We start from the raw sequence: 55321 nt of genomic DNA on the forward strand, positions 1-55321 counted from the left end.
ATCCCCCAAGGCGGGTTTGTCCGCGATTTCACCTCTTTGTCGCATCACAATGAACCGCACGACATTCGCCAAATTGGAACATAAGGCACATGGGGCGCCTTACTGCGATGTCTCAACCAGAAGAATAGTTATGCTAGTTGCGCGTCGCCTTTGCCTTCGATGTCGGTTTGATGCCTTCCTTGGCGAGGCTCTTTTTCAAAATCGATGCGAGGTTGACGACATTCTCCTTCGGCGGCGGCGCTGCCTTCGGCGGCTTCTTGCCCTTGCGCTTGGCATCGATCATCGCGATCAACGCGTCCTCATAAGTGTCCTCGAACTTCGACGGATCGAATTTCGTCACCTTCTTATCGATCAGCAGCCCGGCAATCTCTAGGAGGTCCTTGTCGTATTTGGGGTCATTCAGATCGTCGAAAACGTTGCTTTCCGAGATCATCTCATTGTGGGTGCGCAGCTCGGTCAACAGCATCCCCTTGCCGTAAGGCTGTATCACGACCTCGCGCCCGCGCTGGTAGAGCACGACGCAAGATCGGGCCGCAACCCGTTTGGCGGCCATGGCCTCTCTAAGCACGGTGAACGCCTCTAGCGCCGCCCCGTCGGCCGGAATGAGGTAATAAGGCTTTTCGAGATAGCGTGTGTCGATGTCATCGATCGCCACAAAGCCCTCGACTTCGAGGGTATGTTGCGACTGGAGCTTCAGCTTCTTGATCTCATCGGGCTCGATTTCCAGGAACTCGCCCTTGTCCGCTTCGTAACCTTTGATCTGATCCTCAGAAGGAACGACGTCGCCGGTTTCCTCGTCGACATAGGCGCTTTTGACTGGCAGGCCGTCTTCCCGGTTCAGGATCTTGAAATGAACCTTGCCGGCCTCGCTGGTCGCGCCAACGAGTTTAACCCCGCAGGAGACCGAACCAACTTTCAGAAAGCCCTTCCACACCGCCCGCGGGGCCGCCATATTATCTCTCCTGCGCCGGATCATTCTTGAGATGATCATCAACCCGCCGGCCCTTCGCAGGTTCCAGACTGTCAGTCAGTCAGTCGCAGTCGCGGAAATCTCGCAACGATGCGTGCCGCCGCAGATCCTCCTCGCCACGTAGGCGTACACTTTGATGCGGATCGTGACGCCGGACATGATGCCCAAGCAATTGATCACGGCGGCACGCAAGGAGCACCCGAACACTCGAAAAAGGATATCGCCCGCGCGGCGTTCTTCTCGATTATCGCGAACGCCGACCAGGACCACGGAAAGGTCAAGAACTTGCAGGCGTTCGCAATAGCCGAACGTATAGACGGTGGCTCTTGATCAAGAGAGGGCGCTTGCGTCTAATCAATGCCAACCGAATGGCAATCCTGCGAGGATGGCCTTCAATAAGCCCATTGAAGCGCGAGCCCGCCTACGGCTACGACCATTGCACTTGTTGCAACCCAGCCGAGCGCTCGCAACCAGCCTTGCACGGGGAACTCGCCCATGATGTCGGAGCGCCCGGTCATGAGCATCATAACGACCATAACCGGAACGGTGCAGATGCCGTTGATCACGGCGCTCCAGTAGAGCGCTCTGATGGGGTCAATCGGCGTGAACATGATTCCCATTCCTAGCAGCGCTGCGGCCGCCAGGGTGGCATAAAACGCTATTGCCTCCTTTGGCTTGCGTTCGAGTCCCACAGGCCAGCGGCGCGCCTCGCCAACGGCGAAAGCGGCCGATCCTGCAAGAACCGGCACGGCGAGAAGGCCGGTACCGATTATCCCCATCGCGAAGATCACGAACGCGAATTTCCCTGCGATGGGCTCCAGAGCCTTTGCTGCATCTGTGGAGGAACTGATTTCAATGGCTCCTGTCTTGTGGAGTGTGGCGGCTGTAGTGACAATTATGGCAATGGCGATGATGTTGGAAAATGCCATCCCTATGAGTGTGTCGGCCCGAATTCGTCTAAACGCTCCAGTTGACTGCCAAGGCGCCCATTTCAGTGGCTTGGCCTTGGGGTCGATCGCAGCTTCTTCGACTTCCTGAGACGCTTGCCAGAAAAACAGATAGGGAGAAATCGTCGTGCCGAGGATGGCCAGGAGTGTTTCGAAAAAACCTCGGTTCCATTCCACATGTGGGATTACAATTCCTCTGATCGCGTCACTCCAGGAGATGTTGGTCATAAAAGCCGCAGCGACGTAGGCGAACAGGCTCAATGTGGTCCATTTGAGGATAGTGACGTATCGACTGTAGTCCAGGAACACGATCGCCAAAACGCAGGCTACGCCAAACGCGACCACGTAAAGCGAACTGGGACCACCCACCAGCAGTCGCAGCGCATCCGCCATCGCGCTCAGGTCCGCCCCGATGTTGATCACATTGGCGATGAATAAAAGCGAAACCACAAAATATATCAGCGAGGACGGGTAGTGCCGGCAGAGGTTGCCGGAGATGCCTCGACCGGTTGTCCGCCCAATCCGCGCCGCGATTTCTTGTATGGCAGCCATCAGCGGAAACGTAAATAGCATGGTCCAGCCCACGTTGAAGCCGAATTGTGCCCCCGCCTGGCTGTACGTCCCGATCCCGGAGGGATCATCGTCCGAGGCCCCGGTGATAAACCCAGGCCCGATTGTTCGCAGAAATTTCTGGAACGGCCCCTTCGAAAGCATATTGCGTTGCTTCTCAGCAGCTTCGGCGCCGATGTCGGACATCAAATTCTCCAAAACGCGGTAACTCAGAAGGGAGGCCGCCTTTAATCAAACCCGTTCCTGATGCGTCGGTTCCTTAGCGGTTCCTTAAATGGTAATAAAATCCAAACTTTAAGCCGATTGATTGATCTATTGCCGTGACCTGGAGGAGCCCGCTAGCCGCCGCCGGAACCAAGAATCCGCTGATGCGCCGGCGGCTTCTTGAAGCGTCTCGGCCCGAAGGCTGCTTTGCCTGCTGCAAATCCTGCGACAGGTCTGAGTTGCCCTCGTCCCAATGGCGCTCGAACCATCAATCGGCCGGAAAGTTCCGTCGCCAAAAGAATTGGGCCAAAGGCGGCCACCTTCTTCCTTCGAAGGGCACCCTGAGAGGCACCGAGTATCTGAAACCCAAGCACTTCAAGCAAGGCACCCTTGCGGTCTCCTCCGAGCGCTCGCCCGAGATGATGCCGAGTTTAATCGGCATTGCTCGAGCGACCTAAACGACGAGTGAGATGAAGTCTGTTGCGATGCGGCTGTCCGGAAACGTGTGAACCGCTTCCGCGAGAATTTCTTCGTCAGAATAGCGGCCGGAAATATGCGTGAGCACAAGTTCCTTTACATCGTTGGTCGCCGCAAGCGATGCCGCCTCTGCAGCCGTCAGATGTCCGTAGTCGCGCGCCATGGCTGCGTCACGATGAAGGAATGTGGCTTCGATCACCAGGAGATCGGCGCCCCGCACATGATCGGCCAGTCCCTCGGTGGTTTCGGTGTCGCCGACAATGACCAGCTTCTTGCCTGGTTCAGGTAGCCCGAGGACGCCTTCCGAAGCGATCCTCCTGCCGTCGGGGAGAGTAATAGAGCGACCTTCCGCCAGATCTCTCCGGATCGGACCACCCGGCACGCCCAAGGCGGTCAAGCGGTCCGACCGGAGGTGGCGATGCGCCGGCGTCTCGAAAGTGAAACCGTAACTGTCGGTATCCCGATGTTGCACTTGAAAACAGTCGATCGTGAACTGGTCCGTATCGAAAAAGCGGCCTGGCGCCAGCGGCGCAAGCTCGACCTGGATCGGCGCTCGACCTTCACCCCACAGCCCGGCGAGCATGTGTCCGACCACCTTGAGGGTCTCAGGGCCTCCATGAACGGTCAAAAGGTCTTCGCTTTGCCGCAGCCTGAGCGTCGAGAACAATCCGGGTATCCCAAGCACGTGATCGAAATGAGCATGAGTTAGCAGCAAGCGATCGATCCGTCTGAAGCCGGCACCGCTGCGCAGCAGCTGGCGCTGCGTGCCTTCTCCGCAGTCGACCAAAATCCGGTGCCCGTCGGCCTCCACGAGCAGGCTGGGATGGTTCCGGTCTGCTGAGGGCACACTAGCCGAAGTGCCAAGAAAGGTCAGTCTCAAGTTCATGCCACCAGCCGGCAATCGCTATTGGGTAAGGACTTGCTTCCTGCGCCCGAGCGGCCACTTTAGAAAATAAGAGTGGCCGAAATTGCCAGTTCGGGAACTCTCTCTAGCAGTTAAACGCGCGTCCGGCCAGTTCTGCTCATTAGGCTGAGCGGTCGCCCCTTTTTCGATAAGGATGTCCTTCTTGCGGGCAAGGCTACGAAGGGCGCCTCACGGTCTTTGCAAGCGCGGATAGCCTCCTTTGGTCGGCACTATTATACGTGTGCCCATCAGGTTGGCTAAATACGCCGATCTGGGCCGCCGGGACGGTTGCCCTGGAACTCAGACCGGCTCAGCGAAGGGCGGGCGACACGCCCGCGTATGGCCCGCACGCTTCGGCGCCATCCCAAGCCGAGAATGGCGGCTATCAAATATGCGCCCGAGCAACCCAGTAGAAAGCCGAGCGCGGCCCACAACAGGCCGTCGTAGGTGGTGGGCACGGCCGGGCTGAAATCTTGCCAAGCTCCTCTGAATGTGGCGCGGTCGCTATAGGCGAGAACAAACGGCTGGATCAGCGTCGAACTCGTTTGGAATGCTTCTCTTTGGCTCAGGAGTGTCTCGTATCGGAATATGGTTTCTCGCATGCTGCGGCCGCGCGCCTGGAACAATGGCAGACTGGATTGCTGATGCAGGTCCAACGCTTGGGTGCGCGAGAGACCGGAGCTTGTTGCATCCCGGTCAAAGTCGCTGACGACGTGGCCGAGCTCCTCGATCGCCCCGCCCAGCCGCTGCCTATATTGTTGGGCGAATTCCGGTAGCTGAGACGCGGCGACGGCAGATATCAACGCAGCGGCATAGACAAATCTGTGCTTGGTCAAAGCCATCCTTCTGCCCGTCTGTGCTGCCGGCGCCTAAAATTCGTGAGGACCCGCTAGGAACGGCAACTCAAGTGCATGGTTCCGAAGCGACGCATGCATGGTCAATATCTCGCACTCCGTCCAGTATCCGGTCGAAAACGCGATCATCTATCGGCAGCTTCGCCGTGAGCGGCACGGTCCTCGGAGATTTCTGACTGAGTTTTGGCCCCTTCGCGAGCCGCCGGCCCAGGAAGGGACTGATCATGTGAGACGACCAGACTCGCGAAGCTTCGCCAGCAGGATCAGTGCGGTCCCATGATATTGAGACTGCACATGTTCGCTCAACGGAGACGATTCCCAAGCAGCCAAATCCGCCACCAAGGCGGATGCATCACCGTTCACCGAGGCACATCGTAGCTGGCCGCTCTTATCGAGCACGACTATCGCAGCGTCCGACTCTCCGTACCCTATTGCGGCCATTCGCTGAATGTTGGCGTCGCCGTCGACACGTACATCGAACAGCACAGATCCCGCGGTTTTATCCGCGGCGTCTATCACTCGGTCGGAAAAAGGTCGCTGGATGCCATCCGTGTTGGCGATCGATTGCTCGAACAGAACCATTTCAACATGCCCGGCCACCATGCGGACGACAGTGCGCAGTCCACCACGAATAGCAATAGCTAAGGCCGAACATTCACAAGTGCCTGCAGGCTTTTCGCAAAAGCGTAGTTGCCTGACATCCGCTAATCCCGCCCCTCGCGGGCAGAGATTTCTGCGCGACGTTTGGTCCGGCGTGGTCAACGACAAACCGGAAATCTGACATGAAGAGACTGCGAGAGTTCAAAGGCACCACAACCCGCATCGAGTATGACGCGGAGTTCGGTACGTTCGGCAGCGTCGAAGAAAGTCCATCCGTTCCTCGATGCCGAAGTGGCCAGCAACCGGATCCCTTCTGTAATCCCCATCACGAAGGCGGCCCGACGAGAGGGCGATTGTCGCTTGCAGAAAACTACTTTCCCGGGGCAGCCCAAGGTCCATGGGGTGAAGCGGAGCTAACACTCGATTTCGGCAAATCATCAGCATCCAGCAGGTGCAAGACGCTTTCCGGCGGCGAGCGCCAGATACCGGCCATCGGTTGGCCGAACCCGGGCACTGCCGGACGAGCACTATGCCTGCCGCTTCCAGCCATTGGCCGTCGCGCGCCTCCATCGCCTCGGCAGGATGCGGCGGCGGCGTAGGCCGCGCCGAAGGACGTGAAGGGGCCGGCTACGCAATGGGTTAAGCCGGGCCTGATTGGTCGCGTGAACCACCTACGGGGCGAGGAGTATCTGCGCTACGCATCGTTGCAGGACTTTCGCGAGGAATAGCGAGGAGACAGCCCATGCCGATCCGCCAGAGAGCAAAGGATGCAGGAATTTTCGAGCCGGCGGACCTTGATCTCCTGCGAGCGTGTTGACCGGTTGAAGTTCGACGGCCAAACCGCCGAGCAACGCGACGTTCTGGCCTCGCGCATCATCGCCAACTTCATGGCCGGCATCACCGATGACGAGGAACTCATTTCCCTATCGAGGCGACCTTTAAGTCGATAGCCGCCGCAGGTATTTTGTATTGCCCGAGCAAGACCGCAAGCAGTTCCTCCGTGACCTCATCTCCTGTGAGGCTTCGGACAAGGTCCGATGCGGCCGCTCCCACTCATGTTCGGTTGCGGATTAAGTCGAATTCAAAAGCGGAAATGAGATTCGCAGAGCCATTGCTTATTGCTTCCTGGGCGAAAGCACCTGAGTTGACTTCCAAGCGTCCTGTGCCGGGAGAGGCGGACGACTTTTATAGCATATACCTCCGTTGACTGCGGACCCTCCACATTTGTTAGATGCATAGTTTTCTTCAACTTCGGTTACACTCGCCTTTGGTTTGAAACCTTCCTCGAACCTGCCGGTTCGGTGCCGTATGAAGGAGGTTCGCATGGCTCGAGATGGCAGCGGCGAGAGCAAGGAAACCGAAATGTTGGTTCGCAGGCTCGTCAAAGAAACCCATATTACCGAAAAGGAAGCCAGAGATCTGGTCGAGTTGATCGGCACCGATTGGGCCTCTCTGGTTCGTGAAGCACGCTTCCTGAAAGATCGGCATTGACGCGACTTGCGACCTTTGGATGACCGCATCAGAATTCGTCATTCGGCGAGATCTTTTGGTGGGCTTCTCGGCAATCCTGAATTCGTGGGCACTTCCTTCGGATTCGTCGACAACGCGAAACCAGTGCTCTTGCGAGGCCCGGGCCAGATCGCCTTTCCCGTCACATTCTCTGCGGCTCTGAGCGCATCAGGTGTGCCTCTGCGGACGTCGTGGCAAGATGCGTTCACCATAGAACTCATCGATTTCAAAATGCGCAATCGGAAGGCCTATTGATTGCTTCTCACACGCCGTCCTTCACGCAAGTGGGCGCACTGCCTTAGGGCTAATATGAAGGCTTGTGCGGCAAGATCGCATTTGGCCTTTGACGGTCCGTTTGAGTGAATAACTATCTCGGCCTGCCTTCTTGTCATGCCATGCTTCTTGGCGAACTCGGAAGGATCGTAGGCATCTGCCGAGGCCAGCCCTGTTCTTCATATTATACACCGGCATGTGTTCTCCCGAAGATTCGAATTGCCAATGGCAACGCGGCCCGGAGGGGAAGGTTTCATGAGGCGGTCCAAGGCGCCAAATAAGATGAGCGGAACCTAATATGCGGCTCTAGCTTATGGAAAATGAGCACTCGCGGTATCAATTTCCTGGATAGATGGATGACCGAGCATCTGCCAAACGCAATGACGGACGACCCTGCCGCCATTTGCGACCTGGTCGGCCAGGTGATGAAGGCCGCAAGACGCGAAGGCATCGAACCGGACGAGATTACCGAAGAAGTCGGCAGTGTCTTTGGTGTGATCTTCGACGCGATGCAGCACCGCGAGGGCAGTCGGGGTGAAGGCGATGAAAGCGACAAGGCGGCGGACTTCGCTGTTGATTTGCTGGCAGGTCGTTTGGTGAGAGAGGCGGGCATTACCCACCAGGAAGCCGAAGAACTGATAAAGCAGATCGGAACCGACTGGGACTGCCTGCGTCGCGAGGCTCATTTCTTGAAGGGACGGCACTAGTGGTCGCGCCATGAGTAAACGTGGGGCAGAGTTCTATGGCAAGTGGATCACCGACAACGTGATGCGCGGCAGCGTCGGCGCAGATATCATTTCGGTCGCCGAGTTGACGGCCAAGCTGTTCGCCGATGCAAAGGTTGTTGGCATTTCCGAGGAGGAGATCGAGGAAGAGATCGGGAGCGCTTACGAAGCGATCCTTGCAGCAATAGTTGGCTCCGAGGAGAACAAAGCCGAGTGACTCCGGGCAAGTACCGGGAGCAAATGACCGCGCTTGGTTTGGTGAAACGAAAGCGCATTGCAGCAGGCCGCCTGACCGCCTGGGGTGAGACACGCAACTTCGAGGCCCCGCCGCCACTCCACTGCGCTTCCCGTGAACCAGCTAGGCCCGGCTCTTTTGCAACCAAACACTCATGGACACGTTGTCTCACGGTCCGCAATCAGGAGGAGGATGCCATGAACGGAATAATCTATCTTGTTGGCCTCGTCGTGATCGTTTTGTTCATTCTGTCATTTTTTGGACTTCGGTAAGATCATGGTCGAAATACCCCCAACAGAAAGCGCTGCAGTGACCCCCAACGTGGCCGCTTCGTCCTATCTTGAATGGGGAGGCATATTTGGCGGGGGTGTTATCGCTTGCGCCATTTCAGTGGTTCTTTTGCAATTTGGGGCAAGCGCGGGTTTGGCGTTGGGTTCTCCAACTCTTCCCAATGGTGCCGCCTCTTGGAATGTGCTCGTGGCCGGACTGTGGGTAGTTATCATCGCCATAGCAAGTTCCGCGGCTGGCGGTTATGTAGTCGGACGAATGCGCACCCGCTGGGAAGATAGCAACCAGAATGAAAGCGAATTCCGCGATGGCATACATGGCATTGCAGTCTGGGCTCTAGCGACACTCGGAGCAGCGTTTTTCTTGGCGATGATTGGTGGCCACGGCGCGGCCGCCGTGATCAATCCCGCTGACGCGCAAGTCAACGAAAGCACCGCGCGCCTTTCCGCCCACATAACTGCCATATTTAGCTTCGCGACAGCTGCAGGCTCCGCGCTTGGCGCGGCGGCAGCATGGTTTGCAGCGATTACCGGAGGTGAACACCGCGATGAAGGGATCGCTTTTCACCACGTCGTACCGGTTCTATTGCGCAAGCGTTAATGGTGCGCAAACGATGCGCTCGCTCGGCCGACAAAGCCAGGCGTAGCTGTTCCAACAATCGTTGAGAACCGTTGGAGAGTGTGTCAGGTATCGCCAAGCTCGTCCACAACCGGACGGGCTGGAAACGGTCCCTTCCAGCCATACAGCGGCCGCCGATCGCCGAACTCAGCCAAAGATGCTGACGTCGCAAACACACAAGCGCTGATCCACATTCGCTTTTGTGCTTCGAAAGTCGCACAAAGGGCAGTCTGGTATGTTTCCGGTCTCGACGCGCCCCCGAGTAGCGGACGACAATTTTATCCTGCCGGAAGCGGCCCCTCTAGATCGCTGCGTCGGCGCTGCCAATCTGAAACATCCCACGCTTGGCGTCATCACCTCGAAGACGACGATATCGTCGCTGTCCGCGGGCGCCCGGAGAAGGCTGTCACGCCACTGAAGTGAGCGGCTAGTCCTGCGTCGAAATCACTTCCGGGGAAGGGTTGACCCTGGTTGTCTGAGCGCGGCAACAGGATTGGACGAGATACATAGTCATCACCGCTGCGGATCTCAGGGATTACTTCCGAAAAGAGTGATCTCCGAATAGCCCGATAAGAAAAAGGTAAACGGGCGACGCTCGCCCGTTATTGTCACAGTTAGCGATGTCGAGGTCCAACATATACCGTCTTTCATGTCCGTGGACCTTTTCGCTGCCTATTTCAGTTTTCGTCCCTTACTCCCCGGCATGAGCGAAAATGCGGAGTACCGGCCAATGGGCAATCGCTTCACGCAATTTGCTGAAAAGCTTGCCTTCGATGCCGATGGCAGACCGAACTCGAACGGCAGCCCATTCGGCTTTCATCGTCCCGCCGACATGGCAATGGCAGACAATAGCGTGCAACTGCCAATCCGTAAGCTCGAAGAAGCGCTTCGCTTCGCCATACGTATCGTTCTTCAGCCCTTCAGCGCACAAAGTTGGATCGGCGAAAGCGATGCTGAGCGCGGAGCCCAGGGAATAGGCTTTGTCGCGCACGTCCAAGGTCATGTACTCCGTCCCGGGAAAGGCGGCGAGGCACCGCTCGGGATTTCGCTCGAGCAGCATTGCCCAATGTTCCAAACGCTGGCGCCGCGTCATAGCCGGAAACAATGCATCGACTTCCGCGACCTGGTGAAGTTCTTCAAGTGTCTGATGTTTCATGGCCGTCTCCCGTTGGCGAGGCGTTCCGCCTGCAACCCGCAGGACGAAATAGCCTCAGTCGTCCCTATGCGGGCGAACCAGCAGTCCGTCGGGAAGTTCCATTGGCGAGAAAATTTGACGATGCGCCTGCTTCTATTTCCCGCTCTCTCGCTGCCTTGGCCCATCCCACGCAACAAGCTACTGCGATGCCTGGACCAGCCGTTGGAGCAATGGGTAATCCTTCAGATCCTTGTAAGGCGTGAGATCTAGGTCCCCCGGCACAGAGCGAAGCTGTTCGTCATCGATCTCTTTCTCATGGCTCTTGATGACGCTTTGGTAGTGCCGCCAGGTCAGGCCAGCTCCTCTGACCGCGTCTCTTTCGATGCGCGAGGCGATTTGATGGGCGTGCAGATAATGAAGTCGCAACTCGTCCAATAGCGCTTTTTCAACAATTTCGTGGCACACCAGAAACGGTTCGAGCCGAACGTCCTTGCCTCTCCATCTGAAGGTGCGGGGCAGATGTCGGTCAATGTAAATCGTCGTGGCATCCCGGCTGTACCCAGCGATGTAGGGAATATCGAACTCGTGGCTGACCTTGACTCGTCGATGAAGCGCGGAAACGACATCAGACAGAACAAGGTCGCTGATATCTTCAGAGCTATGACGGACCTCGTCGGCTAATTTCAATTCCGCTCCTGCTATCTTTCAGCGGAAGCGCCCGCCCATAGGCGAGCGCGCTACCGCTGATTTTTTACTTGTTGATGATGATGCGCTGCTTGTCCCGGTTTTGGGCGTAAGTTGCCTTGTCGTAGGCAGTCTGCGCCTCCAACTGGTCCTTGGTGAAGTTCGTATAGAGGTAACGGTTACCGTTCTTGTCGGCCATGAACTTGAGGTTCTCCATACCGACGGCGACCTTCTTTTCGCCGATGCCCAGAAAGCCACCTACATCAACGATGATCGAGTCGACCTTCTTGTCACCGGTCACGATAACGTCGCCGATCTCGCCGACCTTCGCATCATCTGCGCCATAGACGTTGGTGCCGATCAGATTTGCCGCACTGATTTTGTCTGACGGCATTTCGGTCAAGGTCGTCTTATCGATCGAGGCCGTCGCGGTCGTATCGGTTTTGGTATTAGCCGCCTTGGTGTCTGCCGTGCTGTTAGTCGGCTGGGCCGTCGAGGCTGCCGCAGTATCGTAAGCCTTGGTATCGAAATTGGGCTGAGCTTTAAGCTCTTCCATGGTCGTCTTTGCGACTAGCCAGCGATCGCCGTTCTTGTTGACCCATTCAAGCTTGTTGAAGTCGTAGGCGACATTCTTTTCGCCCACGCCAAGGAAACCGCCGACGCCAATGACGACGAGTTTGGCGTTCCCGACCTTGTCCAGGACGATGTCATTAACATCACCGATCTTCGTCGCGTCATCGGCGCTGCTGTCATAGACCGCGGCTCCCATGATCTTGGAGACGAGCTTGCCATCAGTAACCGGAGCAACAACCTCCGTCTGGGCAGCGGGCTTGCTGGTATTTGCGGCGTGTGCACCGGCGGTGCAGAGCGCCGTCGTAATGAGAGCAGCCGTCGCCACCGTAGCGAGTATCTTGCGGACCATTGTGAAATTCCTCCTGTTGCCTGGTTGACTGAGCGTCGGTATCGGCCAACGCCATTTCGACCAACGAAAACAAAGGCCTTACGTTCCGGAGTCCATGGGTCCTGCCGGCATAGACTGGAGGGGCACGCCGAACCTGTGCTACGTTGGCGATAGGAGTCGCGCGGCTTGGGGAAGGGAGCCATCCCGGACCGGCCGACGGCATAGAATTCTAGACGGTCTTTCGCGCGGCGTCCGGCCCCCACGCTGGCTCTCATATTTGAATCCGAACGCGACTCCGGGCTGCCTCTGATGGATAGTTCGCTAGCACTGTCTCCAGCCAGACGCGTCTTCTTAGCGTTCAGCTCATATCCGGAACGCGAGGACTTCCAGTTTGGCTTGAAGCCGGTGCATAGCTCCGCCTGTAGCGATGAAACACTGAGCCGAACCGCATCGATCTGATTGATAAGCACGGCCTTGACGAGCTTCGACTTTGCATGGCTTTAAGGCCTTCATACCAACCAAGACGATTCCAAACTTTGCGTCACCCGGCAAAGTTCCTCGGCATCCAAAACCCAAAACGCCGGTCTAAACGCTGAGAAGCAGAGCGATTCTGCATGCTCTCGCTTAACCTGCGAAGGGCATGTTGACCGCCAAAGGAAAGGGTGCGTCATATTTCGCGGACGCTCTGAGGACCTTGTCGACGTCGAGCTCGTAGCCGGGACGACGCAACAACTGGCGACCGGTCATGTGCCGATGATTGTCGTGAGGGGATTCGCGGCGATCTGTCCGCCGACGAGGTGCGCATCGCATTCAAGGCTGGGGCCACGGAAGTGGGCATGCTGCTGATGATTGAGGCTTGCTTTGAGCGCATGACTACCGTCGCAGCCAGCGCATCGGTTTGAAATTAAGGCTTGCGTTTTCGGGCGAGAATGTTGGCCTCTCTCAGGAGCGAAGTCCATTCGTAGCCAAGCGATAAGTATTCGAGCCTGCTCCTCGGTTATACCTGTCTCGTCCACCAAGCGTCGAACGAAATAGTCGTTACTCTTACCGGTCGGCCCTCGCTCTTTGTTGGCCAATGGAGCCGTCCTGTTTTAACCCCAACGAACCTGGCTGGCCTTCTGTTCCCTGTTGCGGAACTGAGAAAAGCCCGCCGCAACTAATGAGCGTAAGCGACGGGCTTTTGTTGCGAAAGCGGCTGAATCACGGAGAGATCGACCACTGAGCTATTAATCTCAAAGCCGTGAATTCGTTCCACAATGGGACACGGTATTTCCTTCGCCTGCAAACCCGTTTTATGAGATAGTTTGTATAAGCCGCGCCGAGGTAATTTGATATCTTGCAAGATATGTTTGCAGCCGCCGTCTTGTGTCACCTTCGGCCCGCTGCGAGCTTCGTCGAGGGCCAGTCACTCATGCTGGTGGCTGGTCCTTGTCCTCTGGGCACGATGTAACGCAAAGCTGTAATCTGTAACGCTTTCGGCCTAACGTTCCAGCGTGGTAGGGCTGTGTTGCGCGGGCCCGGCGGAGCCCGCCCTCATGCTCAGAAACGTCATAGGGCTCGTGCTCGAACCCCGCGTTGGAAGCGCTGTCGGCCTAGCGGAAGAAATGGGAGTGTCGTGGACGGAACTGGGAAAGACTATCGTGGAGACAGGCTCATGACCAATGCCTACCTGACCGTATGCTCTCGATGGAGGAAGGCGCTTGGAGGCAACGCCTGATCACCGCATGCCACCGGTAGAGAGGCGGACCAGGGGGTCCGCCTTTCTCTTGGATAGCCGTCAGAACGAGTTAGCCACCCGTCTTCTTGGCCATAGCGCAGAAATCGGCGTGCGCCTTATTGAGCGTGGCATCGCCGCAGTCTTTCAGCACCGCGGTTCGTTCGTCAGGTTTCATCGCCATCCAGGCCGTTTTGAAATCGGCTTCCGACCTGAGCGTCTTCATCCCGGCATCGGTGAAGAACGGGGACATTTTGGCCGGATCATCGAGCGCAGACGTGGACCCAGCCATTGCTGCGCCACTCATCATTGCGAGCGCAAGGGCGCCCATTGTGAACATCTTGATATTCATCGGACTACCTCCTTGAGATAATAATCCTAGAAGGAAAACGTGCGCGTACCGAGAGAGGTTCCCAAACGACGAGAGGTTCAAACGACGGTTTCAAGGTTCGCAGGAATCTTCTCGATTTTTGGTCTCTTAAGGTCTGTCGCTCCAAGCAACGCTGGTGTTGGTGTCTTTCAGGTGGAACAACATAGCAGACGACAAGGTCGGGCTCACGGTGCAAAAGGTCCGCGAGTTGATCAGGAAGCACGGCAACGATCGCCAGACGTTGGAGCGCGAGGCAAACGCGCTCTGCAAAAGATGACCGGTCTGCCTGCCCCCACAAGGGCACTAAGCTCATTTGTAAATTTCCGGCTCTGGGAAAGCTCGTATGCTGGGTGGTCGTCCGCAATTTTAACGGCAGCGGGTGCTTGGGAGCGGTCATCATGCTTTCGCCGAAAGTGGAGGAAGCAATGAGCATAGGCAACGGTCATCGATCGAGGCTTGCTCGCACTGAACCAGGCGAGTATCTGGACCATCTCTTGGAGTGCCCGCATTGCGGTATCATCCGCCTGCAGATCCCGGCCAATGCGGAACCATCCACGCCGATCAGTTGCGCCGAGTGCGGCAGGTATCTCGGCACATGGGACGAGATCCAGACCGATTTCGAACAGCAAGGCGGAGGCGATGGGGTCTTTCGTCTGGACAAGGGCCGTATCAAACGGTTGGAATGAACCGGCCTTCTAACCGTCATCCTCCGTTCGCATGCCATTCTAAACGGGGCGACCGCTCCCAAGCGTCCGCTTGTGTCGGTTGGGTGCGGAGGACCCAGAAATGATACACCAAGAAAGCTCAGGACCGAGTCAATTCCATGCGACTGAAGTCGCATCGCACGGTGCATAGGTCCCGAGGATGAAACCTATAGCCCGCCCCCTCATTGTGTTCCGGACTGGCGCTGTTGAGTCCCTTTTTCGCCAGTCTAGTTGCCAAGTGAATAAATACCCGCTGCGTCATGGGATGCAGCGGGTATTTTTGGCTGCACTTCGCCGACATTTCGCAAAGCGCAAGGTGAATTAATGGCTCGGGCCCGTCACGTGACGTAGCGTTACATCACGTTATGGCCACCGTTCCTCTTTCACATGTTGCTGCAGGGGCGGATCGGCGCCTTCGGCTTGAACGGAGATGTCTGGCGCCTCAGAGGAACGTCAGCGAGCGAGGTTCGGATAGGCTTGACAGTAGCGATGGATTGAGCGGCGGCAACACGCCTGGTGAGCAGCGCCGCCGACATTTTGGCGAGCTTCGACTTTATGTCCAAGGACTCCTCCCGAGAGACTTACTCAAGTTGGCTCCTATCACAACCGCAGCCGCGCCTGCATTAAACTTTGAAGTGTGGGGAGGAATATATCGATTAACCCGAGGAAGGGGATCTTTCACCTCTGACCGGCATAGCGAAAGCTGCCGAGGAACTGCTGCACATCGCGTCCCGAAAAGCCTCGACCGGCAGAGTCGTGGGTGGCTTCCACCAGAACATAGCCGCCTGCTCGACCTCGTCGGCCGCGTCGTCGAGCTTGCGCATCCGCTTCAACATTCGACCGCGCAGCAAAGCGAGTCGCGCGGCTCGATGACGATCGGCTCGAGTATGGCCGTGCGCGAAGTCCAATGGTGCGAACAGCATCATCGGTCCCGCTCCTCAGTAGCGTGCAGTGGGTTGAGCTTCACGAAGCGCGCACGGGCATCTATGACGCGCTGCTGGTCCACCCGGATCCGGTTGCAAAGCGCGATATTGACCGCGACGCCGCCGCATTCATCCGCCAACTCGTTAGCGCGGTTGTGCGAGTGATTTGCTCGGTTGATCCGCTGGCGCGCCCTGGCAACCTCGAGATTCAAAATTTCGACCATCGACCCGACTCCTTCGGGTTCCGGTCCCCTTCACAAAATCAACAGGCACCGGGAACTTTTGTTCCTGCGACGCGGGCGCAGGGCTTGGGGGCGCGCCTATGACCGTGTCGGTCTTTCTCGCAGTCCTGGCCTTCGTCACATCCTGGTCGTTGTATTCGGGCTTGCCTGATGCTCGCGGGCGCAAACCAGTCGGCACGCCGGAAGAACGCCTTGAGCGAAGAAGAAGCAAAAGGCCGAATGGCTCAGGCCCGGGCTCGTCGGCCGGTGTGGGAAGGCAATCAACGGTCGTTAGATTCTCTTAATTGGGCAAACGCTAATATGCGCGTAGATTGATCAGCCGGGAGACCATGCCACCGAACCCGCATCGGCCGGTGCAGTCCCCAAAACCCTAGCATACCCCTCTCTGCACCGGCCACCCAGCGGGCTAACCGAACTCAATTTTGATCTGCAGAAGCCGGAGGCCGTTGACGTCGCGGAAGTACCCACCAGTCCGGGGGAGGTGGCTTTGCCAGAAGTCTGCGAATTATTTCGAGTGCCCGATCCTTGGTCGATTCGGCATCGTGGAGCATCACCCCGCGCGCGTCGTGATAGACGTCCTCATTGTCGGAGAGATCGAAGAAAAACCGTGGCACAGCGGCTTACAATCTCGCACATGCGAGAAACGGTCCAGCCACTTTTCAATACGGTTCGGTAAGGCCGGCTCTATGCTGATCTATGCGCTCAAGCTCCGCTGATAGCTGGTCTGTCTCGCTTATGCCGCGCCGGAAAAGGCACATGACCTTAAGCGCTATCTTTTCACGCTCTTCCTCGCACTTGATCCGGTGCCTTGCGCAGTAGTCATTCAGAGCTCTAGCAAGGACCGTGAGTTCGTCGGAATCGGCTACCCCGTACACGCCAGCACTCCCCAATCGCCGCTCGTTTCGTCTTGCCTTGAGGGCGATGTGGACAAGATACACCCAAAAAAAGTCAGCTTCGAGTCAATTGGCGTCGGACTGAGGTCCTAAGAAAACCGTCGGTATCTGAAATGGTTAATGGAACCGGAATGCGACCCGCACGTTATCGAGCGCTTGGGGGACTCCCACAAAAAATGACAAATGACGCTGTCCCTGGTCGTTGAAGACGAGACGATGGTTTTACTCGATCTCGAAAGCCGGGTTTGAAGTCGTTGGCACCAGCACGGCACAGGACGCTATAGCGTCCTTCGATGAAGCGCCCGATAAATTCAAGGCCCTGCTTTCTGATATCCGTTTGGGGCCGGGATTGTCGGGCTGGGAGGTAGCTCGGCATATACGGCAGACGAACGCCACGATGCCGGTGGTCTATATAAGTGGCGATAGTTTTGGTCAGTGGGGCGCCGAGGGCGTTCCGAACAGCATCATGGTCACCAAGCCGTTCTTTCTCCCACAGATCATCACGGCCATATCAACGCTGCTTAATCAGCAAAATACAGTCATCGATCCAGCATAGGTTTTGTCTGAATGATCTGGATTGGGGCCTGGGAAACAATCACGCCTTGCTCAGCCTCACGCCCAGCGCCGCCGCCGTTCTCGCCGATGAACTCGACGCCGGCTTTTACTTCATTTCTGCTTTGGCGTCATTGTAGACGCGCAAATAGACTTGCCTAACGTCAAGTTCAGGATAGAATTCATACCATGAATGACGTAAGCCTCTAATGTAGTCTTTCCTACCGGTGTCGTAGGCATTCGCGAGCATTTGCTCGGAGGCTTTTAGCGCATTGCCGGTCATGGCGCGCCTTTATGTTATTGCCACTCTACCTCTTCACGGGAGCGGCCCGGCAGGCTGGCGGGGGTAGGTGGACAGCAAACGGCGGACCTAACCGGTCGCTGGGTGTCGGGGGCGAACGCGGCGCCGGCTGGCGAAACAATACGCTCTGGCCGAAATAGTTAGGCACGTATCCATAAGGACGAACGTGGAGTGGCCCAACCCAACGTTCCTGTAGACGCCGTCTTCAGTGTGCCTCATCTCGGGACCGAATTGCTGGCATCAATTTTGCGTCAGACGGATTGTCGGACTTTCACAGTGCGACTGTCTGCTCAGCCTGCACGAAGGCCAGGATCACCGAAGTGCATATACTCAGCGCCGCTGCAGATTGAGGATGTTCAGATCGACGAGAATGGCGATGTGACCGTTTCGATTATTGCTGAGGACATCTACTCGAAGAATTCCACACAGCGCTATCAGATCACGCTTACCGGAGCCGAAATCAGCATTCTCGCCCGCAGCGCCAACGGCGCTGGCGAGCATGACGGCGCCCGATCTCAGCAATCTCCGGGATCGCCCGGCTAGCCCCTTCGGCTGCGGCATGACGGTCCGTCAGTTCGCCGGGGTGCCGGCTGATGCACATGAAGGAAACCCTGCCGCACGGGCATTACCGTGGATTGAGAAGCAGCCTGGTCTGAACCCTAAGATGGGGCTGCAGTGCATGGCGAGCCCGCCAGAGGGGGATTGGACTCCGGGCGGCGTAGAGAATGCGGCCCAGCGACGACCGCGCTCTGGCCGGTCGCTATGTGGGGCCGATCGCACCTTCCAACAGGAAGGCACCCAGCGCGCTCATGAGCATCTCACCAGGGATGCCCAGCTTGCACTGTTCACCGATCGCGATACAGGCTCCGGCGCAAAATGCCGGAGCCCGTGATAGTCCGCCACACTTAGCCCCCGTTAGGTGCCGGGGCAGGCTTGGCCGGAGCAGCGGGTTTGACGGTAATGGACGGCGCGGACGGCGCCTCAACCTTCGGGGTGTTGACGCTTACATTCACGTCCTTCCCTCCGCTACCATTTATGTTGATCACTCCCGTGAAGAACAACAACACAACAATTGCGATGATTCCAAGGATTACCGCAACGACTGTTCCGCCACCTCCGGAGTTTACAATGGTAGGTCCGTCAGCCATGACTTTCTCTCCTTCTTGAGGTTGTACTCCGAAGAAAAGAAACTTTGGATGTATTTGTTCCCCGAACTAGGCTACGGTCCCATAAGCCATCCGACTGAAGTCCCCGAGGAAATTAGCTTATCAGGGCTTGGTTTGGCCTCCGTGCCTCTCTTGAGCGATTGCCTGCACGGTGGCGGGAGCGCTGCCGCGTTGGACAGCCCCACGATGCTGTCCTGAACTCGATCAAGCCGTGTCAACGTGGCATTCTGGAACTTCTCGCTCGATAGAGCATCTTGCGCCTGCTTGGTTTCCACTTGATGAGCCTGTCGTTGACCTTTGTGGCTTGGTCCTCGCCGAAGCGGTGATCACAGCGGTGCGCTCGCTATCACAGATCCCTCCGACAGGAAGATGTCGTATTTGCGCTCAAGTTCGAGCGTATCCCAGTGTCTCAGTTTGAAATTTGACGTCGCGAACGCCGTTATCGCGAGCTGGCGCAAACTCCTCTATGCTTACCGCAAAGCATGGGAGCCTCGATGGCCTACACTGTTATCTGGTATGGGCGTAAAGGTATCATCGAACGCGGCCAGTAATCAGCCGCCAGACCAGCATCCGCAGGTCGACAAGGATCCAACCGCAACATCGAGCACCGGAGGCGACCAGCAGGGTGTCCAGCCCTCGCAGCCTGCCGCGCCACCGAAATAGTCAAGGGAAGAGGGCGATGGCGAATGGCGGACGATGGACAGCGCCGGCCGACGCCAAGCCCGTCGACGGAAAAAACCTCAGGCGCCGGCCCGGGCGTTTCGGAACGCTCGAAAGACGCCAAGGCGCCAAAGGCGGGTCGCCAGCCCGGGGATTGTGTGAAGGAATAAGCGCGCGTTTAGACCGAACCTTCCGGACAGTCGAGCTGAGGTGGCCGGGCCGCGGTGTTGGAGGTCGGATCGGCGCTGCGTTCGCCTTCGGACTACACCTCGTCGAAGCGGCTGCCTTCCTTGGAGGGATCGCGCGACAGGCCACGTTCTTCCGCATCGTCGGGCAGAGCCTCGTCGCTCTCTTGATATGGATTGTCGTCGTCCTCTTCGGGCACCGTCCCTTTGGTTTCCTGCGGATCCGGGGCGCCATTCTCAGCGATGACGCTATCTGGGAGGACCTTGTTGCCCTCGAAGGTATCCCAATCCTGTTGCTCGATTGCCGGAGCTTCTGCCTTGTCCTGTTTTTCGGATTGCCGTTTGTTGCGGGGGTCCACGTTGTTCTCCCATGCTTAGGAACTCCGAGGAGCAATCGTTCGCCAGGGCTATGGTTCCATGGGATAACTTCGAAGGAATGCGCTGTCACGGAACGGCGTTGCCGGTTTCGACTTATTGTGGGAACCGGAAAGACTCATGCTCCGCAAGCTCGATCTCAGAAGCGGCATCCCTGTCTGGTCTGCCTATCGCTCACCCTCGGTGCCGGTAAGCCGGCTCACGCGGGATATGAAGACCGACATGTTGATTGTCGGCATGGGCGTCAGCGGCGCGATGGTGGCCGAAGCGCTGACCCGTGACGGCCACTCCGTCATCTGCCTCGACAGGCGCGGGCCGTTGAAAGGTTCGACTGCAGCGACGACGGCGCTTGTCCAATTCGAAATCGACCAGCCGCTGACCAGGCTGGCGATGATGATTGGCGGCGACGCCGCTCGGCAGGCTTGGCGACGCTCGCGACTGGCGCTGTTGAATTTGCAAGGACGCATCGCCGAACTCGATTTACGCTGCCGATCGGCAACTACGCCGTCGCTCTATCTCGCAGGCGACAGGCTCGGCGCGTTGGACCTGCGCCGGGAAGCGGAAGCACGGCAGCGAACGGGGATTGCCGCATCTTTCTTGACCCGTGAAGAGCTGCGAAGCGAGTTCGGCATCGACCGCCCAGCAGCGATCCTCAGCCACGACAACCTGGCACTCGACCCACGCAAGCTGACCTCCGGCCTGTTGCTTGCGGCGCTGGAACGCACGGCGCGTTTCTACGCGCCGGTGGAGGCAACGTCGATCGAGGACAATCGGCTGGGTGTGACGGTCGCGACGCGGCAAGGGCCGGTGATCACGGCGCGGCATCTGATCCTGACGACCGGATACGAGCTGCTCGATATCGTGCCGGTGGCAAACCACCGCGTCATCTCGACATGGGCTATCGCGACCAGCCCCCAACCGCGGAAAATCTGGCCGCACGCGGCCATGATCTGGGAAGCTTCCGATCCCTATCTTTACGTTCGCGCCACGGCCGACGGACGCGTGATCTGCGGCGGCGAGGACGAAGACTTTACTGACGAGGAACGCCGTGATGGGCTGACGCCGGCAAAGACGCAGCTTCTGTCGAGAAAGCTCGTGGAGATTTTCCCGCAGCTCGACACGACGGCCCATTTCGCCTGGAGCGGCTCGTTCGGCGCCACGGGCACCGGGCTTCCAATCATCGGCAGCGTGCCCGGTCACCCGCGTGTTCATGCAGTGATGGGCTATGGCGGCAACGGGATCACTTTTTCGCAAATTGCCTCCGAGATCATCTCAGCGTCGGTCGCCGGAGCCGACGACATGGACGCGGACCTGTTCGCGTTCAAAACGTGATCTTGGAGGCTTGGCATCCGCCGGGCGATTGGTTGCGATTATACGATCTGCTCGAAAGTGCACTGGCGCGGCGCTTTGTCCGGACGCCACCGGAGCAGCTTTGTGCCATGCCGGAAGCGGTCACCGGTGACGTGGTCGAAGCGGACCTCGACCACCAGCTCTGGCCGGAGTGGTTCCCATTCTCCGCTCCGCTCGGTGCTCCAGCGGCTTGGCCCGCCTGGCGCCTTGCCGGTGAAGCCGGGCTCGCCGCGGAACTTTTCAAGCTTGCTCGTCAGCTCCGCCCGCTCGTCATTGGCTATGGTCGAGGTGAAGCCGACATGGTCAAGCAGACCGTTGCCGTCGTAGAGGCCGAGCAGCAGCGATCCGACCTGCTGCTTGCCGTTCAGATAACGGAAGCCGCCGACGACGCAGTCGGCCGTGCGCAGCCGTTTGACTTTGACCATCGCGCGCTCGCCCGGCCGATAGGGATCGGCAAGCGCTTTGGCGACAACGCCGTCCGTCGAGCCATGGCCCGCGCCTAGCAGCCATCGCTCGGCGATCGCGAGACTGCTGGTAGCAGGCGAGAGGCGCAATGAGGCGTTGTCGGATTTGGCGACGAAATCCTCGACCGCCGTGCGCCGATCGGGAAGCGGCAGCTCAGCCACGTTTTTTCCGCCCGGCGCGATCAGAGCGTCGAATAGGATCAGTTGCGCCGGCGTCTCCAGGCTCAGCTTGCGGATACGGGTTCCCGCTGGATGAAGGCGCATCTGCAGCGCATCGAAGGAGGCGCGACCGCCTTTCTCGATTACGATCTCGCCGTCGACGACGAAATTCTTGGAGCCGAGGCCCTGCAGCAAGGCGACTAGTTCCGGGAAATAGCGGCCGAGCGGCTTGCCGGATTTCGCGCGCAGATCGACATCCTGATCGGCTTTGAAGGCAAGGCAGCGGAAGCCGTCCCATTTCGGTTCGTACTGCCAGGCACCATCACCGCGCGGTAGCTCCTCCGCCGTCCGCGCTTCCATAGGCCGCGTATCCAAGGGCAAGGGGAAGTTGTTTTCTGTCGCCGCTACCATCGCTCTTCCGCGTTGCGGTTCGGCAGATCGATGCCGCAGCAAACCCAGCCTGGTCGCTGCAACGGTCCATAATTGTATCGGAGCTCGAGCTCCGCCGGATTGTCAAAGGTTCCGACATGCGCGAGCTCATGGCGCGCGAGCGCGAGCGGAGAAGCGCAGGCCGGGCAAAATCCTCTTGGTGCAATCGGCGAAGAGCGGCGAAAGGCGGGTTCTTCGGTCGACCATGACAGGTTGACGCCGGTCGTCCAGACAAGCACCGCAAATGCACCTCCAGCCGAGCGGCGGCACGTATCGCAGCGGCAATAGGATGCCCGCTGGTCGCGGGTCACGCGATAACGAACCTTGCCGCAAAGGCAACCGCCCGTTCGTGCGACAGGGGCAGTCTGGGCACGAATCCCGGATGTCTCCATCAAGCTTGAACGCTTCGGGGCTGGTGTTGTTTCCGGCGGAACGTGTGCAAAAATCAAACGTTCCTGCGGCTGGCACGAGGGATCGATTAGTAACGGTCAAACTTCGTCTCTCGAGTACCCTCCGCCACGCGATCTTCCGGCCGACTTGGCCTTTTGAGGTCGGTGCCGCCGCTCGCGCGGGAAAGATTTCTGATTCTTGAGGTCATCCTCCGGGCCTACCTACCAAATCTGCGAAAGATGGTTGCCAAATTCGTTACGGTAGATCCCGGAGCTCGACGATCCTCGAAAAGGCGTGGAGCGTATTCACGCACCCAGTCGTCGATAGAAATGCACTACCAATTGCACTACAAAATCCCGAAATTCGTCTTGTAACTATTTGATTTAAAACATCTAAATTTCAGTTCGAGCCGTCTCGACCGCACCATTCTCCCCCCAAAATGTTTCTTGGATGAGCCCGTGACCGAAGCGGGGTCGGCGCGCCATCTCTTTTCCGAGAGCCAAAACAGATGCGGCGACAGGCCTGAGGCCGTGCCGCCGCTTTGAGCTTTTTTAACAGGTGGCCCGGCAAACCCAGCCTACCCCGTCCACCCCAGGCCAGCCGAGATGCAATTGATCGATACAAGCAGCGCGTCGGTCGCCCGCTTCTGATCCGCCGTGGCGGCGCTTGCACGAACTTCGCGCAGCAGATCCACCTGCAGCCGGTGGATGTCGTCCATCTGCCGGCGCAAATGGTCGAAACGCCGTTTGAACATCGGGAAGCGCGCGGAAAGATCGCCTCCCGTGAGGTCCCTGATCAGGCGTCGCGTCAACTCGTATTCGGCGGCGATGCGGGCGTAGATTCGCCCTGCCGCATCGCTGTCGGACACCAAGCCCGCATAGAGCCGCGCGATTTCCATGTCGGACTGGTAGAGCGTCTTCTCGGCCTCGTCGACGATCAGGCGGAAGAAGCGCGAGTGCTCGAACATGCGGGCCAGAAGCTCGCGCCCGGCCTCGCCGCGCACCGTGACGAAAGAACTCAGCGCGCTGCCGATGCCATACCAGCCGGTCAACAGATGTCGGTTCTGGCTCCAGGCGAACACCCAAGGAATGGCGCGCAGGTCGGCGATGCCGCTGGCGCCGAAACGGCGATCCGGCCGTGAGCCCATTTTCAGCAGCGCAAGTTCCGCGACCGGGCTTGCCTGGTTGAAATAATCGAGGAAGCCGGGCTCGGCCATCAACCCGGCATAGGACGCCTGCGACATGCCCGCCAGCGCCTCCAGCGCTTCGTCGAACTCCGGCGTTTCCTTGGGCACGGCATCGCCGGGCGATCCCACACCATGGGCCAGCACGGCGGCGGCAAGAACTTCGAGCTGATTGAGGCCGGTGCCGCGATTGGCGAATTTCGACGAGACGACCTCGCCCTGCTCGGTCACCCGCATGGTGCCGGCGACAGTGCCTTGCGGCTGCGCCGCGATCGCCCGGCCGGTCGGTGCGCCGCCACGGCTGACGGAGCCGCCGCGGCCGTGGAAGAAACTGATTCGGACCTTGTGCTTGCGGCCGATGGCAGCGAGGCGCTTTTGCGCTTTGGCGAGTTCCCAGTTGGAAGCGAGGAAGCCGCCGTCCTTGTTGGAATCCGAATAGCCGAGCATGATTTCCTGGCGCGCGCCGAAATCGCGCACCGTGCGCCTCACCAGCGAGGTGTCGAGCAATCCGTTCAATATGCCAGGCGCGGCCTGCAGGTCGGCGATGGTCTCGAACAATGGCACGATCCGCAGCCTGATCGCGCCGCCGCCGCCGGGCGCGGTTGAAAGCCCGCAATATTGCGCCAGCAGGTAGACCGCGAGCAGATCGTCGGCCGAGCGTGTCATGCTGAGCACGAAAGAGCCGACGGCGTCGGCATCCGAACCCGAGATGTGCTTGGCGATGACGGAAAATGTCGAAAGCAGCTCGCCTGCTTCAGGCGAGAGCCGCCCTTCGTCGATCTCCAGCCGCTCGCCCTGGCTGAGCGCAGCGCGAATGCGCGCCGACCATTGCGGCGTGCCGGTCGCGACCGGATCGGCGGGATCTGTCAGCGCAAACAGCTCGGCCAGCACCCGGTTGACGACCGTGGAGTTCTGCCGGATGTCGAGCGACACGGTGCGGAAGCCGAAGCTTCCGACCTGCCAAAGCAGAGGCTGGACGAAACGCCTGGCTACCGCGCGTCCGCCGATCGCTTCGAGAACGCAGGACAGCCCGTACAGATCGGCGCGAAACGCCTCCGCCGAGAGGTATGCCGCCTGACCGCCGTCTCGTGTCGCGACCAACCGGGCATGCAAGGCCGACGCGAACTGGCGAAGCGGTTCGTCGGGGTTGCGGGCGGCGATCTCTTCAGCCTCGCCACTTTTTTCAAGCGCCGTTTGCAGCACCGGCTTGAAGCTGGCCGGCAGCTCAATGACGTTCGAGCTGGCGCTGAGCACCGCCACCAGCCGCTGCACCTGCGTCAGATACCAGCCTATGGCGGTGTTGCGGTATTCGGCCATGGCATGGCTGGTGACCGCGGCCGTCACGTTGGGATTGCCGTCGCGGTCGCCGCCGATCCAGGAGGCATAGTGCATGAAGGAGGGAATCCTGATCGGCTCGCCCGGATAGTGGCGCTCGAAGGCGCCTTGAAGCTTGCCATAGAGCTGCGGCGTCGCCTCGAAGATGACTTCGCGAAAGAAATGCAGGCCCCAGGCGATTTCGCGTTCGACCGTCGGGCGCTCCAACCGCAGCTCGCCCGTCATCCAAAGAAGCTCGATCTCGCTTTCAAGGTCTGCGACCAACAGGTCGCGTTCGCGCGGCGCCCAGCGCGGCTGGTCGAGCTCGGTCAGCTTGCGATAGATACGGCGATGGATCTCCAGCACGGTGACGCGCTTGGCCTCCGTCGGGTGGGCGGTCATGGTCGGGCCGACGCAAAGCCCGTCGAGCGCCGCCTGGACTTCTTCCGCCGAGTGGCCGTTCGCCGCCATCTGCGCGACCACGCTGGCGAAGGACCCGGGCACCTCGTCGACACCCCCGCCCTGTTCGAGTTCGCGGCGCGCCCGCATGGCAAGCAGCTCGTCGGCGATCGTCAGCAACTGGAACCACACGCCGCTCGCCTGAAGCGCCGGAATGCGCTGCTCGGCGGCGAGGGAGACAAGAGACCTGCGCCCGCTCAGGACCGCGGCGATCTCGGGCTCGCGCGCGCTTGCGACCTGAAGCAGCAGGCGCAACAACAGGCTGCGCTCGTCCTCACGAAACTTGATGCGTCTGCTCTGTTCCAAAGCCGCTTCCTCGTTCGCATCGATCGCAGCCGCGCCCCTCAAATCGAGGTGGCGCCGGCGTCAGGCGACCCGGTCGGGAACCGGGCGACCCTCGAAGAAGGCGGTCAGGTTCTCCACCACCTTCATGCCCATCGCCACGCGCGTTTCCTCGGTCGCGCTACCGAGATGCGGCAACAGCACGACGTTCTCCAGGCGCTTCAGCGCCTCCGGAACGGCCGGCTCGTCGGCAAAGACATCGAGACCCGCGCCTGCGATCTCGCGCCTTTCCAGCGCGCCGATCAGGGCATCCTGGTCGACGACGTCGCCGCGCGCCGTGTTGATCAGGAACGCGCCGGCTTTCATCGACCGCAGGCGTCGAGCATCGATGAGATGGCGGTTTTCCGCTCCGCCCGGACAATGCAGCGACACGAAGTCGGATGTTGCGAGCACATCTTCCAGATTTGGCATCTGCACGGCGCCCATGGCGCGCGTCTCGTCATCGTCGACAGGCGAGCGATTGAAGAAGACGATCTTCATGCCGAAGCCGAAATGCGCGCGCCTGGCTGTCGCCTTGCCGATGCGCCCCATGCCGACAATGCCCAAGGTCTTGCCCGACACTTTCGCGCCGGCCATGTGGGTCGGCGACCAGCCGCGCCACTCACCGGCCCGCAACTGCCGCTCGCCTTCACCGGTCCGGCGCGCGACAGCCAACATCAGGCTAAGCGCAAGGTCGGCGGTGCAATCGGTCAGCACGCCCGGCGTGTTGGTCACCACGATGTCGCGGTCGCGCGCCGCCGCGACATCGATATGGCTGAAGCCGACGCCGAAATTGGCGATGATGCGGGTGCGGGCGGCGCTGTCGGGAAACACCGCGACAGGCAAACGGTCGCTGACCGTTGCCAGAATCGCATCAAAGTCCGCGAAGGCGGAAGTCATTGCGGCAGGGCTCAGCGGCATATCGCTGGCGTTGAGCGTCGTGTCGAAGCGCTCGGCGAGGATCGCTTCGACGGCGGCCGGCCATCTGCGGGTGACTATCAAACGCGGTTTCATCGAATTTCCTGCCGATCGATGGGTCGCCGCGATGTTTCCGGCGACCCGATACAGACATTACCTCCTGCGCTGCGCGGCCTTCGCGCGGCGGTCGGCCGTCACGCTGCCTTCTTGGTCCGCGCCAGCGTGTCGGCCACGACCTCGCCGAAAGAGGCAGGCGTCGGCACGATGACGACGCCGGCTTCCTTCAGGATTTCGACCTTTTCCTGCGCCGATTCGCCGAAGGCCGAGATGATCGCGCCGGCATGGCCCATGCGGCGGCCCTTCGGGGCGGAAAGGCCGGCGATATAGGCGATCAGCGGCTTGCGCATATTGTCGCGCGCCCAGATCGCGGCTTCGGCTTCCTGCGGGCCGCCAATTTCGCCGATCATCACCACGGCGTCGGTGTCCTCGTCCCGCTCGAAGAGCTGCAGGATGTCCTTGAAGGACGAGCCGTTGATCGGATCGCCGCCGATGCCGACGCTGGTCGACACACCGATGCCCAGCGCCTTCATCTGCGAGGCGGCCTCGTAGCCCAGCGTGCCGGAACGGCCGACGATGCCGACGCGTCCGGGGAGGTAGATGCTGCCGGGCATGATGCCCATCAGCGCCTGTCCGGGCGTGATGACGCCGGCGCAGTTCGGCCCGACGAGGCGCATGCGGTCCTCGAAGCGGTAGCGGCGCATGTAGCGCTTCACCTGCATCATATCCTGCGAGGGGATGCCGTCGGTTATGCAGACGCAGAGCTTGATGCCGGCATCGGCCGCTTCCATGATCGAGTCGGCGGCGAAGGGCGGAGGCACGAAGACGATGCTGGCTTCGGCGCGGGTCTCGCGCACCGCGCCCTTGACGGTGTTGAAGATGGGCAGGCCGAGATGCGTCTGGCCGCCTTTGCCGGGGGTGACGCCGCCGACCAGCTTGGTGCCGTAGCGCTTCATGTCGTCGGCGTGGAAGCTGCCGATCTTGCCGGTGAACCCTTGCACGATGACGCGCGTGCTGCGGTTGAGCAGGATTGCCATTTTCTCGACCTCCCTCAGGCTGCTTTTTTGTTCTTTGTGGCTTCGCGCCAGGCGGCGACCGCTTTTTCGGCGGCTTCGGCCAGCGTCTCGGCGACAATCACCGCCTCGCCGGAATCGGCCAGGATCTTGCGTCCTTCCTCCACCTTGGTGCCCGAAAGGCGCACCACCAGCGGCACGTCGACGCCGACCTCGCGGATCGCCTTGATCACACCCTCGGCCACCCAGTCGCAGCGGTTGATGCCGGCGAAGATGTTGACCAGGATGGCCTCGACATTCTTGTCGCCAAGCACGGCGCGGAAGGATTTCGCCACCCGCTCTGGCGAGGCGCCGCCGCCGATGTCGAGGAAGTTGGCCGGCTCGCCGCCGGCGATCTTGATCATGTCCATCGTCGCCATGGCGAGGCCGGCGCCGTTGATGATGCAGCCGATATTGCCGTCCAGGCCGACATAGGAGAGGCCGCGATCGCTGGCGAACGTCTCGCGCGGGTCTTCCTGGCTCTTGTCGCGCAGCTCGGAGATTTCCGGGCGGCGGAACAGCGCGTTCTCGTCGAAGGACATTTTTGCATCGAGCGCGACGAGGCTGCCGTCGCGCGTCACCACCAGCGGATTGATCTCCAGCATCGAGGCGTCGTAGTCGCGGAACACCTGGTAGCAGCCGAGGATGGTTTCGGTAGCCTTGCCGATCAGGTTGCTTTCAAGCCCGAGACCGAAGGCGATCTCGCGCGCCTGGAAGCCCTGCATGCCGACACCGGGATCGACCGTGGCACGGATGATCGAATCAGGCTTTTTCTCGGAGATATCCTCGATCTCCATGCCGCCGGCGGCCGACGCCACGATCATGACGCGCTCTTCCTTGCGGTCGAGCACAAAGCCGAGATAGAGCTCCTGGGCGATGTCGACAGCTTCCTCGAGATAGAGGCGCGAGATCAGCTTGCCGCGCGGGCCGGTCTGCTGGGTTACCAGCTTGCGCCCGAGCATGGCTTCCGCCGCATTGGAAATTTCCTCGTCGTTGGAGCAGAGCTTGATGCCACCGGCCTTGCCGCGCGCGCCGGAATGAACCTGCGCCTTCAGCACCCATTTCGAGCCGCCGATCTCTCTGGCACGGTAGGTCGCCTGTTCGGGGCTGTAGGCAAGGCCGCCACGCGGCACGTGCACGCCGTGACGCGCAAGCAGTTCCTTGGCCTGGTATTCGTGGATGTCCATCTTGTCCTCCCGTAGTTCTTATTGCGCGGCGTGCGGCCCATTAGCCGACAAAGTTTGCCCTGCGCGCTCGATCGCCTCGTTCACCACCAGCACGTTGCGCGCCATGCGCTCCGACGCGGCGTCGATCATCTTGCCGTCGAGCGCGGCAGCACCCTTGCCGAGCGCCTCGGCTTCCTTCAGCACTTCAAGGATGCGGCGGGCGCGCGTGACCTCTTTCTCGGGCGGCGAGAACACGTCGTTGGCCAAGGCGATCTGCGAAGGGTGGATCGCCCATTTGCCTTCGATGCCGAGCGCGGCGGCGCGTCTGGCGGCCGCCTTGTAGCCTTCGGGATCGGAGAAATCGCCGAACGGTCCGTCGATGGCGCGCAGGCCATAGGCGCGGCAGGCGACCGTCATGCGCGACAGGGCGAAATGCCACTGGTCGCCGGGGTAGTCGGGGTTCAGCCCGCCGATATTGACGGTGCGCGCCTTGTTGCTGGCGGCATAGTCGGCGACGCCGAAATGCATCGCTTCCAGCCGCCCGGGCGTGGCGGCGATCGCCTCGACATTGGCCATGCCGAGCGCCGTCTCGATCAGCGCTTCAAGCCCGACACGGGTCTTGAAACCCTTGGCCATCTCGATCTGGTTGACCATGGCCTCGACCATATAGAGGTCGGCCGGCACGCCGACCTTCGGCACCAGGATGGTATCCAGCCGGTCGCCGGCCTGTTCCATGACGTCGACGACGTCGCGGTACATGTAATGCGTGTCGAGGCCGTTGATGCGCACCGAAACCGTCTTGCCCTTGGCGCGCCAGTCGATGTCGTTCAGCGCCTGGATGATGTTCTTGCGGGCACGCTCCTTGTCGGGCGGCGCGACCGCGTCCTCGATGTCGAGGAAGACGAAGTCGGCGGCGCTGTTCGCCGCCTTGTCGATCATCTCCGGGCTGGAGCCGGGCACAGCCAGTTCGCTGCGCTGCAGCCGCAATTTCTTCAGGTGGTTGATGGTGTGGCTCATGATCCGCTCCTCACGCAGCCTTGGCGACCGGCATGTCGGCCGTGCGGCGGAAGTGCTCGATCGCCGCGGCCACGCCTGAACCAGGCGCAAGGCGCACGCCGCAATCCAGCAACGCCATTTCGGCGGCCGACAGCGAGGCCAGCACCATCACCTCATTCAGCCAGCCGAGATGGCCGATGCGGAAGACTTTGCCGGCCACCTTGTTGAGGCCACCGCCAAGCGAGGTCTGGTAGGTCCCGAAGGCGCGCTTGACGACGTTTGCGCTGTCGATGCCTTCCGGCACCAGGATCGCGCTCACCGTGTCGGAGTGCCATTGCGGTGTCTTGGCGCACAGCTTCAGCCCCCAGGCGTCGACGGCCTTGCGCACGCCTTCGGCCAGCCGATGGTGGCGGGCGAAGATGTTTTCCAGCCCTTCCTCGGCAATGAGGTCGAGCGAGGCGCGCAGGCCGCGCAGCAACTGCGTCGCCGGCGTATAGGGGAAATAGCCGGCATCGTTGGTGCGGATCATGTCCTCGAAGGAAAAGTAGCAGTGCCGGTGCGTCGCGACCCGTGAAGCGGCAAGGGCCTTCTTGCTGACCGACAGGAAGCCGAGGCCGGCGGGCAGCATGAAGCCCTTCTGCGAGCCGCTGACGGCACAGTCGACGCCCCATTCCTCCTGGCGGAAATCGATCGAGCCGATCGAGGAGACGCCGTCGACGAAAAGCAGGGCAGGGTGGTTCACCGCGTCGAGCGCGGCGCGGCAGCCGGCGACATCGCTGGTGACGCCGGTCGCGGTCTCGTTCTGGGTGCAGAAGACAGCCTTGATGCGGTGCGCCTTGTCGGCGCGAAGCTTCTCGGCATAGAGCTCGAGCGGGACGCCGGTGCCCCATTCGCAATCGATGACGTCGACTTCGAAGCCGAGCCGCTCGGCCATGTCGACCCACAGATGCGAGAACTGGCCGAAGCGCGACATCAGCACCTTGTCACCCGGGCTGAGCACATTGGTCATCGCCGCTTCCCAGGCGCCGGTGCCGGAGGAGGGGTAGATGAAGACCCGGCCGGTCTCGTTCTTGAAGACCTTTTTGATGTCCTCGAACAGCGGCAGCGTCAGGTTGGGGAAGGAGGAGGCGCGCATATCCTCCATCGGCAGGTTCATGGCCTGCCGGACTTGTTCCGGAATGTTGGTGGGTCCCGGGATGAAAAGATGCGTGAACCCAGCCATGCGCGAAACTCCTCCGACCGTTTGGGATTGTGGAGGAAGTTTCGTCTTGGCGAGGCTCGCCAACAACACCTTGCCGGGTAAGTTGTTGGCCCTTGCGGGTGGGATGGTCCTACCCGGTCGGACTACCCGATAGGCGGTTTGGACGGGCGGCGTTTCTCGCTCGAATAGAGCGCGACGGCCATGGCGCGGTTGCGCACGTCCAGCTTGTCGTAGAGATTCTTCAGGTGGTACTTCACCGTGTTCTCGGAAATCCCGGTCCGCGTCGCGATCTGCAGGTTGGTCCAGCCGTCGGAAAGCACCGCGAGCAATTCGCGCTCGCGCACGGTGAGCCGGGACAATGGCGTGTCGTTGACCTTGTTGATGTCGATATAGGGGATGCAGATGCGGCCATGCGCGACCGCCAGGATCGTCTCGAAGATCACCGGCGGATCGTCGAACTGGAAGCAGTAGCCCTGGGCGCCGAGGCGCACGCATTGCTTCAGGATGCCGATGTCGTGGTCGTTGGAAAAAACCGTGATGCGCACGCCAAGCTGGCGGCTCTGGACTTCCGTTAGGACGTCGGCGCCATCCATATCGGCGAGCTTCCAGCCGATGACGGCGACATCGAATTGCGTGGTGGCGGCCAGCTCCAGGAATTGCGTGCCGCTTTGCACGGCGCCGAGCAGATCGAAGCGGCCGTCGCATTCCAGCATTTCGCGCAGCGCCGAAACAACGAGCGGATTGCGCTCGGCGACGACCACGCGAACGCGCCGATCGGTATTTGCCTCGTTGGTCTTTGCGGACTCGATGTTCAAGGGCAGCGTTTGTCCTGGGGCCGTTGAGCGATGCGCTGATCCTGCTGGATGATGCATCATGACAATTCTGCCTCAATGGGGAAGGGGTGCTCTTTCCCCAGCGACATGCGCTGTCGCGTCGGCTGAAGCGATCGTCACACCTGAGGCGCGTGGTAAGTCAGCGGCTCCGGGGCAAGATCACCGCGATATTTCCTCGGCTATTCCGGGCTCTAGCGCGACATCTTCCCAAGACGAATCTCATCGCAGCGCTATCTGCCGCAAAGGTCTGAGATTTCTCCGAAAGCGGTTTCCCGTTCTCGGGGTCATGCGCTAGACCTGATTTGATACCCTTCGGGATTCTGATGGCGGGAGGCGCTGGTGGAAGGCCAGGACACACAGACGACCGGCGCCGCGCCCGCCGAGGAGCAGCACGCCGACATCTATGGCGAGGACGGCGCCGTTCTCGCCGCTTTCCTCGCCCGGATCGGCGCGGCGATCGCCGACCGCGACACGATCACCCTCAAGCGCGAAGTCGATGACCTGCACCAGTCGGAGCTTGGCGACGTGCTGGAGGCGCTTCATCCCGAACAGCGCCGGGCGCTGGTCGAGTTGCTCGGCTCCGATTTCGATTTCTCCGCGCTGACCGAAGTCGACGAAGCGATCCGCATGGACATCGTCGACAATCTGCCGAATGCGCAGATCGCGCAGGCAGTGCAGGAACTCGATTCCGACGATGCCGTCTACATCCTCGAGGACCTGGAGAAGGAAGACCAGGACGAGATCCTGTCGCAGCTGCCGTTCACCGAGCGCATCAGGCTGCGGCGCGCCCTCGATTATCCGGAAGAGACGGCCGGCCGGCGCATGCAGACCGAGTTTGTCGCCGTGCCGCCGTTCTGGACGATCGGCCAAACCATCGACTACCTGCGCGAGGACAAGGACCTTCCCGAGCGCTTCAGCCAGATCTTCGTCATCGATCCGAGCTTCAAGCTGGTCGGCGCCATCGACCTCGACCAGATCCTGCGCACCAAGCGTGCGGTCAAGGTCCAGGACGTCATGCATGAGACCCTGCATGCGATCCCGGCTACGATGGACCAGGAAGAGGCGGCGCGGGAGTTCGAACAATACAACCTGCTCTCCGCCGCCGTGGTCGACGAGAACGAGCGGCTGGTCGGCGTGCTCACCATCGACGACGTGGTCGACGTCATCCAGGAGGAGGCGGAGGAAGACCTTCTGCGCATGGGCGGCGTCGGCGACGAAGAACTGTCCGACAGGGTGCTCGCCACCTCACGCTCGCGCGTGCCCTGGCTGCTGGTCAATCTGTTCACCGCCTTCCTCGCCGCTTCGGTCATCGGCCTGTTCGATCGCACGATCGAGCATATCGTGGCACTTGCGGTGCTGATGCCGATCGTCGCCGGCATGGGCGGCAATGCCGGTTCGCAGACCATGACGGTGACCGTGCGGGCGCTGGCGACCAAGGATCTCGATATCTACAACGCCACCCGCATCATCCGCCGCGAGCTGGGTGTCGGCTTCATCAACGGCATCGTCTTTGCCGTGCTTATCGGCATGGTCGCCGGCTTCTGGTTCCGCGACCCCAATCTGGGCGGGATCATCGCTGCAGCGATGATCATCAACATGTTCGCCGCCGCGCTTGCCGGGATACTCATCCCGCTGGTGCTCGACCGCTTCAAGATCGATCCGGCGGTGGCCTCGGCTGTCTTCGTCACAGCGGTTACCGATTGTGTCGGCTTTTTTGCCTTTCTCGGATTGGCGACATGGTGGTTTAGCGTGCCCTAAACCAACAAGCCGGCGTTAATTGACTTTTACGTAAGTGCCGTGCGAGGTTGCCCCGGGGTCACGTGCCGATTCCGGCGCGGGATGGGTCAAATCGGAGGGAAGGGCGACGCTCCAGGCGGCGATGCCCGGGCTTGGGAGCTGGGATGCGGGAATATTATACGATCACCGAGCTGACACGCGAATTCGACGTGTCGACGCGGACGCTGCGTTTTTACGAGGACGAAGGGCTAGTGCAGCCGGTCAGGCGCGGCCGCACACGGCTGTTTCGCCCATCCGACCGGCATCTCATTCGCCAGATCATGCGGGGAAAAAGGCTCGGCTTCTCGATCAACGAGATCCGCGAGATCATCCAGATGTACAAGGAGCCGCCCGGCGAGGTAGGCCAGCTCAAGCTGATGATCAAGCGCATAGAGGAGAAGCGCGAGGACCTGCGCCAGAAGCGGCGCGACCTGGAAGAGACGCTGGCCGAGCTGGACCAGGCGGAAGAGTCCTGCGTGGAGCGGCTGGCCGAGCTGGGTGTTAATACCTAAGCAGAGCTACCACAGCAAACGTTGGCGATTAGCCGAAGCGCTTCGCAACGTCGTCATCCTAGGGCGAAGCAAGGAGCGAAGCGACGCGCGCAGACCCTAGGATCCATGCCGTGACGCTAAGGCGTTGCAACGATTACAGAATTCTGCTCCGCTTCGTTCTCCGACCAGGTCACGGCATGGATCCTCGGGTCAAGCCCGAGGATGACGACATTCGGATCGCTTGGGCTAATCGCCGAGGTCAGCGATCTGTTTTTTATGCCTTAGCGAACCGCCATGGGAAAGAGGCCGAGCCAGCTCAAATCCAGCGCCGCACCCGCTTGGCGTAATCGCGGTACTTCTTGCCGAACTTCGCCGTCAGGATCTTTTCTTCCTTCTCGATCGCAAGCTTCTGCGTGGCGAAGGCGGCGAGGAAGGCAAAGAGCAGGAACCAGGCGATGCCGGTGATGAAGGCAACGCCGATCAGCAGCAGCGTGTTGGCGAGATACATCGGGTTGCGGGTGATGCCGAAGGGGCCCGATGTCACTAGATGGTCGGGCTCGGCGTTGGGATCGAGCGTCGTCTTGGCCCTGAACATGGCTCGGATCGCCGTGATCCACAGCATGGCCACGCCGAACAGCGCCACCCAGCCGACGCCGAACAGGAGATCGCCGAAGATGTCGCCGATCCAAGGCAGCGGATAGAGCAGGCCAAGGACGACGCTGAGCGCGATCGCCACGACATAGATCACCGGCGGCCAGGGAATGATCCCGTGTCTGGGCTTTGCGATGCCTGTCATTGCTGCCCTCCCTCCATCTCGTCCTCCGTCGCGGCGGTACAGGTGCCCGCCAGATCGGCCAGATGCGATTTCCAGGTGCTGGACTGGTCGTTGCCGTAGAGCTTGTCGAGAGACCCTTCGCCTTTCAGCGTGTCCAGCATGCAGCCACAATAGCTGGAACAGAACTTGCTGTCCCGCTGCTGTTCGCACTGTACCTGGCACGCCGGCAGGAAGCCGGCTTCCTTGTCCTGGGGAGCGGCGGGCATGACCTGCGCGAACAGCCACACCGAACCGAACAGAAGCGGCTGGTGGATGAGGTAGAAGGCGAGGCTGTGCCGGCCGATGAAGATCAGCGGGTTGGACCAGCGGCCGGGCACCCATGTTGCCAACCGGGAGAGCAGGCCGGATGAGGAGGCGAGCTTCACCGCGGCGATACCGAGCAGAACAGGGCCGAACCAGGGGAAGAGCGGCACATAGTCGTTGGACCGCGGGTTGGTGGCGGAAAGGCCCACCCACCACAGTGCCGGATGGTCGAAGAGTTCCGAGCGCAGATGGTAAGGCGCTGCAATGACCGCCGCGGCAATAATGGCCGTCAGCAGCCAGGGCAGCCTGAGAAAGGCGAGGCCGAGCAGGCTGGCGAGTGCGATCTCATGCAGTATGCCGAAGAAGATGAAGCCGTCCGGGGTGACGAAATAAGTGACGGCGGAGATGGCGATCGCCGCCACGGCGACCATGGCAAAACGCTTCCAGAAGCCAGGCCAGCGGATCTGCCGGCCATGGGCGAGAAAAAGGCTGACGCCGACCAGGAACAGGAAGGTCGAGGCAATGCAGCGCGCGTAAAACCTCCACCAGCCGAAAGCCGTGAGGGCTGGTGTGGTGTAGCCGAAGTTTTCGAGGTCCCAGGTGAAGTGGTAGCTCGCCATCGCAAGCAGCGCGACGCCGCGCAGGATGTCGATGGCTTGGATGCGGCGGTGCTTTGTAGTGTCCTGAACAGGTTCGCCGGTCGTTTGAAGGCTCATCGTCACGCAATCCGATTCAGTCGAGCCGAATGACTATCACGGTTCAAGTGGGCGACAGAAGCAGGCAGCCATCAACGCGTTTCATGGCAGCCATGAAATTCCGCTTTAGGCCAGCGGCGGAAAGCCTTTGACAGGCTTCGCTTTTCGGCCTCTCGGGGTCGGTTTACTGCTAATGGCCGGCAGCTCGTCCGGCCAGATTTGACGGGTGATTCACGTCTCGGAGGGCCGATGTCCACCCATGTGCGCCATCCGATCTGGCTTCCGGCCCTGCGGCCGGCGGATGCGCGCACCTTCGCCTCGCTCTACGCGGTGGAGTCCTTCGCCCGCGCCACCATCTCCAGCGTGATCCCGATCCAGGCCTACGAGATCCTGCACAACGAACGGATCGTCTCGATCCTCTACACCATCGTGTCGCTGATGGGCCTTTCGGTCACGCTGTTCATGCCGATGCTGATCCGCCGCTTCGCGCGACGCTGGGTCTATACGGCCGGCTGCGTGTTGCTGGCGATCGGCTCCGCCTTCTTCGTTACCCACACGCTGGCCGGACAGATCGCCGGCATGCTTTGCCGCGTCATGGGAGCGAGCGCGCTGTCGATCACGCTCAACCTCTACATCATGGATCACATCCGCAAGACCGACTTCATGCAGGCGGAATCGCTGCGCATGGCCTGGTCGATGTTTGCCTGGACGGGCGGGCCGACGCTCGGCATCTTCCTCTACACCCACTTCGGCATCTATGCCGCGCATGGCGCGGTCGTGGTGTTTGCCTTCGCGCTGCTTTGCCTGTTCTGGTTCTACCGGTTGACCGACAACCAGTCTATCCGGCCCGGCAAGTCGCGCCCCGCCAATCCGCTTGCCAATATCGGCCGCTTCGTCGCGCAACCGAGGCTGCGGCTCGCCTGGCTAATCGCCTTCGGCCGCTCCTGCTTCTGGACGACTTTCTTCGTCTATGGTCCGCTGTTCATGGTGATCACCGGCCAGGGCGAGCTTGCCGGCGGTTTGCTGGTTTCGGCCGGCAATGCGCTTTTGTTCATGGCAATCTTCTGGGGCAGGGCGGGCAGGCGTTTCGGTGGGCGGCGGGTCATGACCTTCGCCTATTTCGCCATGGCGGCCGTGCTGCTTGCGGCGGGCGGCGTCGGCGAGGCCGCGCCGCTCCTCACCGGCGCGCTGCTGCTCCTTGGCGCCTTGTTCACCATCGCGCTCGACGCGCTCGGCTCGACCGCTTTCATGCGCTCGGTGCGCTCCTACGAGAAGGCGCAGATGGCGGCGGTCTACCGCACCTATCTCGACTTCTCCGAACTGACGCCGCCGCTGGTCTATTCGGTTGTTTTGACCTTCTTCGGCCTCGGTTCGGTGTTCGTCACGCTCGGCATCCTGGCCGCTTTCTGCGGCTTCGTCACCTGGCGCTATCTGCCGAAGTCGTTTTGATCCGGGCTGATATGCGGCGTGGCGCTCGCGCACCACCCGGGCAAAGGAGTTGTCAATTGCCGGCTTCCCCCGATTGTGGCGGCTGCGCGGGGACCTTAAGGTCACGCGCATGTATCCAAGAACCATGTCGCTTACCGAGGAACTGGTCGCCCGCTGTTTTCGCGCGGTCGAGGATGCGGGACCGGACCCCGACGCGGCGCATCTGGATGACAGTGACTATGAGGCGATGCTCGACGCGTTCGAGGCGCAACTGCCGGCGACCGAGCCGCTTTGGCTGTTCGGCTACGGCTCGCTGATCTGGAAGCCGGAGATCGAGCATACCGAGGAACGCGTGGCGCTGGCGCGTGGCTGGCACCGTTCCTTCTGCATGAAGATGACGCGCTGGCGCGGCACCAAGCAGAGCCCCGGCCTGATGATGGCGCTGGATCGCGGCGGCCAGTGCAAGGGCGTTGCCTTCCGGCTGGCCGACGGCAACCGAAGGCAAGCGCTGGACAAGCTTTTCCGGCGCGAGATGACATTGAAGCCGACGAGCTACTGGCCGCGTCTGTTGCAGCTTTCGACCGACAAAGGACCGCTGCGGGCGCTGGCCTTCGTCATCAACCGCCAAGGCACCACCTATGCCGGCCCGCTCAGCGAGGAGGAAGTGGTAGAGAGGCTTGCGACATCCTGCGGCCATTGGGGATCGGGCGCCGACTATCTCTACAGCACGGTGAGGAATCTCGAGCAGCGCGGCATCCATGACGCGCATTTGTGGCGGCTGCAGCAACTGGTCGCCGCCCGGATCGCGGCTTCGTAAGAACTCGTGGCGCAATCGCGCCGTGGGGTGGCGGAATTTGGTTTGCCGGTGGTTTTGCTTCTGCCTAAAGTCGCGACCCGTCAGCCTTGTGGCCGCGACAGGATTTCATCCGAGTAAAAAAGGCAGGGAATGACCGGCGCGATAGCCGCGACAGGCAATAAAGCTTCCGATCGGAAACTGACCTTCATCCTGGGCGGCGCGCGCTCGGGCAAGAGCTCGCATGCCGAGAGCCTGACGACCGCCCATCGATCGCCCTGGGCCTACATCGCCACGGCGCAAGCCTATGACGATGAGATGCGCGAGCGCATAGCGCTGCATCGCTCGCGGCGCGGCGAAGGCTGGGTCACGGTCGATGCGCCGCTCGACCTGGTTGGCGCGATCGAGGCCTTGCCGGATCACCAGCCTGTGCTGATCGATTGCCTGACGCTGTGGCTCACCAATCACATGCTGGCCGAACATGATGTCGAGGCCGAGTGCCGCCGGCTGGCGGATGTGCTGTCGCGGCCGCGTGGGCCGTGGTTCGTGGTCTCGAACGAGGTCGGTCTCGGCATCGTGCCCGACAATGCGCTGGCGCGCCGGTTCCGCGACGCTGCCGGCCGGCTCAACCAGCAGGTCGCGGCCGCGGCCGACAATGTGTTGATGATGGTGGCGGGGCTGCCGCTCAAGGTGAAGTGACATGGCCGAAATCGAAGATAAGGACGCCGAGCGCCATCGCGCCAAGATGGCCAAGCGCAAGGCGGTGCAGGATGCCGAGGTGGCCGGCAAGACGATCGAGAAGGGGCTTTTGATCGTCAACACCGGGCCGGGCAAGGGCAAGACCACAGCCGCCTTCGGCCTGGCGCTCAGGATGCTGGGCTATGGCAAGCGCGTCGGCGTCGTCCAGTTCATCAAGGGCAAATGGCACACCGGCGAAAAGGATGCTTTCGCGGCTTTCGGCGACCGTGTCGTCTGGCATGCGATGGGCGAAGGGTTCACCTGGGAGACCCAGGACCTGAAGCGCGACATCGCCGCCGCCGAAGCCGCCTGGGCCAGGGCGCTCGAGCTGATGGCCGATCTGTCGATCAGCCTCGTGGTGCTCGACGAACTCAACATCGCGCTGCGCTACGACTATCTCGATCTGGAAAAAGTGGTCGCGGCGCTAAAAGCGCGCCGGGAAGATTTGCATGTGATCGTCACCGGCCGCAACGCCAAGCAACTGCTCATCGAGGCGGCTGATCTGGTCACTGAAATGGGGCAGACCAAGCATCATTTCTCGGCGGGCGTAAAAGCCCAGCAGGGAATTGAATTTTAGCCGCCGATCAAAATGGTCAAATAGATCACCACCGCCGAGAGGACCGCGAACAGGCCGAGCAGCAGCCAGTCTGCCGTGCGGTAGAGCTTCAGCGCCTGGCGAATGTCGGTGCTTTCGGCCTCGCGGCGGCCGCCTTCGCCCATGAAGGCGTCCTCGACGACCTCCCCGCCATAGCTGCGCGGGCCGGCGAGCGAAAGCCCGAGCGCGCCGGCCATCGCGGCTTCCGGCCAGCCGGCATTGGGCGAGCGATGCTTCCTTGCGTCGCGCCGCATGACCTGCCAGGCGCCGCGCGGATCGGCGCCCGGGACAAGAAAGGCCGCCAGCACGATCAGCAGGCCGGTGAGCCGCGATGCGGGCAGGTTGATCAAATCGTCGAAGCGGGCGGCGGCCCGGCCGAAGGCCTTATATTGCGGCGTGCGGTGGCCGATCATCGAATCGGCGGTGTTGGCGGCCTTGTATGCCGCACCTCCGCCTAAGCCGCCGATGCCGGTCCAGAAGGCGGGCGCGACGATGCCGTCGGAGAAGTTTTCGGCCAGGCTTTCGATGGCGGCGCGCGCAACGCCTGCCTTGTCGAGCTTTTCGGGATCGCGGCCGACGATGCGCGAAACGGCGATGCGGCCGAGCGCCAGGCCGCCGGTCTCCAGCGCGTCGGCGACGTTCTCGACATGTTCGGCGAGGCTTTTTTGCGAAAGCAGCGAAGAACCGAGGATGACCGCGATGACCAGGCCCGACGGAAAGATCAGCCAGAGCAGGACATGCAGCGCCAGGCCGATGACGCCGGGCACCAGCAAAATGACGAGCAGAGCCTGAACGCCGCGGCGGCGACGCAATTCGTCGGAATCTGTGGCGCGGTTGAGCCGGCGATCGAGAAAGGATATCAGCCTGCCGATCCAGGTTACCGGATGGCCGATAGCGTTGAACAGCCAGTCCGGATAGCCAAGGGCACGTTCGACGGCGAGTGACAGGAAAGCGATCAGGATCGACATGAAGCTTCTAAGCGGAGCGATTGCAGCGGTTGATCATGGCGGCAGCCTTGGCCGCGCAAGCGCGCTTTTTCCTCATGCACCAAAACCTTTCGTGGACCTCTCGACGGGTATCAATCCGCACTCCTATCCGCTTTTCGAATTGCCCGCCACCGCCCTATCCCGACTGCCGGAGGCAGGACAACTGCGTGAATTGGCCGAAATTGCGGCTACGGCCTATGGCGCGCCGTCGGCGGCGCATGTGGCAGCGGCGCCCGGCACGCAGATTCTGCTGCCGCGCGTCGCTTCGCTGGTGCGGCCCGGCAAGGCGCTGGTGCTCGGCCCGACCTATGCCGAACACGCCCGGGCCGCGGCCATCGCCGGCCATGCCGTCGCCGAAGTCAGTGATTTCGACGCGCTGGTCGAGGCGGACCTCGCGGTGCTGGTCAATCCCAACAACCCGGACGGGCGGGTGATCGAAAAGGCTCGCCTGCTTGACCTTGCCGCGCGGCTTCGTGCCAAGGGCGGCCTGCTCGTCGTCGACGAGGCTTTCATGGATGTCGGTCCCACTCAGCAAAGCCTGGCCGGCGATGTCGGGGCGGGCGGCATCGTCGTGCTGCGCTCGTTCGGCAAATTCTTCGGCTTGGCGGGTGTTCGGCTCGGCTTCGCGCTGGCGGATGCGCTGACGGCCGAGCGGCTGGATGCGCAACTGGGACCTTGGGCCGTGGCCGGCCCGGCGCTCGAATATGGCATCCGCGCCTTGTCGGATGCGGAGTGGCAAGACGATATGCGGCAACGCCTGGCGCAAGATGCCGCGCGGCTCGACACGTTGCTTGACCGATACGATGTTCCGGTCGCCGGCGGCACCAGCCTGTTCCGCTTTGTGTCGTTTCCCGAAGCGCCAAGCCTGTTTTCGGCACTTGGTTCGAGCGGCGTGCTGGTGCGTCATTTCGCCGAGCGGCCGCAGGTCCTGCGCATCGGTCTGCCGGGCGACGAGGCGGAATGGCAGCGCGTTGAAAGTGCCCTTGCCGCATGGGCCGCGCGGCGCGAGGATGCGAACAGGGAGTTTGGACGATGATCCACGTCTGTTCGCTGTCGAAGGTCGACGAAACCGTGGCAAGGACCGGTGCGCAGCGATTGCTTTCGCTGCTTGCCGCCGGCACCGAAGTGATCCGCCCGGCCTCGATCCTGGCGGAAAACCATTTGCACCTCGTCATGCACGACATTGCCGTGGCGCAGGAAGGCATGACCATGCCCGGCGAGGAGCATGTCCGCGCTTTGCTCGACTTCGCTTACCGCTGGGACCGCGTGAAGCCGCTGGTGGTGCATTGCTATGCCGGTGTCAGCCGCTCGACCGCGTCGGCCTACATCATCGCAGCAGCGCTGGCGCCTAGGCGCGACGAGGCGGAACTCGCCAAGACGCTGCGTTTTCTCTCGCCGACCGCAACACCCAATCCACGGCTGATAGCCGTCGCCGACATGCTGCTTCAGCGCGACGGCCGCATGATCGCGGCAATCGAGGCGATCGGCCGCGGCGCCGATGCTTTCGAAGGGGTCCCCTTCGAGCTTACTCTTGAAAGTTGAGCTGGCGCTTTTGACTACGACAGCCAATCGGCAAGCTTCGCCTTACGCACGTCCTTGACCAGGCTGATAAAACCGTCGGCCTGCATTTCCGCCGTCAGGCGGCCCTTCTCGGCCGTGGCGATCGAGGCATCGCCAACCACGCCGTTCGGATTGAGGTCGCTGGCGATCCAGGCGAAGGCGTGCGTTCCGGTGTGGCGCAGCATGGCGAATTCCTTTTCGGCACGAGCGACATTGGAGACGAAATTGTCGGCCTTGCTCATGTCGACCAGGTCGGGCCGGAAGTGCAGCATCAGGGAGGTCTCGACATCGCCGCCATGGATGCCGTGACGGTCCTCGAGCTCGGTATACATGCCGGCCGGGCGGCCGAAGCGCTGCCAGCTCGTCTTCACCGACAGCATTTTGGCACGCACGCGCAATTCGCGCGAAATGATGCCCATGATCTCTTCATTGCCGCCATGCGAATTGACGACGATCAGCTTTCTGACCCCGGCGCGGGCGACCGACAGGCCGAGTTCGGTCCAGGCGTCGACCAAGGTGGTGGCGGGCAAAGTGAGCGTTCCCGGCGCATGCAGGTGCTCGTTCGACTTGCCGACCGCCTGCACCGGCAGGATGCGGATGTCGAGATCGTCGGGCAGGCGCGCGATCACCGTCTCCAGCATGCCCATCATGATCGAGGTATCGGTCGAGACCGGCAGATGCGGGCCATGCTGCTCTATCGCCGCGACCGGCAGCACGGCGATGGTCGCTTCGGCGTCGATCGAGGCATATTCAGTCGTCCGGTAGTCGCCCCACCACACACGTCTTGTCGTCACTTTTCGTCTCCCGGTCGTCTAACTGAGGTGATCTAAGGCGCCTCACGGTTGCGGGCAACAGCTAGCCTGCCGCCAGAACTTCCACTTCGACCTTGAATTCCGGGCGAGCGAAACCGGAGACGATCATCAGCGTCGAGGCCGGCGCCGGGTCGGAAAAAAGCCGATTACGAACATCCATGTAGGCCTGCAGATGTTCGCGGCCGGTGACGAAGGCGTTGATGCGCACGATGTCGTTCAGCGTCAGGCCGGCTTCGCTCAAGATAGCGGCGATGTTCTTGAAACACAGCTCCGTCTGCGCGCCGGCGTCTTCCGGCACGGCGTCATCCGCGCCGATGCCCAATTGACCGGAGCACAGCACCAGGCGTTTCCCGGCGGGGATTTCGACGCCGTGGCTGTAGCGGGCAAAGGGCGGCTTGATCGACTTGGGCGTCAGATATTTGAGCATGGCATTCCCCTGTTCGCCGCCAGACTAAGGCTCGATTCATGAAAGCTTCAAGATGCGGTGCATGCCGCCAGGAGCGATTATGGACAGGCGTTCAAAAAATAGGCACGATGCCTCGCGCACAGCATGACCCCTTCCGGTCTTGGCAAATGACTGCCGCGCAAGCAGGCGGCCCAGGCGGTGGCATGTGTCTTGCTTCTTGAACAAATGGTGTCGAGCCCAGCGCGCAGCGCGCCGGAGCCAAGAGAGGGTGATGTTTATGGTCGGAAAAGAAAAGATCCTGGCGGGCGCTGCCGCCCTGCTTGCTGCCAGCACGCTGGGTGCGGCCGCGAACGAGAAGGTGACGTTCGGCACCAACTGGCTGGCCGAGCCGGAGCATGGCGGCTACTACCAGGCCGTGGCCGACGGCACCTATGCCGCCTGCGGCCTCGACGTCACCATCATGCAGGGTGGCCCGCAGGTCAGTGGCCGGCCGATGCTGCTGGCCGGCAAGATCGATTTCTACATGGGCGGCAATCTGCTCTCGGCCTTCGACGCCGTGCAGCAAGGCATTCCGATGCGTGTCGTCGCGTCCGACTTCCAGAAGGACCCGCAGGTTATCATGTCCCAGCCGGGGCAGGGGCTGGACAAGTGGGAGGACCTCAAGAACGCCGACCAGTACATCATGGGCGACGAGGGCGCGCAGACCTTCTTCCAGTGGATGGTCACCGACCTCGGCTACGATGCCGCCAAGCGCGTGCCCTATACGTTCAATCCGGCCCCCTTCATCGCCAACAAGAAATCGATCCAGCAGGGCTATGTGACCTCCGAGCCGTTCGCCGTGCAGAAGCAGGGCGGCTTCGTGCCGAACCAGTTCCTGCTCGCCGACCATGGCTGGGATACCTATGCGACGACCATCGAGGTGATGCAGGACACGATCGACAAGCGGCCGGAGGTGGTGCAGTGCTTCGTCGATGGCTCGGCCAAGGGCTGGTACAAATACCTCTACGGCGACAACAAGGCCGCCAACGACATGATCAAGAAGGACAATCCGGACATGACGGATGAGCAGATCGCCTTCTCGATCGAGCAGATGAAGAAGTTCGGCGTCGTCGATTCCGGCGATTCGGAAAAGCTCGGCATCGGCACCATGAACGAAGCCCGCATCCAGAGTTTCTACGACAAGATGGTCAAGGCCAAAGTCGCGCAACCGGGCATCGACATCAAGAAGGCCTATACGCTCGCCTTCATCAACAAGGGCGTCGGGCTGGAGCTGAAGAAGTAGGGCGGCCTGCCTGAGATGATCCAGGAAAAAGTGGCGAAGACGCCGGCGGCATCGGGCGAAACCCCGATGCTGCTGTCGTTGCGCGGTGTCGGCAAGGTCTTTTCCAACGGCGTGACAGCGCTGAGCAAGGTCGACCTGGCGATCCGCGAGGGCGATTTCCTCAGCCTGCTCGGCCCGTCCGGCTGCGGCAAGTCGACGGCGCTGCGGCTGATCGCCGGCCTGTCGACGCCGACCTCCGGCCAGCTCGACTGGCGCGGCTCGATCGACCGCTCGAACATCGGTTTCGTTTTCCAGGAGCCGACTCTGCTGCCCTGGGCCAGCGTCTTCGACAATGTCTGGCTGCCGCTCAGGCTCAAGGGCGTGTCGCGCGCCAAGGCGCAACCTGCCGTGATGGCGATGCTGTCGCGCGTCCATCTCACCGGCTTTGAGAACGCCGTGCCGCGCGAGCTTTCCGGCGGCATGAAGATGCGCGTATCGATTGCGCGCGCCATGGTGACGAAGCCGCGCATCCTTCTGATGGACGAGCCCTTCGCCGCGCTCGACGAGATCACCCGCTTCAAGCTCAACAACGATCTTCTGGAGCTTTGGCAGGACGAGCGCTTCACCGTCGTCTTCGTCACCCACAGCGTCTTCGAGAGCGTGTTCCTGTCCAGCCGCGTCGTCGTCATGGCCGCGCGTCCGGGCCGTGTCTTTGGCGAACTCCCGGTCGATGCGCCTTATCCGCGCGACGAAGTGTTCCGTACCTCACCCGACTACGCGGCACTTTGCCGGCAGGCCTCGGACGTGCTGGTGAATGCCATCAACTCTACCGCCGGACCGCACCATGACGGCCATTGAAGACACCACGTTGAAGCTCGATCCGGAAGAGGCGCGCCGCGCTCGTCAGGAGCGATTGGAGCGGATCGGCAAATGGGTGCTGCCGCTTGCGATCATGGTGCTGGCGATCGTGCTGTGGGACCGCATCTGCGTCTGGAACGAGATCCCGCAATATATCCTGCCGCGCCCTGGCGTGGTGCTGCAGACGCTGCATAGCGATGCCGGTTTGCTGTTCTCCTCGCTGCTGGTGACGCTCAGGATCACCTTCCTCAGCTTGGCTCTCGCGGTCATCGGCGGCGTCGGGCTGGCGGTGCTGTTCGCGCAGTCGAAATGGGTGGAGATGTCGTTCTTCCCCTTCGCCATAGTGCTGCAGGTGACGCCGATCGTCGCCATCTTCCCGCTGATCAACATCTATGTGAACAACCAGACGGTCAAACTGCTGCTGTGCGCCTGGATCGTCGCCTTCTTCCCGATCCTCTCCAACACCACGCTCGGGCTGAATTCGGTCGACCGAAACTTACGCGACATGTTCAAGCTCAACGGTGCGACGCGCTGGCAGCAATTGCGCTATCTGCGACTGCCGGCGGCGATGCCCTATTTCCTCGGCGGGTTGAAGATCGCCGGCGGCTTGTCGCTGATCGGCGCGGTCGTGGCCGAATTCGTCGCCGGCGCGCAGGGGCAGTCCTCCGGGCTCGCCTCACGCATCATCGAGGCCGGCTACCGGCTCAACGCGCCACGCCTGTTCGCGGCGCTGATCCTGATCTCGCTCACAGGCATCCTGATTTTCCTGGTGCTGTCGCTGGTGTCGCATCTCATCCTGCGCCGCTGGCACGAGAGCGCGCTCAAGCAGGAGCGCTAGGTGGGTGACGTGATTGAGAACGGCGAGGGGCTGCTTGGGCCAGAGATACGGCGACCAGCTGTGCGGAGACATCGCGAACAGTTTTGCACCGCCGCTAAGCTCGAAAGGAACGGCATGGATCCTCGGGTCTGCGCGTCCGCTTCGCTCCCGCTCCGCCCGTGGATGACGAAGGACAGGAAGGCATATGCAAATCGCCAACGCTGGAGATTGGTAGGAACCCCGGTATCCCCGACGTTTGCGATTGGTGGCGGCATCCTTTCTCTTCGTCATCCTAGGGCGGAGCGGGAGCGAAGCGGACGCGCAGACCCTAGGATCCATGCCGTTCCCTTCGAGCTTAGCAGCGGTGCAAAACTGTTCGCGATGTCTCCGCACGGCCGTTCGCTGTGTCTCCGATCCAACCGACCCCTTTGGAGAACGGTGCTGCATAGGATAGCGGGGGGCAGGCCTTGATACCAACCACTGGTTCTTATCGCCTGGCTAACGTTCGGCTTCATCGATCGCTCACGCCGGGTCTTGCCGCGCCGTTCGACGCCGACGGTTTCACGCTCGCCGATATCGCAGTGGCCGACGGCAAGATCGCGTGCATCGAAACGCCCGGAAGATCGGCACCAGCCGATGCGATCGACCTTGCCGGCCGCATCGTGCTGCCGTGCTTTGTCGACTGCCACACCCATATCGACAAGGGCCATATCTGGCCGCGAAAACCCAATCCCGACGGCACCTTCATGGGGGCGCTCAATGCCACCGGTGCCGACCGGACCGCGCGTTGGAGCGCGGAGGACGTCGCGCGGCGCATGGATTTCTCGCTGCGTTCGGCCTACGCGCACGGCACCAAGGCCTTGCGCACGCATCTCGACAGCGTGCCGCCGCAGGAGGAAATCTCCTGGCCGGTGTTCGAGACGATGCGGGAAAAATGGCGCGGCAGGATCGAGCTGCAGGCCGCCTGCCTGCTCGGCATCGAAGGCGTCCGCGACAAGAAATGGTTCGAGCGGCTGGCGAAGCGCGTCGCCGCGGCCAAGGGCGTGCTCGGCGTCGTCACCTATATGGTGCCTGATCTTGAGGAACTGCTCGACCAGGTTTTCGCGCAGGCGATCAAGCACGGGCTCGATCTCGATTTCCATGCCGACGAGACCGACGATGTAGCCGCCATCTCGCTCAAGAAGATCGCTGAGGCTTCGCTTTGGAACGGTTTTGAGGGCAACATCCTGGTCGGCCATTGCTGCTCGCTGGCGCGCCAGCCGGACCTCGAGGTGCTCGACACGCTCGACAAGGTGGCGAAGGCGGGGCTCGCCGTGGTGTCGCTGCCGATGTGCAACCTCTATCTGCAGGACCGCCGCAACAATCACACGACCCCGCGCTGGCGCGGCGTGACGCTGCTGCATGAGATGAAGGCGCGCGGCATCAAGGTGGCGGTCGCTTCCGACAACACGCGCGACCCGTTCTACGCCTATGGCGATCTCGACATGTTGGAAGTCTACCGCATGGCGACGCGCATCCTGCATTTCGACCATCCGGTCGGCGACTGGCCGCGAGCCGTGGCGGCAACACCGGCCGAGGTGATGCGGCTTGAGGGCGCCGGCGTGCTTGCCGCCGGCGGCAGCGCCGACTTCATCGTCTTCAAGGGACGGAGCTGGACCGAATTGCTGTCGCGGCCCGAATCGGATCGCATCGTGGTGCGCGAGGGCAGGGCGATCGAACGCCAACTGCCCGACTATGCCGAACTCGACGAATTGATGGTGGGATGATGGATATCGCAGCGCTGAAGCGCGATCTCGACGGGATCAAGGTCGACGACCATCCGGCCATCGTCCAGCAAAAGAGCCGCGACTTCTACTGGTACAGCCCGGTGCTGAAGGCGCAGCTCGATCATGTCACCGGCGACCTGATCGTCACGCCGAAGAGCGAGGACGAGGTCATCCGTGTGCTTGCTGCCTGCCACAGGCACGGCGTTCCGGTGACGCCGCGCGGCAGCGGCACCGGCAATTACGGGCAGGCGATGCCTTTGTCGGGCGGCGTGGTGCTCAACCTCGCCGAGATGAACGAGATCAAGACGATCGCGCCGGGACGCGTGGTGACCGGGCCGGGCGCTGTGCTGGCCGAGATCGACAAGGCGACGCGGGCGCATTCCGGGCAGGAGCTGAGGCTTTCGCCATCGACCTACAACACTGCCTCGATCGGCGGCTTCATCGCCGGTGGTTCGGGCGGCGTCGGCTCGATCAATTTCGGCGGCTTGCGCGATTTCGGCAATGTGCTGCGCCTGCGCGTCGTGACCATGGAGGGCGAACCGAAGGCGCTCGAGCTCACCGGCGAGGACCTTCACAAGGTCACGCATGCCTACGGCACCAACGGCATCATCACCGAGGTCGAGATGCCGCTGACCGCCGCCTATGAATGGGTCGACGTCATCGTCGGCTTCGACACCTTTATGGGGGCCGCCCGTTACGGCAACGCGATTGCCTGCCAGGACGGCATCCTGACCAAGCTGATCACGCCGATCGCAGCACCGGTGCCGCAGCTCTATTTCAAGCGGCACCAAAAGTTCCTGCGCGAAGGGCAGAGCATCTGCGTCGTCATGGTCGCGAGGCACGGGCTCGACGCCTTTCTGGCCTTCACCCGGCGCACCGGCGGCGAGGTCATCTTCAATGCGGCAACCGCGACGGATGAGGACAAGAAAGGCCTGCCGCCGGCCTACGAGCTTGCCTGGAACCACACGACGCTGAGGGCACTGCGCGTCGATCCGTCGATCACCTACCTGCAGTCGCTCTACCCGTTTCCCAACCAGCTCGCGCTGGTCGAGAAGATGGACGCGATGTTTCCGGGCGAGGTGTTCTCGCATCTGGAATTCGTGCGGCTCGACGGCAACATCACCTGCTTCGGGCTGCCGCTGGTCAAGTTCACCACCGAAGCGCGGCTGGACGAGATCGTCCGCCTGCATGAGGCGAATGGCTGCCCGATCTTCAACCCGCATCGCTACACGCTGGAAGAGGGCGGCATGAAGCAGACCGACGAGATCCAGCTTGCCTTCAAGCGCGAGACCGATCCACAAGGCCTGCTCAACCCCGGCAAGATGATCGCCTGGGAAAATCCTGACTATGATTATCGCTCCGGTCGGACTTTTTTATTCAAGGGGTTGCAGAAGGCGAGTTGATTATGACAAGCGTGCGGCGCTGTACCCCCCTCTGGCCTGCCGGCTGCGGCCCTTCGCTGCCGCTTCGGGCGTTCGTCGCTCGGAAAGCCAAGCAATTGGCTTTCCGTCGGCTTCGCCGACCACTCCTCACCCCCCTCAAGGGGGGAGATTATTCGCCCCGCCGCTTCCGCCAATCTCCGACCTTGGAAGGACAGGCGAGGCGCCGAAACTGCCAATCTCCCCCCTTGAGGGGGAGATGCCCGGCAGGGCAGAGGGGGGTGCCTCGCGCTGACCTGCGGAATGTTCTCCTGTGAACGTCCTCGTCCTCTACGCCCATCCGGTGGAGACCAGCTTCAATGCCGGCCTGCACCGGACGATCGTCGAGCGGCTGTCGGTGGCGGGCCATGCGGTCGACGATTGCGATCTCTACGCCGAGGATTTCGACCCGCGGCTGACGCGCGCCGAGCGGCTCGGCTACCACGACCGGCGCGGACCCGACGATGCGGTGGCCGGCTACGTGGAAAGGCTTCAGAGAGCCGAAGCGCTGGTGCTTTCCTATCCGGTCTGGAACTACGGCTTTCCGGCGATCCTGAAGGGCTTCTTCGATCGCGTCTTCCTGCCTGGCGTGTCGTTCAAATTGATCAATGGCAAGGTCCAGCCGTCGCTGCACAACATAGGCAAGGTGTCGGCGGTCACCACCTATGGCGGCAGCCGGTTCCGCGCCATGCTGATGGGCGATCCACCGCGCAAGCTGATCAAGCGCATGCTGCGCGCCACGGTGAAGCCGGGCGCGTCGGTGACCTATCTCGCGCATTATTCGATGAACTTGTCTTCGGACCAGACGCGACAGGCCTTCATGGCCAAGGTCGCGGCCAGCATGGACAGCTTCTGATGCGCGCGCTGGTGGTCTACTGCCATCCGGTGCCGGAGAGCTTTTGCGCCGCGATCCGCGACACCGCCGTGGAGGTGCTGACGCGAAGAGGCTGGGAGGTGCGGCTGCTCGACCTCTATGCCGAGAAATTCGACCCGGTGATGAGCTGCGAAGAGCGGCGCTTCTACAATGACCGCGCGCCTCAGGATCCGGCGCTGAAGCCGCATTTCGAATTGCTCAACTGGGCCCAGGCGATCCTCTTCATCTATCCGACCTGGTGGTACGGTTTGCCGGCGATGCTGAAGGGTTGGTTCGATCGCGTGTGGGCAACCGACATTGCCTTCCAGCTGCCGGCCGGAAGGGGCCGCATCAAATCGCTGATGACGCATGTCACCAAGGTCGGCGTCATCACCACCTGCGGCGCGCCGACCTGGTGGAGCGTCGTCGTCGGCCAGCCGGGGCGCAGGACGATCCTGCGCGGCATGCGGGCACTCTGCGCCACGCGCTGCAAGACGTTCTTCCTGGCGCATTATCTGATGGATGCCTCGACGCCGAAGAGCCGGGCGGTGTTTCTTGGGAAGGTAAGGGCGAGGTTGGAGAGGTTTTGAGCGATTAGCGTCCTTCTCCCCGTTCAACGGGGAGAAGATGCCGGCAGGCAGATGAGGGGCGGCGCGAACCTACGACATTTGGCGCTGCCCCTCATCCGCCCTTCGGGCACCTTCTCCCCGTTGAACGGGGAGAAGGGGAAGGCTGTGCTACATCTTCACCCGCTCCGCTTTCGGATCGTACATCGGTTTCAGCGATGCTTCCGCGGCGAAACGCTCGCCGGCGATCTCGATCTCGTAGGACGAGCCAAGCACTTCCGCCTCGCTCTCGCCCTGGCAGGGCACATAGCCGAGGCCGATCGCGCCGCCGAGATGGTGGCCGTAATTGCCGGAGGTGATCGGGCCGACGATCTTGCCGTCGCGCAGGATCGCTTCGTTGTGGAAGAGCAGGGGCTCCGGGTCTTTCAGGCGGAATTGCACCAGCCGGCGCGACAGGCCGGCTTCCTTCTTGCGTAGCACCGCGTCGCGGCCAATGAAGTCGGCTTTGCTCGTTTTCACGGCGAAGCCAAGGCCGGCTTCCAGCACGTTGTCCTCGTCGGTGATGTCGTGGCCGAAATGGCGGAAGGCTTTTTCGATACGGCAGGAATCAAGCGTGTGCAGGCCGCACAACTTCAGGCCGACATCCGCGCCGGCTTCGGCGATCGACTCGAAGACATGGGCAGCCTGTTCGGTCGAAACGTAGAGTTCCCAGCCAAGCTCGCCGACATAGGTGACGCGGTGGGCGCGGGCGAGGCCCATGCCGATCTCGATCTCCTGAAATGTGGCGAACGGATTGGCCTCGTTGGAGAAATCGTTCGGGCTGACCTTCTGGATCAGTTTTCGCGCTTCCGGCCCCATCAGGCAGATGACGGCTTCGGCCGCGGTCACGTCCGTGATGACGACGAACTCGTCGGCAACGTGCCGCCGCAGCCAGGCGAGATCGCGCTGCAGCGTGGCGCCTGGCACGACGAGGAAATAGGCTGTGTCCGAAAGCCGCGTCACGGTGAGATCGCTCTCGATGCCGCCCTTGGCGTTGAGCATCTGCGTGTAGACGATCTTGCCCGGCGCCACGTCCATGTCGTTGGCGCAAAGCCGCTGCAGGAACGCGCAGGCATCGCGGCCTTCGACGCGGATCTTGCCGAAGGACGTCATGTCGAACAGGCCAACGCCATTGCGCACGGCGAGATGCTCTTCGCGCTGATTGTCGAACCAGTTCTGCCGCTTCCAGGAATAGCGGTACTCGCGCTCCTGGCCGTCGTGGGCGAACCAGTTGGCGCGCTCCCAGCCGGCGACTTCGCCGAAGACGGCGCCGCGGGCCTTCAAATGTTCATGCAACGGCGAGCGGCGGACGCCGCGCGAGGTCGCCATCTGGCGGTAAGGGAAATGGTCGGCATAGAGCAGGCCGAGCGTTTCGGAGACGCGCTCCTTGAGATAGCGGCGGTTCTTCTGGAACGGCTGGGCGCGGCGAATGTCGACCTCCCAGAGGTCGAAGGGCGCCTCGCCGTCGTTGATCCATTGGGCCAGCGCCATGCCGGCGCCGCCTGAGGAAACGATGCCGATCGAGTTGTAGCCGGTCGCCATCCAGTAGCCGGAGAGTTCCGGCGCCTCACCGAGATAGTAGCGGTCGTCGGGCGTGAAGCTTTCCGGGCCGTTGAAGAAGGTGTGGATGCCGGCGGTGCCCAGCATCGGCATGCGGTTGACGCCCATTTCGAGGATCGGTTCGAAATGGTCCATGTCCTCGGGCAACTGGTCGAAGCAGAAATCCTCGCGGATGCCGTCCATGCCCCAGGGTTTCGCCACCGGCTCGAAGGCGCCGAGCATCATCTTGCCGGCGTCCTCCTTGTAGTAGGCGCACTCGTCCGGCACGCGCAGCACCGGCAGGCGGGTAAGCCCGGGGATCGGCTCGGTGACGAGATAGAAATGCTCGCAGGCGTGCAGCGGGATGGTGACGCCGTTCTGCCGCCCGAGCTCGCGCGCCCACATGCCTGCGCAGTTGACGACGATGTCGGTCTCGATCGTGCCTTGCTCCTCGCCCTGCGCCCAGGAGACGCCCGAAACGCGGCCGTTCTTGGTGTGGACCCTGGTGACCTTCACGTTCTCGATGATTGTCGCGCGGCGCTGGCGCGCGCCCTTGGCGAGTGCCATGGCGATATTGGCCGGATCGCACTGACCGTCGAGCGGCAAATGCACGGCGCCGACCACGTCGGACACGTTGAGATGCGGATACATCTCACTGACTTCGCTCGGCGAAATCTCGCGCACGTCGACATCGAAAGCACGGGCCAGAGAGGCCTGCCGGTAGATTTCGTGCTTGCGCTCCTCGGTCAGCGCCACGGTGATCGAGCCGACCTGGCGCATTCCGGTGCCGACATCGGTCTCGGCTTCGAGCTTGACGTAGAGGTCGGCCGAGTATTTCGCCAGCCTTGTCATGTTCTGCGAGGCGCGCAGCTGGCCGATCAGGCCCGCCGCATGCCATGTCGTGCCTGAGGTGAGCTGCTTGCGTTCCAAGAGCACGATGTCGGTCCAGCCGAGCTTGGCCAGGTGATAGGCGACCGAGCAGCCGGAGACGCCGCCGCCGATGATCACGGCGCGGGCCTTGCTGGGGATGGTCTTGGTCATGCTGCCTCGCGGCGATAGTTGGAAGCGAAGCGGCGCACGCGAAGCGCTGCTTCCTTCAGGATTGGCTCAGGCTGGCAGAGGCTGATGCGGATGTGACCGGCGGCGGCTTCGCCGAAGCTCGAGCCGGGCATCACGCCGAGCTTTTCCTGGTCGAGCAGCGCCCAGGCGAATTTCTCGTCGTCGGCCTCGACGGCGGAGACATCGAGCATGACGTACATGCCGCCTTCGGAGCCGCGCACGGTGACTTCATTGGCGCCGCGTAGGGCATCGAGGAAGACGGTGCGGCGGGCGGTGTAGCGCTCGGCAATGTCCTTCACGCCATAGTGGTTTTCGAGCGCTTCGGCGCAGGCGATCGAGATGAAGGCCGGCAGGCCGTAGGTCGTCACCAGGTTGAGATCGCTCATCAGCGCGATCATCGCCTTCGGGCCGGTCAGCCAGCCCATGCGCCAGCCGGTCATGCCATGGCTCTTCGACATCGAGTTGATGACCAGCGTGCGTTCGGCCATGCCGGGCAGCGAGCGCGGCGAGATATGCTCGCCGCCGCCGAGCGTCCAGTAGACCTCGTCCGACAGCAGCCAGAGATCGTGCTCCTTGCAGATGTCGGCGAGCTGTTCGAGCCGTTCGCGCGAATAGACAGCACCCGTCGGGTTGTTCGGTGTGTTGATCAGGATGGCGCGGGTGTTGGGCTTCAGCGCGGTGCGGATCATGTCGGCACGGGGTTGGAACCCGTCTTCGGCCGGCGTCTCGACGACGGTGAAGCTGGCGCCGGCGGCGCTGAAGGTGTTGGGGTAGGTGGCGTAATAGGGCGCGATGACGATGGCGTGATCGCCCGGGTCAAGCACACCTTGCACCGCGGCGTAAAGTGCTGCCTGGCCGCCTGGCGTGGCGATGACCTCGTCGGGCTCGGTCAGGACGCCTGTGCAAGCCGTCGCGGCTGCCGCCATCGCCTTGCGCAGGCGCGGCAGGCCGGGCAGCGGCGTATAGTGATGATTGCTGCCGCGCACCGCGTTGACGCAGGCTTCGATCGTCTCAGAAGGCGTGTCGAAGTCATGATCGCCGACCGACAGCACGATGATGTCCTCGCCGGCCTGTTTGCGCATCCAGGCGGCGAAATGGACTTCCCAGCCGTCCTTGCCGGAAGGCACGATGCCGGTAATGCGCTTTGATGGTTTTGGCATCAAGAAACTCCCGAGATCTGGTGGCCGGCCTGCAATAGCCGGTCGCGCAGGGCGGCGATATGGGCTGGTCCGACCTCGCAGCAGCCGCCGACGATTTCGGCGCCGGCTTCGACCCAGCCGATGGCCTGGTCGGCATAGGCTTGCGGATCAAGGTCATGGCGGGCGTGCAGCACGTCGACCGTGCCGCCATGCTTTAACGCCTCGACCGAGGTGAAGCCATTAGCGTAGGCGCCAACCGGTCCGCCAAGAGCGATAAGTTCCGGCAATGCGGCGGCGATGGCTTCAGGCCGGCAGCAGTTGAGCAGCCGGGCCGCGACCGGCATGTCGCCGAGGGCGCCGGCCGCATCGGCAATGGT

56 protein-coding genes (1 of these 56 cut by a window edge) are annotated in these 55321 nt (G+C 61.6%); 24 read left to right on the top strand and 32 right to left on the bottom strand.

Annotated features, from left to right (window positions below):
* Window positions 1–133: 133 nt before the first annotated feature.
* Window positions 134–952, bottom strand: a complete 819-nt coding sequence (ku, locus tag RFM98_RS00315; RefSeq protein ID WP_320306975.1) for a non-homologous end joining protein Ku — start codon at window positions 950–952, stop codon at window positions 134–136.
* Window positions 953–1060: 108 nt separating this feature from the next.
* Between ku and RFM98_RS00320 the strand changes: the two genes are divergently transcribed.
* Window positions 1061–1300 carry a hypothetical protein gene (locus RFM98_RS00320; protein ID WP_320306976.1) on the top strand — a complete coding sequence of 80 codons (240 nt, stop codon included), beginning with the start codon at window positions 1061–1063 and terminating at the stop codon, window positions 1298–1300.
* 62 nt (window positions 1301–1362) lie between these two features.
* Here the strand turns inward: RFM98_RS00320 and RFM98_RS00325 are convergent, their stop codons facing one another.
* The 4 genes from RFM98_RS00325 to RFM98_RS00340 form a co-directional block, all read right to left on the bottom strand.
* Window positions 1363–2673: an NRAMP family divalent metal transporter gene (locus RFM98_RS00325; RefSeq protein ID WP_320306977.1), complete on the bottom strand. Its 1311-nt coding sequence runs from the start codon at window positions 2671–2673 to the stop codon at window positions 1363–1365.
* A gap of 472 nt (window positions 2674–3145) precedes the next feature.
* A complete protein-coding gene (locus RFM98_RS00330) occupies window positions 3146–4054 on the bottom strand; it encodes a ribonuclease Z (protein ID WP_320306978.1) in 909 nt (302 codons plus the stop codon).
* 275 nt (window positions 4055–4329) lie between these two features.
* The gene (locus tag RFM98_RS00335) at window positions 4330–4914 is read right to left on the bottom strand and encodes a DUF2937 family protein (protein WP_320306979.1); all 585 of its coding nucleotides are present in this window, start codon (window positions 4912–4914) and stop codon (window positions 4330–4332) included.
* Between the two features lie 234 nt (window positions 4915–5148).
* Entirely contained in the window at window positions 5149–5529 is a 381-nt protein-coding gene (locus tag RFM98_RS00340) for a hypothetical protein (RefSeq protein WP_430682247.1), read from the bottom strand.
* Window positions 5530–6293: 764 nt separating this feature from the next.
* Between RFM98_RS00340 and RFM98_RS00350 the strand changes: the two genes are divergently transcribed.
* The 5 genes from RFM98_RS00350 to RFM98_RS00370 all read left to right on the top strand — a co-directional run bounded on the left by RFM98_RS00350 (window position 6294) and on the right by RFM98_RS00370 (window position 9156).
* Window positions 6294–6476 (top strand): hypothetical protein, encoded by a 183-nt coding sequence (locus RFM98_RS00350; protein ID WP_320306981.1) that lies wholly within the window; start codon window positions 6294–6296, stop codon window positions 6474–6476.
* Between the two features lie 373 nt (window positions 6477–6849).
* Entirely contained in the window at window positions 6850–7017 is a 168-nt protein-coding gene (locus RFM98_RS00355) for a hypothetical protein (RefSeq protein ID WP_320306982.1), read from the top strand.
* 647 nt (window positions 7018–7664) lie between these two features.
* The gene (locus RFM98_RS00360; protein WP_320306983.1) at window positions 7665–8015 is read left to right on the top strand and encodes a hypothetical protein; all 351 of its coding nucleotides are present in this window, start codon (window positions 7665–7667) and stop codon (window positions 8013–8015) included.
* 10 nt (window positions 8016–8025) lie between these two features.
* Window positions 8026–8250 carry a DUF768 domain-containing protein gene (locus RFM98_RS00365; protein WP_320306984.1) on the top strand — a complete coding sequence of 75 codons (225 nt, stop codon included), beginning with the start codon at window positions 8026–8028 and terminating at the stop codon, window positions 8248–8250.
* 294 nt (window positions 8251–8544) lie between these two features.
* Window positions 8545–9156, top strand: a complete 612-nt coding sequence (locus RFM98_RS00370) for a hypothetical protein (RefSeq protein ID WP_320306985.1) — start codon at window positions 8545–8547, stop codon at window positions 9154–9156.
* Window positions 9157–9865: 709 nt separating this feature from the next.
* Here the strand turns inward: RFM98_RS00370 and RFM98_RS00375 are convergent.
* From RFM98_RS00375 to RFM98_RS00390, 4 genes are all read right to left on the bottom strand, one after another.
* A complete protein-coding gene (locus RFM98_RS00375; RefSeq protein WP_320306986.1) occupies window positions 9866–10330 on the bottom strand; it encodes a hypothetical protein in 465 nt (154 codons plus the stop codon).
* Window positions 10331–10507: 177 nt separating this feature from the next.
* Entirely contained in the window at window positions 10508–10996 is a 489-nt protein-coding gene (locus RFM98_RS00380; protein WP_320306987.1) for a hypothetical protein, read from the bottom strand.
* A gap of 64 nt (window positions 10997–11060) precedes the next feature.
* Window positions 11061–11915, bottom strand: coding sequence for a PRC-barrel domain-containing protein (locus RFM98_RS00385; RefSeq protein WP_320306988.1), 855 nt, complete (start codon window positions 11913–11915; stop codon window positions 11061–11063).
* Window positions 11916–13681: 1766 nt separating this feature from the next.
* On the bottom strand, window positions 13682–13960 hold the full coding sequence (locus RFM98_RS00390; protein ID WP_320306989.1) for a hypothetical protein: 279 nt from the start codon (window positions 13958–13960) through the stop codon (window positions 13682–13684).
* A 416-nt stretch (window positions 13961–14376) separates the two neighbouring features.
* Between RFM98_RS00390 and RFM98_RS00395 the strand changes: the two genes are divergently transcribed.
* Window positions 14377–14664, top strand: a complete 288-nt coding sequence (locus RFM98_RS00395) for a hypothetical protein (protein WP_320306990.1) — start codon at window positions 14377–14379, stop codon at window positions 14662–14664.
* 674 nt (window positions 14665–15338) lie between these two features.
* Here the strand turns inward: RFM98_RS00395 and RFM98_RS00400 are convergent.
* From RFM98_RS00400 to RFM98_RS31305, 3 genes are all read right to left on the bottom strand, one after another.
* The gene (locus RFM98_RS00400) at window positions 15339–15608 is read right to left on the bottom strand and encodes a hypothetical protein (RefSeq protein WP_320306991.1); all 270 of its coding nucleotides are present in this window, start codon (window positions 15606–15608) and stop codon (window positions 15339–15341) included.
* Complete coding sequence (locus RFM98_RS00405; protein ID WP_320306992.1) at window positions 15605–15829, bottom strand: hypothetical protein; 225 nt, start codon at window positions 15827–15829, stop codon at window positions 15605–15607. Before RFM98_RS00405 ends, RFM98_RS00400 begins: the two co-directional genes overlap by 4 nt.
* A gap of 434 nt (window positions 15830–16263) precedes the next feature.
* Window positions 16264–16461, bottom strand: a complete 198-nt coding sequence (locus tag RFM98_RS31305; protein ID WP_430682230.1) for a DUF6894 family protein — start codon at window positions 16459–16461, stop codon at window positions 16264–16266.
* A gap of 481 nt (window positions 16462–16942) precedes the next feature.
* On the opposite strand from RFM98_RS31305, the gene RFM98_RS00410 reads away from it, so the two are divergent.
* A complete protein-coding gene (locus tag RFM98_RS00410) occupies window positions 16943–17296 on the top strand; it encodes a response regulator transcription factor (protein WP_320306993.1) in 354 nt (117 codons plus the stop codon).
* A gap of 627 nt (window positions 17297–17923) precedes the next feature.
* Here RFM98_RS00410 and RFM98_RS00415 read toward each other — a convergent pair.
* From RFM98_RS00415 to RFM98_RS00425, 3 genes are all read right to left on the bottom strand, one after another.
* Window positions 17924–18094: a hypothetical protein gene (locus tag RFM98_RS00415; protein WP_320306994.1), complete on the bottom strand. Its 171-nt coding sequence runs from the start codon at window positions 18092–18094 to the stop codon at window positions 17924–17926.
* Window positions 18095–18498: 404 nt separating this feature from the next.
* Window positions 18499–18741 (bottom strand): hypothetical protein, encoded by a 243-nt coding sequence (locus RFM98_RS00420; protein ID WP_320306995.1) that lies wholly within the window; start codon window positions 18739–18741, stop codon window positions 18499–18501.
* Window positions 18742–19681: 940 nt separating this feature from the next.
* On the bottom strand, window positions 19682–19963 hold the full coding sequence (locus tag RFM98_RS00425) for a hypothetical protein (RefSeq protein WP_320306996.1): 282 nt from the start codon (window positions 19961–19963) through the stop codon (window positions 19682–19684).
* A 136-nt stretch (window positions 19964–20099) separates the two neighbouring features.
* On the opposite strand from RFM98_RS00425, the gene RFM98_RS00430 reads away from it, so the two are divergent.
* Complete coding sequence (locus RFM98_RS00430) at window positions 20100–21311, top strand: NAD(P)/FAD-dependent oxidoreductase (RefSeq protein ID WP_320306997.1); 1212 nt, start codon at window positions 20100–20102, stop codon at window positions 21309–21311.
* Between the two features lie 38 nt (window positions 21312–21349).
* Here RFM98_RS00430 and RFM98_RS00435 read toward each other — a convergent pair whose 3' ends face one another.
* The 9 genes from RFM98_RS00435 to RFM98_RS00475 all read right to left on the bottom strand — a co-directional run bounded on the left by RFM98_RS00435 (window position 21350) and on the right by RFM98_RS00475 (window position 32253).
* The gene (locus RFM98_RS00435; protein WP_320306998.1) at window positions 21350–22363 is read right to left on the bottom strand and encodes an ATP-dependent DNA ligase; all 1014 of its coding nucleotides are present in this window, start codon (window positions 22361–22363) and stop codon (window positions 21350–21352) included.
* Entirely contained in the window at window positions 22357–22773 is a 417-nt protein-coding gene (locus RFM98_RS00440) for a GFA family protein (RefSeq protein ID WP_320307526.1), read from the bottom strand. The genes RFM98_RS00435 and RFM98_RS00440 overlap by 7 nt, the downstream gene beginning before the upstream one ends.
* A gap of 575 nt (window positions 22774–23348) precedes the next feature.
* Window positions 23349–26033 (bottom strand): phosphoenolpyruvate carboxylase, encoded by a 2685-nt coding sequence (locus RFM98_RS00445; RefSeq protein WP_320306999.1) that lies wholly within the window; start codon window positions 26031–26033, stop codon window positions 23349–23351.
* A gap of 60 nt (window positions 26034–26093) precedes the next feature.
* A complete protein-coding gene (locus RFM98_RS00450) occupies window positions 26094–27062 on the bottom strand; it encodes a 2-hydroxyacid dehydrogenase (protein WP_320307000.1) in 969 nt (322 codons plus the stop codon).
* A gap of 98 nt (window positions 27063–27160) precedes the next feature.
* Window positions 27161–28060: a succinate--CoA ligase subunit alpha gene (gene sucD / locus RFM98_RS00455; protein ID WP_320213145.1), complete on the bottom strand. Its 900-nt coding sequence runs from the start codon at window positions 28058–28060 to the stop codon at window positions 27161–27163.
* 14 nt (window positions 28061–28074) lie between these two features.
* Entirely contained in the window at window positions 28075–29262 is a 1188-nt protein-coding gene (locus RFM98_RS00460) for a malate--CoA ligase subunit beta (protein ID WP_320213144.1), read from the bottom strand.
* Window positions 29263–29280: 18 nt separating this feature from the next.
* Window positions 29281–30258, bottom strand: coding sequence for an HpcH/HpaI aldolase/citrate lyase family protein (locus RFM98_RS00465; RefSeq protein ID WP_320307001.1), 978 nt, complete (start codon window positions 30256–30258; stop codon window positions 29281–29283).
* 10 nt (window positions 30259–30268) lie between these two features.
* A complete protein-coding gene (locus RFM98_RS00470) occupies window positions 30269–31459 on the bottom strand; it encodes an aminotransferase class V-fold PLP-dependent enzyme (protein WP_320307002.1) in 1191 nt (396 codons plus the stop codon).
* Between the two features lie 122 nt (window positions 31460–31581).
* Window positions 31582–32253 (bottom strand): LuxR C-terminal-related transcriptional regulator, encoded by a 672-nt coding sequence (locus tag RFM98_RS00475; protein WP_320307003.1) that lies wholly within the window; start codon window positions 32251–32253, stop codon window positions 31582–31584.
* Window positions 32254–32610: 357 nt separating this feature from the next.
* Here RFM98_RS00475 and mgtE point away from each other — a divergent pair, with 357 nt between their 5' ends.
* Together mgtE and RFM98_RS00485 are read left to right on the top strand one after the other, a co-directional pair.
* Window positions 32611–34029: a magnesium transporter gene (mgtE, locus tag RFM98_RS00480; protein ID WP_320307004.1), complete on the top strand. Its 1419-nt coding sequence runs from the start codon at window positions 32611–32613 to the stop codon at window positions 34027–34029.
* Window positions 34030–34172: 143 nt separating this feature from the next.
* Window positions 34173–34559, top strand: a complete 387-nt coding sequence (locus RFM98_RS00485; RefSeq protein WP_027168973.1) for a MerR family transcriptional regulator — start codon at window positions 34173–34175, stop codon at window positions 34557–34559.
* Window positions 34560–34854: 295 nt separating this feature from the next.
* On the opposite strand, the gene RFM98_RS00490 is transcribed toward RFM98_RS00485, so the two are convergent.
* Together RFM98_RS00490 and RFM98_RS00495 are read right to left on the bottom strand one after the other, a co-directional pair.
* Window positions 34855–35334 (bottom strand): methyltransferase family protein, encoded by a 480-nt coding sequence (locus tag RFM98_RS00490; RefSeq protein WP_320307005.1) that lies wholly within the window; start codon window positions 35332–35334, stop codon window positions 34855–34857.
* Window positions 35331–36332: an acetyltransferase domain-containing protein gene (locus RFM98_RS00495; RefSeq protein WP_320307006.1), complete on the bottom strand. Its 1002-nt coding sequence runs from the start codon at window positions 36330–36332 to the stop codon at window positions 35331–35333. Before RFM98_RS00495 ends, RFM98_RS00490 begins: the two co-directional genes overlap by 4 nt.
* 228 nt (window positions 36333–36560) lie before the next feature.
* On the opposite strand from RFM98_RS00495, the gene RFM98_RS00500 reads away from it, so the two are divergent.
* The 4 genes from RFM98_RS00500 (at window position 36561) to cobO (ending at window position 39847) form a co-directional block, all read left to right on the top strand.
* Window positions 36561–37760 carry an MFS transporter gene (locus tag RFM98_RS00500; RefSeq protein WP_320307007.1) on the top strand — a complete coding sequence of 400 codons (1200 nt, stop codon included), beginning with the start codon at window positions 36561–36563 and terminating at the stop codon, window positions 37758–37760.
* Window positions 37761–37869: 109 nt separating this feature from the next.
* Window positions 37870–38556, top strand: a complete 687-nt coding sequence (locus RFM98_RS00505) for a gamma-glutamylcyclotransferase (protein WP_320307008.1) — start codon at window positions 37870–37872, stop codon at window positions 38554–38556.
* A gap of 129 nt (window positions 38557–38685) precedes the next feature.
* The gene (gene cobU / locus RFM98_RS00510; protein ID WP_320307009.1) at window positions 38686–39231 is read left to right on the top strand and encodes a bifunctional adenosylcobinamide kinase/adenosylcobinamide-phosphate guanylyltransferase; all 546 of its coding nucleotides are present in this window, start codon (window positions 38686–38688) and stop codon (window positions 39229–39231) included.
* 1 nt (window position 39232) lies between these two features.
* Entirely contained in the window at window positions 39233–39847 is a 615-nt protein-coding gene (cobO, locus tag RFM98_RS00515) for a cob(I)yrinic acid a,c-diamide adenosyltransferase (protein WP_320307010.1), read from the top strand.
* Here the strand turns inward: cobO and cbiB are convergent.
* Window positions 39844–40833, bottom strand: coding sequence for an adenosylcobinamide-phosphate synthase CbiB (gene cbiB / locus RFM98_RS00520; RefSeq protein WP_320307011.1), 990 nt, complete (start codon window positions 40831–40833; stop codon window positions 39844–39846). The two genes, cobO and cbiB, sit on opposite strands and share 4 nt — an antisense overlap.
* Here cbiB and cobD point away from each other — a divergent pair.
* On the top strand, window positions 40832–41887 hold the full coding sequence (gene cobD, locus RFM98_RS00525) for a threonine-phosphate decarboxylase CobD (RefSeq protein WP_320307012.1): 1056 nt from the start codon (window positions 40832–40834) through the stop codon (window positions 41885–41887). The genes cbiB and cobD overlap by 2 nt on opposite strands.
* Complete coding sequence (locus tag RFM98_RS00530; protein WP_320307013.1) at window positions 41884–42393, top strand: tyrosine phosphatase family protein; 510 nt, start codon at window positions 41884–41886, stop codon at window positions 42391–42393. Before cobD ends, RFM98_RS00530 begins: the two co-directional genes overlap by 4 nt.
* A 14-nt stretch (window positions 42394–42407) precedes the next feature.
* Here the strand turns inward: RFM98_RS00530 and RFM98_RS00535 are convergent, their stop codons facing one another.
* Window positions 42408–43205, bottom strand: coding sequence for a creatininase family protein (locus tag RFM98_RS00535; RefSeq protein ID WP_320307014.1), 798 nt, complete (start codon window positions 43203–43205; stop codon window positions 42408–42410).
* Window positions 43206–43266: 61 nt separating this feature from the next.
* Complete coding sequence (locus RFM98_RS00540; protein WP_320307015.1) at window positions 43267–43650, bottom strand: RidA family protein; 384 nt, start codon at window positions 43648–43650, stop codon at window positions 43267–43269.
* 256 nt (window positions 43651–43906) lie between these two features.
* Between RFM98_RS00540 and RFM98_RS00545 the strand changes: the two genes are divergently transcribed.
* From RFM98_RS00545 to RFM98_RS00575, 7 genes are all read left to right on the top strand, one after another.
* Complete coding sequence (locus tag RFM98_RS00545; RefSeq protein WP_320307016.1) at window positions 43907–44911, top strand: ABC transporter substrate-binding protein; 1005 nt, start codon at window positions 43907–43909, stop codon at window positions 44909–44911.
* 15 nt (window positions 44912–44926) lie between these two features.
* Entirely contained in the window at window positions 44927–45748 is an 822-nt protein-coding gene (locus tag RFM98_RS00550; protein WP_320307017.1) for an ABC transporter ATP-binding protein, read from the top strand.
* Window positions 45735–46586 carry an ABC transporter permease gene (locus RFM98_RS00555; RefSeq protein WP_320307018.1) on the top strand — a complete coding sequence of 284 codons (852 nt, stop codon included), beginning with the start codon at window positions 45735–45737 and terminating at the stop codon, window positions 46584–46586. The genes RFM98_RS00550 and RFM98_RS00555 overlap by 14 nt, the downstream gene beginning before the upstream one ends.
* Before the next feature lie 446 nt (window positions 46587–47032).
* The gene (locus RFM98_RS00560) at window positions 47033–48331 is read left to right on the top strand and encodes a cytosine deaminase (RefSeq protein ID WP_320307019.1); all 1299 of its coding nucleotides are present in this window, start codon (window positions 47033–47035) and stop codon (window positions 48329–48331) included.
* The gene (locus RFM98_RS00565) at window positions 48331–49734 is read left to right on the top strand and encodes an FAD-binding oxidoreductase (RefSeq protein ID WP_320307527.1); all 1404 of its coding nucleotides are present in this window, start codon (window positions 48331–48333) and stop codon (window positions 49732–49734) included. Before RFM98_RS00560 ends, RFM98_RS00565 begins: the two co-directional genes overlap by 1 nt.
* Window positions 49735–50023: 289 nt before the next feature.
* A complete protein-coding gene (locus RFM98_RS00570) occupies window positions 50024–50605 on the top strand; it encodes an NAD(P)H-dependent oxidoreductase (RefSeq protein ID WP_320307020.1) in 582 nt (193 codons plus the stop codon).
* Complete coding sequence (locus RFM98_RS00575) at window positions 50605–51192, top strand: NAD(P)H-dependent oxidoreductase (RefSeq protein WP_320307021.1); 588 nt, start codon at window positions 50605–50607, stop codon at window positions 51190–51192. Before RFM98_RS00570 ends, RFM98_RS00575 begins: the two co-directional genes overlap by 1 nt.
* 147 nt (window positions 51193–51339) lie before the next feature.
* Here the strand turns inward: RFM98_RS00575 and RFM98_RS00580 are convergent, their stop codons facing one another.
* The 3 genes in view from RFM98_RS00580 to RFM98_RS00590 are tightly spaced (each overlapping or abutting the next) and all read right to left on the bottom strand, a layout consistent with a single transcriptional unit that may run on beyond the window.
* Window positions 51340–53787: a GcvT family protein gene (locus RFM98_RS00580; RefSeq protein ID WP_320307022.1), complete on the bottom strand. Its 2448-nt coding sequence runs from the start codon at window positions 53785–53787 to the stop codon at window positions 51340–51342.
* Entirely contained in the window at window positions 53784–54965 is a 1182-nt protein-coding gene (locus tag RFM98_RS00585; protein ID WP_320307023.1) for a pyridoxal phosphate-dependent aminotransferase, read from the bottom strand. The genes RFM98_RS00580 and RFM98_RS00585 overlap by 4 nt, the downstream gene beginning before the upstream one ends.
* Window positions 54965–55321, bottom strand: the 3' portion of a protein-coding gene (locus RFM98_RS00590) for a homocysteine S-methyltransferase family protein (RefSeq protein ID WP_320307024.1). Its footprint extends 543 nt past the window's final position; 357 of the gene's 900 nt are visible here — the last part of the coding sequence; its start codon lies off the right edge, out of view; it ends in the stop codon at window positions 54965–54967. Before RFM98_RS00590 ends, RFM98_RS00585 begins: the two co-directional genes overlap by 1 nt.

Origin of the sequence: Mesorhizobium australafricanum, assembly GCF_033977265.1 — a bacterium.
Lineage (GTDB): Bacteria > Pseudomonadota > Alphaproteobacteria > Rhizobiales > Rhizobiaceae > Mesorhizobium > Mesorhizobium australafricanum.

Bases quoted from the DNA above. Each gene is read 5' to 3' on its own strand.
- RFM98_RS00405 (WP_320306992.1), bottom strand. From the start codon at position 15,829: ATGGTCGAAATTTTGAATCTCGAGGTTGCCAGGGCGCGCCAGCGGATC.
- RFM98_RS00430 (WP_320306997.1), top strand. From the start codon at position 20,100: ATGCTCCGCAAGCTCGATCTCAGAAGCGGCATCCCTGTCTGGTCTGCC.
- RFM98_RS00540 (WP_320307015.1), bottom strand. From the start codon at position 43,650: ATGCTCAAATATCTGACGCCCAAGTCGATCAAGCCGCCCTTTGCCCGC.
- RFM98_RS00360 (WP_320306983.1), top strand. From the start codon at position 7,665: ATGACCGAGCATCTGCCAAACGCAATGACGGACGACCCTGCCGCCATT.
- RFM98_RS00365 (WP_320306984.1), top strand. From the start codon at position 8,026: ATGAGTAAACGTGGGGCAGAGTTCTATGGCAAGTGGATCACCGACAAC.
- RFM98_RS00550 (WP_320307017.1), top strand. From the start codon at position 44,927: ATGATCCAGGAAAAAGTGGCGAAGACGCCGGCGGCATCGGGCGAAACC.
- RFM98_RS00485 (WP_027168973.1), top strand. From the start codon at position 34,173: ATGCGGGAATATTATACGATCACCGAGCTGACACGCGAATTCGACGTG.
- RFM98_RS00440 (WP_320307526.1), bottom strand. From the start codon at position 22,773: ATGGAGACATCCGGGATTCGTGCCCAGACTGCCCCTGTCGCACGAACG.
- RFM98_RS00385 (WP_320306988.1), bottom strand. From the start codon at position 11,915: ATGGTCCGCAAGATACTCGCTACGGTGGCGACGGCTGCTCTCATTACG.
- RFM98_RS00500 (WP_320307007.1), top strand. From the start codon at position 36,561: ATGTCCACCCATGTGCGCCATCCGATCTGGCTTCCGGCCCTGCGGCCG.
- RFM98_RS00390 (WP_320306989.1), bottom strand. From the start codon at position 13,960: ATGAATATCAAGATGTTCACAATGGGCGCCCTTGCGCTCGCAATGATG.
- RFM98_RS00505 (WP_320307008.1), top strand. From the start codon at position 37,870: ATGTATCCAAGAACCATGTCGCTTACCGAGGAACTGGTCGCCCGCTGT.
- RFM98_RS00450 (WP_320307000.1), bottom strand. From the start codon at position 27,062: ATGAAACCGCGTTTGATAGTCACCCGCAGATGGCCGGCCGCCGTCGAA.
- RFM98_RS00545 (WP_320307016.1), top strand. From the start codon at position 43,907: ATGGTCGGAAAAGAAAAGATCCTGGCGGGCGCTGCCGCCCTGCTTGCT.
- RFM98_RS00415 (WP_320306994.1), bottom strand. From the start codon at position 18,094: ATGCTCGCCAGCGCCGTTGGCGCTGCGGGCGAGAATGCTGATTTCGGC.
- RFM98_RS00395 (WP_320306990.1), top strand. From the start codon at position 14,377: ATGCTTTCGCCGAAAGTGGAGGAAGCAATGAGCATAGGCAACGGTCAT.
- cobO (WP_320307010.1), top strand. From the start codon at position 39,233: ATGGCCGAAATCGAAGATAAGGACGCCGAGCGCCATCGCGCCAAGATG.
- RFM98_RS00320 (WP_320306976.1), top strand. From the start codon at position 1,061: ATGCGTGCCGCCGCAGATCCTCCTCGCCACGTAGGCGTACACTTTGAT.
- RFM98_RS00325 (WP_320306977.1), bottom strand. From the start codon at position 2,673: ATGTCCGACATCGGCGCCGAAGCTGCTGAGAAGCAACGCAATATGCTT.
- RFM98_RS00495 (WP_320307006.1), bottom strand. From the start codon at position 36,332: ATGAGCCTTCAAACGACCGGCGAACCTGTTCAGGACACTACAAAGCAC.
- RFM98_RS00350 (WP_320306981.1), top strand. From the start codon at position 6,294: ATGCAGGAATTTTCGAGCCGGCGGACCTTGATCTCCTGCGAGCGTGTT.
- RFM98_RS00465 (WP_320307001.1), bottom strand. From the start codon at position 30,258: ATGAGCCACACCATCAACCACCTGAAGAAATTGCGGCTGCAGCGCAGC.
- RFM98_RS00580 (WP_320307022.1), bottom strand. From the start codon at position 53,787: ATGACCAAGACCATCCCCAGCAAGGCCCGCGCCGTGATCATCGGCGGC.
- RFM98_RS00335 (WP_320306979.1), bottom strand. From the start codon at position 4,914: ATGGCTTTGACCAAGCACAGATTTGTCTATGCCGCTGCGTTGATATCT.
- RFM98_RS00400 (WP_320306991.1), bottom strand. From the start codon at position 15,608: ATGATGCTGTTCGCACCATTGGACTTCGCGCACGGCCATACTCGAGCC.
- RFM98_RS00460 (WP_320213144.1), bottom strand. From the start codon at position 29,262: ATGGACATCCACGAATACCAGGCCAAGGAACTGCTTGCGCGTCACGGC.
- ku (WP_320306975.1), bottom strand. From the start codon at position 952: ATGGCGGCCCCGCGGGCGGTGTGGAAGGGCTTTCTGAAAGTTGGTTCG.
- RFM98_RS00555 (WP_320307018.1), top strand. From the start codon at position 45,735: ATGACGGCCATTGAAGACACCACGTTGAAGCTCGATCCGGAAGAGGCG.
- RFM98_RS00435 (WP_320306998.1), bottom strand. From the start codon at position 22,363: ATGGTAGCGGCGACAGAAAACAACTTCCCCTTGCCCTTGGATACGCGG.
- RFM98_RS00370 (WP_320306985.1), top strand. From the start codon at position 8,545: ATGGTCGAAATACCCCCAACAGAAAGCGCTGCAGTGACCCCCAACGTG.
- RFM98_RS00470 (WP_320307002.1), bottom strand. From the start codon at position 31,459: ATGGCTGGGTTCACGCATCTTTTCATCCCGGGACCCACCAACATTCCG.
- RFM98_RS00490 (WP_320307005.1), bottom strand. From the start codon at position 35,334: ATGACAGGCATCGCAAAGCCCAGACACGGGATCATTCCCTGGCCGCCG.
- cobD (WP_320307012.1), top strand. From the start codon at position 40,832: ATGAAGCTTCTAAGCGGAGCGATTGCAGCGGTTGATCATGGCGGCAGC.
- RFM98_RS00330 (WP_320306978.1), bottom strand. From the start codon at position 4,054: ATGAACTTGAGACTGACCTTTCTTGGCACTTCGGCTAGTGTGCCCTCA.
- RFM98_RS00420 (WP_320306995.1), bottom strand. From the start codon at position 18,741: ATGGCTGACGGACCTACCATTGTAAACTCCGGAGGTGGCGGAACAGTC.
- cobU (WP_320307009.1), top strand. From the start codon at position 38,686: ATGACCGGCGCGATAGCCGCGACAGGCAATAAAGCTTCCGATCGGAAA.
- RFM98_RS00585 (WP_320307023.1), bottom strand. From the start codon at position 54,965: ATGCCAAAACCATCAAAGCGCATTACCGGCATCGTGCCTTCCGGCAAG.
- RFM98_RS00565 (WP_320307527.1), top strand. From the start codon at position 48,331: ATGGATATCGCAGCGCTGAAGCGCGATCTCGACGGGATCAAGGTCGAC.
- RFM98_RS00355 (WP_320306982.1), top strand. From the start codon at position 6,850: ATGGCTCGAGATGGCAGCGGCGAGAGCAAGGAAACCGAAATGTTGGTT.
- RFM98_RS00340 (WP_430682247.1), bottom strand. From the start codon at position 5,529: ATGGTGGCCGGGCATGTTGAAATGGTTCTGTTCGAGCAATCGATCGCC.
- RFM98_RS00375 (WP_320306986.1), bottom strand. From the start codon at position 10,330: ATGAAACATCAGACACTTGAAGAACTTCACCAGGTCGCGGAAGTCGAT.
- sucD (WP_320213145.1), bottom strand. From the start codon at position 28,060: ATGGCAATCCTGCTCAACCGCAGCACGCGCGTCATCGTGCAAGGGTTC.
- RFM98_RS00575 (WP_320307021.1), top strand. From the start codon at position 50,605: ATGCGCGCGCTGGTGGTCTACTGCCATCCGGTGCCGGAGAGCTTTTGC.
- RFM98_RS00530 (WP_320307013.1), top strand. From the start codon at position 41,884: ATGATCCACGTCTGTTCGCTGTCGAAGGTCGACGAAACCGTGGCAAGG.
- cbiB (WP_320307011.1), bottom strand. From the start codon at position 40,833: ATGTCGATCCTGATCGCTTTCCTGTCACTCGCCGTCGAACGTGCCCTT.